The following is a 57,671-nucleotide window of genomic DNA, read 5'->3' as shown; positions in this document are numbered from 1 at the left end:
CCGCCTGCGCCCCCGGTCGACTGGCGGCGACTGCTCGCCCTCGCGTGCGGATCCGCCGAGCACACGGCATCGGGCGAAGGCGGCCGTGCCTGACCGCAACCCCGTCCCCTCCGACCGGCCTGCGGGGCCGGCCGGGGCGCGTGAGCTGATCGGGCCGGCTCTCACAGACCGAGGTGGTCGCCCAGGTCGGCGTAGTCGACCTGCCACAGGCCAGGCGAGCCCGTCGGGTACTGGGAGCGGAACCCGAGCATGCGCTGGACGCGCGGCGAGAGCGTCCTGGCGACCTCCATGTCGACCAGGAAGGGGTACGCCTCCTCGCCGGTGAGGAAGCCCGGATTGAGGGCGAAGGCCACAGCCCGCCGGTACTCGTCGCCGGTCCGGTTGGCGCCGCCACCGTGCGCGGTCTTGCCGCTGAACAGGAGGGCGTCTCCAGCGTTCATGATCGCGGGAATCGTCTGCTCAGGAGTCCCGCGGTCCTCGAAGTCGCTCCAGTGGTTGCTGCCGGGGATGACCCGGGTGGCGCCGTTGTCCTCCGTGAAGTCCGTCAGGGCGATGAGGAAGTTGAGGGTGACTTCCGGGCCGCCCGGCCCCATCCCGATGAACGGGAACCAGTTCTCCAGGTCCCGGTGCAGCATCTGCGCCTTGCTGTGGGGGCCGATCTCGATCACCTGCGCGGTGGTCATCCAGTACGTGCCCGACTCCGGCAGGAAGATCTGGTCGCAGACCTCGTGGACCAGGGAGTGTTCGAGGATCTCGTGGCGGAACGTGGCGCTGTGCGTGACCAGGTTCGTGAGCCGCTTGGTGTTGCTGCCGTGGAACGCGGCCACCATTTCGTTCTCGTGGGTCGAGCCCGGGCGAAGCGCCCGCAGCGGCGGCTCGATCTCGGCGTTGAAGCGGTTCATCTGCTCCGTCGTCAGGAAGTTCCTGACGATGACGCCTCCGTCGCGGGCCAGGAGCTTGATGATCTCGTCCGTCGGCGTGTCGGTCGCCACCGACGAAAGGGACTGCGGCTGCTTCCGTGCTGTCATGCGGATTCTCTCCCTCGACGTGAATCTCGGTCGACCGGACCCCGACCGGCCTGCGGCAAGCCCGCTTCCGGGGCGACTGTGCTGTGCTCCTCGCCGTTCCTGCGGCTTGTGGCGTCACTCTCGCCAGCCACGACCGCCGGCGAGAACGACAGCGGGCACCTGCTTCGCCCGGGTCCGGTGCACGGTGCACCGGCCGGCCCTCGCGGACGGCGAGGGTCTCCGGTACCGGCACCCGTGGCCGCCGAGGTCTGCAGGGCAGCCGGTTGCCGCGCCACCTGGGGCCTACACGGGTAGGCGATGATGCGCTAAGCGCCCACCGGGTGAGATGTCCGAGGGAAGAGCGGGCGGCCGCCCGACGTACGTACGACAGTGGGACCCCCGTATCCGCCATGCCGCCGCCTCCCGGCAGCGATACTGGATGCATGGACACGACGACCACCGCGCCCCGTGCCGAGGTGCTGCGGGACCGCTACCGCAGCCGACTGCCCGAGCGCTTGCAGGAGCTGGCCGGCCCCGTCGAGGGCAGCGTGGACTTGCCGCTCCACATCGCCTGGTCCGGGCGGACGAGCTACAGCCTGGACCGTCCGAAGTCCCGCATGACGCTTTACCGGACCGTCCTCGCCGAAGGACTGAGTGAGGACCTGGTGGCCCTCCTGCACCACCGGCTGCTCACCGAGCAGTGGCCCGTGCTGCGGCGCTTGATCAGTCCCTACATCCGCGAGGTCTGGGAGGACGCCTTCCCCGAGCTGCTCCGCACCGCTACGACCAGCGCGACCGCCGCGTGAAGCTCACTCCGCTCCACGAGCGCCTCCTCGCCGACATTCTCGACATCGGCTCCCCCTACCCTCTGGTCCTCACCGGCGGATACGCCGTCCAGGCCCACGGCCTGGTCGAACGCTTCAGCCGCGACCTCGACGTCGCCACCGAGAACCCTGCTCCGATGCAGGAGATCGTCACCTCACTCACAGCCGGCCTCAGCGCGCGCGGATGGCGGACCACGCACGTCCAGACCGATCCGCTCAGCGGCCGGTTCCTCGTCACCGATCCGGACACCGGCGAGGAGTGCGAGGTCGACGTTCTCAAGAGGCGTTCTGGGCTCCGCCTGCCCAGACCCCCTACGGCCCCGTTCTTTCCCTCGATGACGTGATCGGCACCAAGGTCCGTGCCCTCGCCGACCGCGGCACCGTCCGCGACCTCATCGACGTCCAGGCTGCCTCCCGCCACCGCTCCACCGCAGACCTCGAATCCCTGGGCCGCCGTCGCGCCCATGACGAGTTCAGCCTCGAAGACCTCCGGGACCGGCTGATCGGCGCGGACTGGTACGAGGATGAGGACTACACCGCGTACGGGCTCACCTCTCGGCAGATCGAAGAACTCAAGGCGTGGGCGCTGGAGTGGGCGGAGGATCTGGGCGCGCGGATCCACGACGAGAACGCCTGAGAGGCGGTCATCGCGTCCATCCCCTCTACCGCCGTTGCAACGAGAGGATGCGGTGTGGCCAGCAGGTTCCAACCCGGAGCCGTCCACGGTGGTGGCTGCCTGCACGGCGGATGTGCAGGGCAGCCGAGCGATACCCCGCAGTGGACTCACGGCGAAACCGGGTTGCGGTAGCGGTCGAACACTGCAGCCCTCTCCCTCTCCCGCTCCCATGTTCCAGTCCGGGTCTCGACGGCGGAAGTCGTCCCGCTACGGAACGTGTTCGAACAGCCCGGCGCCGACGTGGCAAAGCTCAGATGGCACACGTCCTGGACACCTTGGAGGCTAGGCTTCCCAAGGCGGCGGCTCACTTGGACGATGCCCGGCATGATCTGCTGGCCTCCGCAGCCTTCCTGCGGGAGATCTAGCGGCAGATCTGGTCAAACAACCCGCAGGGGCGGCTGAACAAGAAAGATCCGGCGTCGCGCCGACGTGGTCGGCATCTTCTCCGACTGCACCGCCGTCATCCGCATGGTCGGGGCGGTCTTGGCCGAGCAGGACGACGAGTGGCCCGATGCTTACCGTGAGTCGGGTCGCTTCGATGACGACCTGATGGTTGGGCGAGTGAGGTTGGTTCTTCGACTGCTTGGTGATGGGTGTCATCGCGAGTGGGCGCCAGGGTGCCTCCACGGTCAGCATCGTATCCCTGCAGAATCGCTTGCCCTGCTGCATCGTCGGCGAGGGCCCGAGGCGGTCGCCGACGAGGTCTGCTCGCGACTCCGAGATGCCGAGGCGTGGTGTGATCGGCAGCATTCGATCCTCCAGCGCAGACCCCAGGGCAGTCCCCTGCCTGCGGGGCGGACTCGGCAGTCAACTCATGACGTCACCCAGCAGTGGCGGTACTGTGAAAACTAAGTCAATGACGCACTCGGAAGGATGGTGCGAAACGTAATGCCGTGGCGTAGCGTTACCCGGCGATATTGAGACATCCATGAGACCGGAAGGACACCATGGCCCAGCACGACGAGCCGGTGACCGTGACACTGGCCGGCATCGCCCGGCTCGCTGGTGTGGGGCGTGCAGCCGTCAGCAACTGGCGTCGGCGGCATGATGACTTCCCGTCCCCGGTGGCCGGTACGGACGCCAGTCCGCAGTTCTCCCTCGACTCGGTCGAGGAGTGGCTGACCAGGCATGGAAAGGGCGGCACTGTCGCTAGTGGCTGGGAGCGCTTGTGGCCTCGTATCGAGGACTTGGGTGACCGGGACCGCATGGGACTCCTCATCGCTCATGTGGGCAGGCAGTTGAGCAAGGGCGGTGCGATGCCGACGGAGTACGCCGCATCGGACGCGACTGGACCGGAGCGGGCTTTGGCGGAGGAAGCCCTTCGCCTGGCGCGGAAGGACGGCGAGAGCAGAAGCAGCGGATTCCTTTTTCTCCTGGGGCGCTGGCTCGGCACGCATGTGCGACAGATCGCCACGACTCCGCCTCCCCTCGCCGATCTCATGACGGACATCGCACAGGCGGCGCGGGACGGAGAACGTGTGCGCTCTGTCGTCGATCCGGCTTGTGGCACCGGAGGACTGCTCGTCGCAGCAGCGCGGCGATGGGCGGGTGAGGGTAGCCTCGAACTGGCCGGCCACGACCGTGACCCTGTTCTCGTGAGGCTCGCAGAAGCCTGGTTGTCCTTGGAGGCACCGGAAACAGGACGCAAGGTGCTGGCGGCCGACACGCTGCGGGACGATCCTCTGCCCCAGGCCGATGCGGACCTGGTTCTGTGCAACCCTCCTTCCAATGAGCGGGACTGGGGACACGGCGAACTCGCCACCGACCAACGCTGGCAATTCGGGCAGCCACCTCGTACCGAGCCCGAATTGGCTTGGGTTCAGCACGTTCTCTCCTTGCTGGGCCCGGAGGGTCTGGCCGTCGTACTGCTGCCACCGGCCGTCGCCTCGCGTCGCGCCGGGCGGCGCATCCGGGCCGGGCTCGTCCGTGCGGGTGCGGTCCGCATGGTGGTGGCGCTACCGGTCGGCGCGGCCCAGCCCTATGGAGTGGGGCTGCATCTCTGGCTGTTGGGTTCACCAGCGGGGGAACACACTGCTTCTTCCGCCTTGTTCGTGGACACGGCCGATTGTCGCCACACTCCAACCACAGGACGCGGTCAAGCTGTGGACTGGGACGCCGTGCGCGATCGGATACTGGCCGGGCTCAGGGGTGACGCGGCTCAGGGGACGGCCGTAGTTCCGGTGCTGGACCTGCTCGGCGACGACACCGATCTCACGCCAGCCCGGCACGTGCCTGCCACGGCAGCCGCCACTGCTGTGGATCTACGCCGGTCATGGACGGACTTCGACGACGCATTGCTGGCGTTGCGTGACAGCAGTCAGGCGCTCCGCGCGCTCACCGCAGTACGTGAGCCGGGTGACCGCCTTGATGTGAGTGTGGCCGAACTCGAGCAGACGGGTGCGGTCACACTGGCCGCGGGAACTCCCTTGCCGGCAGGCTTGGTCCAGCGTGCTCCCCGGCCAGATGAAGCGGTGCCGGTTCTCACCCCCCTACTCATGGGCGAGGGGAACGGCGGTCAGCAGTGGATGACTCCCGAGGATGTGGAGCGCCTGCATGAAGAAGGGGAACTCACGATCACCGCCTTCGGTGATGTGGTGGTTGTGGGCGCCACGCAGGGATACGACGCCTGGGTGGAGACCAAGGCGCCAACAGTGCTCGGCCCCCATCTGCACCGACTGCGTGTCGACCCCGCACGCCTCGACCCGTTCTTCCTGGCGGCATGCCTGAGAGTGCGTTCGAACGCGCGGCGCGCGGGTACGCATGCGTCGGCGTCGTCCCGCATCGACGTACGACGTCTGCGGGCGCTGCGATTGCCCCTGGAGGAGCAGCGACGCCATGGTGAAATCCATCGGCAACTGGTCGAGTTCCAGCATGCCGCAGCGGAAATGAGTTCGATGAGCGACGCTCTGGGGGATGTTCTCGCCGGGCTGTTGGCGGGTGGCGGGCTGGCCGGTGGATGAGGACCTGACACAGGACGCAAGTCATCACTCGTAACACCAGGAGAACACGTCCGCGATCAGCCGTCGGGAAGCCTTTCGAGTAGCGTCTCGACGACCTCCGCGTGTCCCCACTCGGCCAGTTCCTGAGCCACCTCGCGGCAGCGGCGTACGAGTCGGTCGGGCACCTCCGGCAGGAATGCGCATGCCTCCAGGACGACGCGTTCCCAGGAGCGCAGGGCATCGCGTGCGTCGTCCTCTTCCGGAATGGCGCACTCGGCCGCTCCGATCCGGGCCTCCAGAGCCAGGACGTGTTCTGCCGTTCGCACGGCGGCGCCAGCCATCTCACGCGCCACCGCACGGTAGTGGGAACCGGCGCCTGGCCAGTCCCCCGAGAGACGGGCGGCGTCGGCGCGGAGGAGCAGTGCTCGGAGCACATCCGGGTCACGTTTGCCCCAGTGGTTCTGGGCGTCCGGCAGGCACCGCGCGAGCTGCTGTGCGTACGGTCCCGGCCCGTGTTCGGCCAGTTCGGTCTCTGTCTGCACGATCAGGGATCGCAGACCGGCTCGGGTGGGCCCGACCGATGACGGGCGGTGCACCGTGGGCCGACGTCGGCCGGCGGCGGCCGCCTGGCGGGTTCGGGTGTCGGCCGCGTCGGCCGCCGTGGCGATTCCGGTCCTGAACGGTGCGGTGGGGTCCGGCATCAGGACCGGATGTGGGGCCGGGGCGTCAGGCCGTGGAAGGAACGGTTGAAGGGCCGATTCGGCCTCCGCGGCGGTGGGACGTGCGGCGGGATCCTTGTCGAGCATCCGTGCGACAAGGTCGACGAGGCCGTTCGGAAGTCCGTCGACGAAGGCGTCCAGGTGTGGGGCGGGGGTTTCGCAGTGGTGCCGTTCGATCATGTGATCGGGGTTGCTCATCATGAACACATGCTCCCCGGTGACCAGCCGGAACAGGGTGCAGCCGACGCCGTAGAGGTCGGCTGCCGGTCCCGGGTTGCGCTCGCCGAGGATGATCTCCGGAGCTTTGTACCCGATGCTGCCGGGGGTCCGGCCCTCGGTGTGCCGGGTCGCGTCGGGGTCGGTCGGAAGAGCGATGCCGAAGTCGACCAGATGCGCAGTGCCGTCGTCGGCCAGAACGATGTTGTGCGGCTTGATGTCGCGATGAATGACGCCGGCGGCGTGCACGCGCGTCAGGATGCGGAGCACCTGGACGGTGACGGCGACGGCGGCGGTCAGCGTAGGACGATGGGTGACGAGGAAGTCGCGGAGGTTCTTTCCCTCGACGAACTCCGTGACGAGATAGGGCCTTCCGCACGCGAAGTCGTAGTCCACGAGGCGAGGCACCCCTTGCCCGCCCAGCCTTTCGTGCATCGCGCGCTCGCGTTCGAACCGTTTGAAGTCGTTCGCGCCGGGGCGTACGCCGCCATGGTCGGCCGGTCCTTCCCAGAAGGTGCGAGCCAGGAACTTCACGGCGACGGTCCGTCCTGTCATCGGGTCCAGTGCCCGGTACACGCTTCCCATCCCTCCGCTGCGCGGGCCGCCTGTGATCTCGAATCTCCCGGCGAACACCTTCCCGGATTCCATCGTCCTGTCCTCCTCCGTGGTCAACTGCAGCCCGGCTCAACGATAGTGGTGACACGCCAGTTCACATCAAGTCATTTGACTCAGTTCACAGAGTAGGTCACTCTGGCCCATGTTCTGCTCGTCGAGGCGCAAGGAGGCGCTCTCGTGACTGTTCTCGGTAATCCGCCGGGAGTGGACGGCGACGGCGCCCTGATCCGGATCGGTCCGCCGCTGCTGCGTGAAGAAGCCGACGCCTGTCCCGAAGGGCGTGCGCTGCGGGCCCGTCCCCTGCTCATCCAGCAGCCCGGGCGTCCCCGTCGCAAGCCGGTCGAGGACTTCGTGTTCCAGCCGATGGACCGCCTGCTGGACGCCGTGGAGCACGAGGGCAGGACCATCGTTGAGGCCGCCGCGAACCGCTGGCATGTCCGCAACTGCTCGAGCGCACACGCGGAATGGGCACGGGAAGCGGCCCGGACCTTCCTTGCCGCACGTGACCGGGAGCAGTCGACGCGTGTGGCCTCCGGACATCCGGCCACTTCTCCCGTGCAACCGCGCTGGGTGGGCGGAAAGAAATTGAACGCCCTCGACGTACGGGGCGCCGACCAGTACGAACGCACCGCTTGGGGGCGGCAGTACGCGTCCGGAGACGGAACGGTCCGGGAACTCTGGATTCCGTCCCTCGGGCAGGTGAAGACGGACCGCCCGCTTCCGGAGGTGGTCGCCGCCGCGCACGTGCTCGCCACTGGGGTCCCGGCGCGAACGCCCTACATGAAGCGCTCCGAACCTCTCACGTCACCGCAGCCGCAACCAGGCAGGGTCCGCGTTCTCGGCGTCGGTCTCCGCGACGGCTCCACCGCCGTGCTTGGTGACTGGGACGTTGAGGAGGTACAGCGACTGTTCGACCTGCATGTGCGTGGCCCGATGGCCAAGGTGACCGACGGCCGAGGTCGGCGTCCCGGCTCGGACTGTGTCCGGTGCGAGGCGCTCGCCGGCTGCCGGGACATCCCTCGTGCACCCGGCCTGCTCGGGGCGTCGGGGGCGGCCCGGCCCCGCAAGCGGCGCAGTGTCTCCGTCTCCGACCTGCGGGCGTACCGGGACTGCCCGGCCAGGTACCACCTGACCAGGGTGCTCAAGCTGCGTGACGGCCGGACGGAGAACGAGGCGATCCGGCGTGGCCGTGCGGTCGACGCCTGGCTCAACGCATGTCATGGAGCACGGCCGTCGGTGCCCTGCCGGGACATCCCGCTGCCCGACGCCTTGCCGGGTCTCGACGAGACCGAACTGCCCGCGGCCCGGGCCATGATCCGTGCGCACCGGGGTCTGTGTCCGCTGGACGGTCTGCCCGCCACGGAGCGGGTCGAGCCGCAGCGCCGCGTCGCGGTGTACGACGAGCAGGCGGATGTCGTCGTCATCGCCGCCTGCGATGTGGTCTACACGGATGACGGCGGTGTGGTGATCCGCGAGACGAAGACTGCCGCACACCGCTTCGGGGAGCGGCGGAGCCTCGTGGAGACGTTCCCCCAACTGGCGCTGGGCGTAATTCTGCTGGCGTCCGGGGTGCTGGGTGGCGACCCCCGTCGCTCCCGTGTCGAGCTGGAAGTGCTGCGCCCGGACGGAGCACGACTTGAGGAGCTCGACCCCTGCGACGGCCTCACCCTCGACCGGTCCCGGCGAGTCATCGCCGGACTCGCCACCGGCTGGGCTGCCGACGAGGCCTATGCGGCCGAACCCGCCCCGGACTTCGACTGTTCCGACTGCGAGGCGGCGCGCTGGTGTTCCGTGGGACGCTCTCGGCGAGCCGCCGACACCACGGGGGAGACCCGGTGACCGTCGACGACCACGGTGTCGTACCGGCCGCGAACTGGGTGGCGCATGGCGGCGTACCGCTGCTGCGGACGCTCGCCACGGCACTCCTCGCCCTGGAAGCGCAGACCGGCCTGGACTCCTTCACCCTCCCGTACCCCGCTGAGGCGCAGCGAGCACTGGACCGTACGGTGTTGGCCTGCCTGCTGCGTGGCGCCCGCCCGCCCGCCGGGCTGACGGAACTCGTCGACCGCTGCCGGACGGTGCCGCTCGAAGACTGGCCCCTGAGCCTCCCCGCCGATCTGGTGGAACCCGGGGACCGGCTGCTCGATGAGATCTCGGGAAGACCGACCGAGCTGTGCCACGAGTGGGCCGGTCGGAGCCCCGACTCGGCCGCGGTCTCCCGGGACCGCGAAGTCGTCCTCGCCGCCCTCCGCCTGTGCCGTGAGTACGGCGAGGAGGACGCGTACACCGCTTTCCGCGGGCTGCTGGTGCACCGTCCGGTCCTTACGGCCGCCGAGATGTACGAGGTGACCGGCGACGCGGTGCTGGAACCCGTGCACGAACTCATCCGGCGCATCTACAAACCTGTGCCGGAGTCCTACCTGCGGGACGGCGCCTACGTGGCCTGCGGGCGGTGCCTCACCCTGCTGACTCCGGTCGGAGCGGATGAGTGGTGGTGCGAGCGGGACCGCTGTCGTAGCCAGGGGCCGCCACCACCGGGCCGCCGGATCACCTACGACGGAACTCTCACGGTCAGCCAACTGGAGAGGCCACTGCGGCAGTTCGTCACTGGGCCGGGGCGGGCCGAGGCCGACCTGGAACGTGAGCTGCTGGCCTTGGGGCTCCAGGTGCGGATGTGGCCCGGCTACGACGCCTACGACCTCCAGGTGGTGTTCCCCGACGGCTGGCGCTGGGCCGTCGACGTCAAGGACTGGGCACATCCGACGTTCCTCGGCCGTTCCGCCCGGCCCGTCCCCTCGGATCCGGCGTACGACGAGGCGTTCTGGGCGGTGCCGCTGCACCGGGCAGCGGCTCGTCCCCACTATGTCGCGGCCTTCGAACGGGCCCGGCCCGCGAGCGCCGGTGATCTGCCGCTGCTGACCGATGCCGAACTCGTGACCCGTGCGAAGCGACGGCTGCGCACGTGTAAGGGAGACCGCCGTGCGTGACCGTGATAGCTGGCACCGGCCGGTGAGCCGCGAGCTGGCCCTGGTGTGGAACGGGCTGCCTGCTGGGCTCGACGGAGTGAAGCCCGTCCATGTGTGCCAGGTCGAACTCGCACTGCGCCTGCTGCAGCGTCTCGCGCCGCAGGAGCCGGCCGAGGGCGCCTACACGCTGCTGGGCGGCTATCCCTTCGCCCGTGCCGCCGGCCTGGCACACACCCGCGAGCACGAGACGATGCTCGCCGCCGCCCGCCATATGCTGTGGACGCTCCGGCGTGGACGCGCCTGGCACCAGGCCCTCGACGCGTACCGTCTGGTTCCCGAACGGCTGCGTGCCTATGAGCTGCCGGACCCTCGTGAGCGGAGTGCTCCCCGACCGCTGCTGCCAACCGTCGCGGCCGCTCGTATCGCCGTGTACGACCAGGCCCTGGCCAGGATCCCCGACTTTGTCCGCAGGCCGCTTCCCCTGGCACCGGCGGGCCGCAGCAGTTTTCGGGAACTGCGCCGGACGACGTCGGTCACGATTCCCGAGCTCCTCGTCCTGGAGGGACCTTCCGGACACGACCTGTCCGTGGGGCGTGCCGGGGGTTCCGCGCCGCTCACCGTCACGCGGGACGAACTCCTCGACACCGCCCGATGGATGGACAGTGCCGAGCGGGAGGCGGAGATCGAACGGCCGGGGAACTGGGAGGCGCGCATGGCGGACGTGCGTATCGCGCCACGGGACGCGGACGGGCGCGGCTTCACCGACGGCGACGCGTTGCGGCTGGACGGCCTGCTGCATCTGGCGGGCATGGTGGGTGCTGGCAAGAGCACGCTGATGACACTGGTCGCGGTGTGGGCCGCTCGCCGGGAGACCCCGCTGCGCACCACCATCGTCGTAGGGGACGCCGCCGAACAGCTGCGCCTGTGCGAGCTGTTCACCGCTCTCGGGCTGTCAGCCGTTCCACTGCTCGGAGCCAGCACACGCGAGACACATGTGCAGCGGCTCCACCGCCGGCTCGCTTCCCGCGGCCTGGACAACCTCCTCGACCACGATGCGCAGGGTTTCGACGAGCTGAGTACGGCGTGTGTCGTGGACGCGCTCAGGGGAATCGAGGCGGCCAGACCTTTGCGCTATGCCGACGCCCCGTGCACGACCCTGTATCCGGAGCGGAACGCCCCGGAGCGAGGCATAGGGCAGGCGGCCCAGAGCCCTGATCCCCTCCCCGCCGTCTGGGAACCGGGCACGCCACGCACCGTCGAGGGCACGCCCTCCGACCAGGAACCGAAGGGATCCCCCCACGGCTGCCCCATCTGGGCCGAGTGCCCGCGTCACCGGTCGGTCCGTGCGCAGGTCGACGCACTGATCTGGGTGGCCAACCCGGCAAGCCTGGTGCAGAGCGCGGTGCCCTCGCATCTCAACGACGAGCGGTTGCGGCAGCTCGAGCTGGCCTGCATCCGCAGCGACATCGTCTTCGTCGACGAGGCCGATTCCGTGCAGATGAAATTCGACGAGCTGTTCGCCCCATCGGCCACCCTCGTCCAACCCGGCCTCGAGTCCTGGCTCGACCGGCTGCACACGCACAAGATCGAGGAACTCTCCCGTCAGGGACGGCTCCCCCTGACGGACCGCCAGGTCGAACAGTGGAACGCGGCCCTGGCGGTCGTCACGGTCGCCGCCGACCGGCTGTACCGCCTGCTGATCTCCGACGAACCGCTGAGGGACTGGGTCGACACCGAATACTTCAGTCCGTGGGCGCTCCAGGAGAAGCTCCTCGCCGACTGGTTCGACGAAGTACTAGGTCCCGACGCCTTCCGTGCCGCTGACGGACTCGAAGCGATGGCCGACGAACAGGAGCTGTACGAAGGGTACGAGGACGACACCGACGGCGCAGAACCCGACAGGGCACCCACCGCACCCCGCGACCCGCGTCGGGACGAACTCGCCGCGCTGCTCGATGCCTTCCGCGACGACCCACTCGGCGGCCGCGGGCGGCGCGGCACGCTCACCGACACCATGGTCGAAACCACCCAGGACCTCCTGTACGGCCTGTCCGCCCCCCGCACCCGGGACCGGGTCCGCGGGCTTCTCGGCGAGATGCTGCGGCAGACCCCGGTCGCGGACGGCGGCCGGGCGTCGGCCGGGGAGGCGTACGAGAAGTGGCTCGACCTGACCTGTCGCCGCCTGGAGTTCACCCTGCTCCTGTCTGCCCTGCACCAGCGTCTGGACCGCCTCACCCACCTGTGGCCGCACGTGGAGGCCGCGCTGCGCCTCGGCACCCAGGGCAAGGAACTGGCCCGCCGCGCCCCCTTGGACTACGCGCCGCTGATCCCAGAGGCGCCCATGGGCAACGTCCTCGGTTTCCAGTACCTCCCCGATGACCGGGAGCGTGACGAGATCGGCCGCACCAGCGGAACCCTGCGCTTCTTCCGCTGCGCCGGCGTCGGACGTGAACTCCTCCTTTCCCTTCCGGAGCTGGGTGCGGACCGCGCGGCCGGACGCCCGGGACCCCATGTGGTGCTGATGTCGGGAACCAGCTGGGCCGGCGAGTCCACCCGGGCCCACGTGCTCGCCCCGGTGGGAGCGGTCCTGAAACCGTCCGCCCGATCGCTCGAAGCGGTGGCACGCACCCGTTTCGACACCCACTTCCTCTACGACGAGGAGGGCAGGCCGATGAGCCTGTCCGGGACGGCCCCCAAGGCCCGGACCACACAGGCACGCGCGATCGCCGCCAAGCTGGGCCGGCCCGGCCCCGGCGGCTGCGACAGCCCTCTCGACCTGGAACTGGCCAAGGTCGCCGACGACCACCGCAAGCGGGCCCTGCTGCTGGTGGGCAGCTACCGGGAGGCCTACGCCGTCGCCGACACCCTGGACGCCGAGGAGCGGTGGCAGGGCCGGGTCCGGGTGCTCGTACCGGACGACGCCGACCTCGACCAGGCCCTGCACGGCGCAGGCGTTGCGGAGGGCGGGACCACCTCGTCCACCCTGCGCCGCGGCGATCTCGCGCTGTTCGCCGAAGACCCATCCGCGGAAGTCCTGGTCGCCCCGCTGCTGGCGGTCGAACGCGGCCACAACATCCTCAACGTCCAGCGCAACGCCGCCTTCGGCACCGCGCTCTTCCTCGCCCGCCCGCATCCCCGGCCCGACGAGCTGTCCCTGTCGGTCTTCGCCGTCAACGACTGGATCAGCCGCTTCGTCCGCGACCGGCCGCGCGCCGACGACCTCCCAGGGCCCGCCACCTTCACCGAGCTGGTCACCCAGGCCACCACACTGGACCAGGCGGGCCGCGCTCTGAGGTTCGCGGGCCGCCAGGAGTGGCGTCGGCTGCTGTCACGGCGCTACATCTACTCCCGGCTGTCCCCCTGGGAGAAGCGCGCGTTCGCATGGGACCAGTTGGTCACCATGTGGCAGGTCATCGGCCGCCTGGTACGAGGTGGAGTACCCGCCAGGGTCGTATTCGTCGACGCGGCCTTCGCTCCCCGGCTGGCGCGGTCCCTCGCTCCCACGGCTTCGGACGCCGCCGTCCCGGCCGCCGACGGCCTGCTGCGGGCCCTGCGGTCGGTTCTGTCACCGTACTTCGCCCCCGACGCCGATCCGGACGCCTTCCCGGACCCGACCGACCCGGCACTGGCCCGACTGCTCTACCAGCCCTTCCACGACGCCCTGTTGACCCTCGGCCACCACCGGCCCGTCCGCTGAGGTGGCCTGCGCCGGCCCGCATGTCACCGCCGCATCCCTCCGAAGGAGGTTCCGCCATGCCCGTGAACTACCGCACCGTCCGCACCGCCGCCTGGCTCCCGGCCGGCCCCCGGACCACCCTTACCGCGCGCTACCGCGCCCTGCCCTTCCCCGAACAGTGGCGGGACGCGGTCCTCGCCCTGTGCAACGCCGGCCGCGATCCGCAGGCGGAGCCGTACCGGACCGTACCCACCCGCCGCCTGGAACAGGTCCTGCAGGCCTTCGCCCCGGACGTCCTTGTGCTGCCCCGGCCGCCCTTCCACGAGCGGGGAGAGGAACCGGAACGATGGCTGTACATCGCCGAGGACGCTCCCGACCCGCTGCCCCCGCACGTTCTCACCCCGTTGCTCAACCGCTGGCTGCGCGAGCTGCGGCCCGAACCGGAGCACCGAGCCCTGCTCAAGGACGTCCGCACCCAGCTCGCCGAGCGCCCACCCGAGTGGGAACCCGTCGAGCGCGAACTGCTGGCCTGCGGCAGCACCCGGGGCGGCACCGCCGCGCCGGCCGCCCACCAGTTCACCCTCACCACGGACTGGCTGGCCCGCCGGGTCCTGGCCCTGGGCCCGTACCCGTACGAGGGCGGGCAGCTGCACTTCCGCGCCATGCCGCGCGGCCCCCGGGACCAGGGCGCGGAGCTGGTCTCGCAGCCCCTGCCGTACGAGCCGTCGCCGGGCAAGGGCACCTGGTGGTTCTCCGTCGTCCTCAACATCACCCTGCACACTGTGCCGTTCGACCCCCTGCCCCGTTTCCACCTCCACTGGTCCGTCCGCCGCTGGGCGACGCGCACATCGCCCGCGACGGGACGGGTGCGGCTGCCGTACGGAAGCCGGACCACGGTGCTGCTGCGCCCCCGGGTGCCGGTGCTGCCCGGAGTGCCGCTCAGTGAGCGGTACGCCGTCGCCCAGCTGGAGCGGCGCTGGGACAAGGAACGGGGCGAGTTCGCCGACGGCTGGGCCTTCGGCGGGCCGGCCCGGCTACTCCAGGACGTCTCCCTCGGTGAACCGTTCCCCGACGCCGACGCGATTGTGACGGACCCCGAGGAATGGCTGCGGCGCGACGCGCGGGCCGGGATCGTGTACCGCACCGCGATGGGCGGACACGAGGTCAAGGCCGGCTTGATGCCGAACCAGTGCTCGGAGCTGACGGCCTGGGCGCAAGCGGCCCTTCCCGCCGAACTGCGCACGGCGCCGGACCTCACGCACACCACGCTCGCCGCGGCAAAACCGCTCAACGGCCCGCCCTCCAGTGTCCCCAAGACGGCACGGGAAGAAGAGGAGACCCGTCGCTGCGCCGAGCGTCGGGCGGTGGTGGCCTTCGCCGTCGGAGAACTCGGCGCCACGCCGACCGAGGACGGCCGACCGGTACTGGAAGCGCGGCTGCTGTGGCAGTCGGCCGAGATGCGGGACGCGGCCCTCGAAGCACTCGCCAAGCGGCTCGGCCTGAAGGGCGACGGTGGTTCCTTCACCGAGCAGGAGTACGACGCCGCCGACCCGGGCCGTCCGGTGGTGCACGAGTGGCAGGCGCCGGAACTCACCGTCCGCGTGCGGTGCCTGCGGCCTGTCGTGCGCCAGGACGACGGTACCGGCCATGCCCTGACCGCAGGCCTCGGCCTTCCGGAGGGCGTACGGCGCACCCGGGAGGTGCTCACCGCGGCCGTGGAGGAGCGGCGGGCCGAGACGGCGGCGTGGCTGACCGGTGACCAGACCGGGGACGCGCCCGCACTGGCCTTGGTGGAGATCGACCGCCCCGCTGATTTCGCGTCCCGGGAGCACGACCCCAAGTTCGCCCTGCGGCTCGGCTGCGCCGACGCCGGCTTCGTCACACAGTTCGTGGCGCTCCCCAAGAAGACCAAGGGATACAACTCCTTGGGCAGTATGGACCACCGGGCCCTGATGGCCTGGGACGACGGACTGCGGCAGCTGGGCGCCCGGGTCCATCCCGAGCACGGCATCGAGCAGGGTGTTCCGCAGGGAATGCGGTACGCCGCGGTCTGGATGGTCCGCAAGAACCACACCGCGCGCAACCGCTGGGCCGCCGATGTCCCGGTCGCCGTCCTGGTCACCCCGCAGGCGCCCGGGAGCGGTCTGGCCCGGGTCCAAGGCTGGGACCCGTGTGCCGACGACGGCGCGGGGGCATGGGTCCCGTATCCGGTCATGCTGCTCAGACTGACCCATCTCGCCGAAGTGCGGCCCTCCGTGCCGGCGCCGCGGACGGAGGGCGAGACGGCGCCCGCCGGACGCCGCAGCTGGCGCGCCGACCGTGAGGAGCAGCGGCGGACCGCGGAGGAGTGGCTGCAGAAGGTACGCGCGTCGCTGCGCCGCCGGCCCACGATGCTCCTGGTCGACGCGCAGAACGCCCGGTCGCACTGGACCTGGCTACAGGACGGCCGTACGGAGCGGGACCGCATCCGTGACGGGCACGCCGAACCGCGGCGCCTTGCTCCGGACCTGCGACTGGTGCGGGTGCGCACGGGGAAGGGCCGCGAGACCGCCCAGTGGTGGGGGGTGAACCCCAAGGACGGACCCAACGGCATCGCGTCACATCTCTGGATCCCGGAAGACGACGGAACGGGACGGGTCTTCTACAGCACCACCCCCAAGCCTGTTCAGTTCAGCACCTCGGCCGTGGAGGCGGACAAGTTGACACCGCGTCCGCTCCGAAAGGGCAAGCGCAAGGGGGAGCTGACCATCGACACGGGGACGGTGGGCTGGACGCCCGCCCTCGTTGAACTCGCCATCCTCGGCTGCCACGCCGACGACGGGGACGACCCGCAGGCCCTCGCCCTCGCCGCCCACCTGCTGCGCCAGCCCCCCGACTACCCCCAGGCGCTCGCCCTGCCGCTGCCGCTGCACCTGGCGGGCCTGGGGCAGCAGTACGTGCTGCCGACGCGGCCCGAGGGGGAGGCCGATCCGGTGGACGGCGTGGAAGCCGTGGCGGATCCGGATCCGGCCACGACAGCGGCAGCGGGTCTCGCCCTCGAACCGGAGCAGCCCGAATCCGCTGATGAGCAGGAACAGTTGGCACTGTTCGGGGTCTGACCCCGACGAGAACAGGGCCGACGGGAGTGTGTGGTCCGGGCCGACTGCCGCGCGCGGTCAGCGGCCCGGACCGTTTCTCAGCCGGCCGGTCGCCCGGGCCCAGGCCCGCACCGGTCGTGCGTCGGGACCCATCGGATGGGTGAAGGGGCGCAGCGGGTCCACCTCCGCCCACGGCACCAGTGCCTTTTCGGGTGCACGGCGTGCGGGTAACCACGCGGAGAGACGCTGCCATACCTCACCCGCGTGCACAGGCCGCTCGTCGGGCTCCTTGGCCAGCAGCTGGAGCACGAGTTCCTCCAGCGCGGTGGGGATTCCGCGGCGCAGTTCTCGAGGTGGCGCGGGCGGCTTCTCCAGGATCATGCCGGGCAGCATGAGTTCGGAGTCGTGGGCGAAGACGGGCTCGGCCGTCAGCATCGCGTAGAGCAGACAGCCGAGCGCGTACAGGTCCGTGCGCGCGTCGACCGGCTTGCCCCGGATCTGCTCCGGTGCCATGCATTCCAGGCTTCCGGGGCGCTCGCCGGTCGTGGTGAGCGACGTCGTCTCGGGATCGAGGAAGGCGGCCACACCGAAGTCCAGGACCTTCACCACCCCGTCCGTGCGAATGACGACGTTGCTGCCCTTGAGATCGCGGTGCACGACATCACGTGCGTGAACCGAACCCAGGACAGAGGCGATCTGCACACCGATCGAGGCGGTCTCCTCGACGGAGAGCGGGCCCTCCTCGACGATCCGGTCACTGAGGGCGAGCCCGATCACGTACTGCATCACGAGGAAACGCGTGCCGTTCTCCTCGCCGAGGTCGTAGACGGTCGCCAGCCCGGGGTGGTCGAGCCGGGCGACGGCCTGCGCCTCACGGCGGAACCGCTCGGCGTCGCGGGCGCGTTGCTCCTCGGTGAGACCGAGGCCGGTGCTCATGGTCTTCAGCGCCACGTCGCGGCCGAGGTTCTCGTCGTGCGCGAGCCAGACGACGCCCATACCGCCCCGGCCGATGAGGTTCTTGATCCGGTATCTACCGGCGATCAGCGATCCCGTGTTCATCCGCGGTGTGGCCCCGTCTCCTCCGTCGTCCCGAGGCACCCTGCCCCGGGCGGCCGTCCGAGGAGAGTGTGGCATGAAGGCGCTTGCGGTGCATCGACCGAAGATGGCGTACGCGTTGACTCTGTTCACAGGTCGCTGATCTAATGGGGGCAAGGAAGGGCGGTACCACGCGTACCTCCACCCTCTAAGGTGACGTGTGGATCGCGTCGGGAACAAGTGAGGATCACGTGGACGTCTTCGGGGTGCACCGCCGACTCATCCAGGACTACAAGGAGTACACGTCCGGATCGGTGGTGATCGACGATCCGCGCATCGGCGAGAAAGTCTCCAAATCCCTTGCCGACGGCGACCAGTGGCCCGATCCCTGGCTCTCGCTGAACCCGAGTTTCGAGCGCGGCGGCACCGTTGATTACCTCGCCGACGAACTGGGCCTCCTGCACCCCGAGTGCAAGCGCATCTTCCGTGTCGGCAAGGACAAGCCGGACGCGACTGTCCGCCCCATCACCTTCCACCTCCACCAGTACGACGCCATCGAGGCCGCCGCCTCCCGACAGTCCTACGTCCTCACCACCGGCACCGGATCCGGCAAGAGTCTCGGCTACATCGTGCCCATCGTCGACCGGGTACTTCGGGAGAAGGACGCCGGAGCACCCCCCGGCATCAAGGCGATCATCGTCTACCCGATGAACGCCCTGGCCAACAGTCAGATGGGCGAGCTGAAGAAGTTCCTCACCGCCGGCTACCGCGAAGGCGAGGAGCCGGTCACGTACGCCCGTTACACCGGCCAGGAGAAGCAGGCCGACAAGGATGCGGTGCTCGACAATCCTCCGGACATCCTGCTCACCAACTACGTGATGCTGGAGCTGATGCTCACCCGGCCCGAGGAGCGCAAGCGCCTCATCGGCCGGGCCAAGGGCCTGCGTTTCCTCGTCCTCGACGAGTTGCACACCTACCGTGGCCGGCAGGGCGCCGACGTCGCCGTGCTGGTGCGGCGCGTGCGTGAGGCATGCGAGTCTCCCGACCTGCAGTGCGTCGGCACGTCCGCCACCATGGCCACCGACGGCACTCCGGCCGCCCGCCGCCGTGCCGTCGCCGATGTCGCCTCCACGCTGTTCGACACGGAGATCCTCCCGGAGCGGGTGGTGGGCGAGACCCTGGTCCGGGCGACCGGTGACGCCGCTCCCACCTCCGCCGAACTCGCCGCCCGGGTAAGGGAGAACGACCCGCCGCAGGAGTACGAGGCGCTCGCCGCCGACCCGCTGGCCCGCTGGATCGAGACCACGTTCGGGCTTACCAAGGTCACCGACGAGGACGGTACGGAACTGTTGGTCCGTGCCGATCCCGTCACCGTGGAACTCGCCGCGCGCGCCCTGCGTGAAAAGGCCTTCGACATCCCGAAGGAGGCGCCCGACGACGAGCCGTACACCGCCTGCATGAACGCCATCCGCGCCACCCTGCAGGCCGGTTCGCAGGCCCGTGACCCGGAGACCGACCGGCCCCTGTTCGCCTTCCGGCTGCACCAGTTCCTCTCTAAGGGCGGCTCGGCGTACGTCTCCCTGGAGCCGGCCGAGAGCCGCTACATCACCCGCACCTACCAGCAGCGGGTGCCCGGGCAGCCGGAGAAGCTGCTCCTCCCGCTCTCCTTCTGCCGCGAATGCGGCCAGGAGTACCTGACCGTGGCCCGGGACCAGCGCGACGACGGCACGGTGGCCTTCCGCACCCGTGAAGACGAGGACGACGACCAGGGATACCTCTACATCTCCGCCACCAACCCCTGGCCGGAGCATCTGGGCGACGCCGTCGAGCAGCGCCGGTTCCCCGACAGCTGGCTCACCTTCGACCCGAAGAAGGCGACGACCGTCCTCACCGCGAGCCGCAGGAAGCGCGCGCCCCAGCCGGTGTGGGTGCGGCCCGACGGCGAAACCGTGGACAAGGACCACAAGGACGGCCTGTACGCGGCCTATCTGCCCGCCCCGTTCCTGTTCTGCCTGGAGTGCGGGGTCAGCTACGAGGAGGTGCGGGAGCGCGACTTCGCCAAGCTGATGACGCTCGACCAGGAGGGCCGCTCCACGGCCACGTCCGTCGTCAGCGCCTCCATCGTGCGCCACCTCAAGGGCCTCCCCGAGAAGGAACTCGGCAAGGACGCACGCAAGTTGCTCACTTTCGTCGACAACCGGCAGGACGCCAGCCTGCAGTCCGGGCACTTCAACGACTTCGTGATGGTCACCCAGCTGCGCGGTGCGCTGTACCGCGCGATGCTGGAGGCGGGCAGGAAGGGGCTGCGCTGGAAGCGGCTCGGCGAGGAGGTCGTGGAGGCCATGGGGCTGGCCCCGCACGAGTACGCCAACAACCCCACCGAGGTGACGGTGCTCGCCGAGGAGACCAAGGACGCGTTGGCTCAGATCGCCGAGTACCGGCTCTTCCTGGACCTGGAGCGCGGCTGGCGGGTCACCATGCCCAACCTGGAGCAGACCGGTCTGCTCGGCCTGGAGTACGCCGGCCTCGACGAGATCGCCGAGGACGAGGAGCGCTGGCAGCGGGCCGCGGGCCCGCTGCGCACCGCCACCCCCGCCACTCGCCTCGACCTCGCCCGGGTCCTCATGGACGAACTGCGCCGCCAGCGGGCCGTCGACACGCCGTACTTCACCGAGGCCAAGTTCAACGAGCTGCGCAAGGAGTCGGCGAAGCTCAACGACGCCTGGGGGATCGCCGACACGGAGGCGGCTCCCCCCGCGCCGACCGTCGCCCTGCCGCGTGCGGGGCGGCCGGGTCGCAGCCGCAGCGAGAAGAACCTCACCGGCAGGGGCGCCTTCGGCCGCTTCGTGCGCAAGCAGGGGACCTTCCCCGACTGGCGGCACGACCTCTCCCTCACCGACGCCCAGGACGTCATCACCGACCTGCTCGACGTCCTCGCCGACGGCGGTGTCCTCACCCGCGTCACCCAGGGCCGGAACGAGGACCCCGGTTACCGGATCAACCACACCGTGATCCGCTGGCACGCCCGCGACGACGACCACGGCACGGTGGACCGGCTGCGCCGCACCTACCGCACCGGGCGGGGGCCCCGCGTCAACGCCTTCTTCAAGGGGCTCTACAAGGACGTCGCCGGCACCTTCGCCGGCCTGCACGCGGCCGAGCACACCGCCCAGGTCCACCCCGACATCCGCGAAGAGCGGGAACGCCTGTTCAGCAAGGGTGCCCCGCTGCCCCTGCTGTACTGCTCGCCGACGATGGAACTGGGCGTCGACATCGCCAGCCTCAACTCGGTCAACCTGCGCAACGTACCGCCGACCCCCGCCAACTACGCCCAGCGTTCGGGCCGTGCCGGCCGCTCCGGTCAGCCCGCGCTGGTCACCACGTACTGCGCCACCGGCAACAGCCACGACCAGTACTACTTCACCCGCTCCGACCAGATGGTCGCCGGCACCGTCGCCCCGCCGCGCCTGGACCTGGCCAACGAGGACCTGCTCGCCTCGCACGTGCACGCCATCTGGCTCGCCGAGACGGGACTGGAACTGGGCCGCTCCATGACGAAGATCATCGACGCGGACGGCAAGACCCCCTCCCTGGCCCTGCTGCCCGAGGTGCGCGAGCAGATCGCCAACAAGAGGGCGCAAGCCCGGGCCCTGGCCCGTGCCCGTACCGTCCTCGCCGGCTGCGCCGACACACTGCGGGACACCTCGTGGTGGCACGAGCAGTGGCTGGAGGACACCGTCGGCAGCGCTCCGGGCTCCTTCGACCGGGCCTGCGGCCGCTGGCGCACCCTCTATCAGAAGGCGCTGGAGGAGCGGGAGCTCCAGCACGACAACATCCGCAACCGTACGGCGACCGGTCGCTCCCAGCAGCAGGCCGTACGCCGCCGCGCCCAGGCGGAGAACCAGATAGCGCTCCTGGAGAATCGCCAGGGCGGCGAGCGCACGGTGCTGTCCGACTTCTACCCGTACCGCTACTTCGCCTCCGAGGGCTTCCTGCCCGGCTACTCCTTCCCCCGGCTGCCGCTGGCCGCGTACATCCCCGGCACCGGCCGCACCAGCCGCGGCTACGACGGCGACTACCTCCAGCGGTCCCGGTTCATCGCGATCCGCGAGTTCGGCCCCGGGGCGCTGATCTACCACGAGGGCAGCCGCTTCAAGGTGAACCGGGTCCAGTTGCCGCCGGACACCTCCGGCGAGCTGACCACCGACAGCGCCAAGGTGTGCCAGAGCTGCGGCTACCTGTCGCCGGAGGACCAGCGCGAGGACACCTGCCCCGGCTGCCAGGGCACGCTCGGTGACGCCCGCACCGGCCTGCTGCAGCTGCACACGGTCTTCACCCAGCGCCGCGACCGGATCTCCTCGGACGAGGAGGAGCGCCAGCGCACCGGCTACGCAGTGGAGATCTCCTACCGTTTCAAGAAGCACGAGGACGGTCGGGACGGCTCCCTGCGGGCCGAGGCCAAGTCCGCGGCCGGCACGCTCCTCGCGCACCTCGCCTACGGCGACAGCGCCACGGTCCGGCTCACCAACCTCGGCTACCGCCGCTCGGTCGCCAAGGGCGAGATCGGCTTCTGGATCGACCCGGTCACGGGGGAGTGGCTGGCCGGCTCCACGGGCGCCAAGGGCACCGGCACGGCCGGCCGGGAGACCCCGGAGGAACAGGAGGGCCTGGCCGACGCGGACAAGGCGCTGCGCAAGGTCCCCGTCATCCCCTACGTCCAGGACACCCGCAACATCCTCGTGCTCCAGCTCGCGGCCCCCGTCGACCGGGACACCGCGATCACCCTCCAGTACGCGCTGGAGCGGGGCATCGAGGCCGAGTTCCAGCTGGAGGACTCCGAGCTGGACACCTGGGAGCTGCCGCCGCACGACGGCCCCCGTGAGCGGCTGCTGTTCATCGAGAGCGCGGAGGGCGGCGCGGGCGTCCTGCGCCGGCTGCAGGCCGAGCCCGACGCGCTGGCCCGCGCGGCCCGCCGGGCCCTGGAGATCGCGCACTACGACCAGGAGGGCCGCGACCGGGGCGCCGAGAAGTCCAACGGCGACCCGTGCGAGAAGGGCTGCTACCACTGCCTGCTCTCCTTCGGCAACCAGCGCCACCACCGGGCGATCGACCGCCGTCTGGTCCGCGACCTGCTGATGGAGCTCAAGGACGGTGCGGTCGGCGGTGGTCACGTCGGCCGCACCCGCGACGAGCACGCCGAAGCGCTCATCGAGGGCGCCGACTCCTCCCTGGAGGAGCGGTTCATCGCCTACCTCCGGGCCCACGGCCACCATCTGCCGCAGCGCCAGCAGCTGAAGGTGAGCGAGGCCCTGTCCAAGCCGGACTTCGTCTACGACACCGGCTACGGCCCGATCGCCGTGTTCGTCGACGGCCCGCACCACGACCACGCCGAGACCGCCCTGCGTGACGAGGAGGCCGCCGAGCGCCTGAAGGAGATCGGCTGGGAGGTCATCCGCATCCGGTACGACGACGACTGGGCCAAGGCCGTCGCCGAGTACCCTTCGGTGTTCGGCGAGGCACGCCGCTGACCTGCGGCGGATCTCACCACCCTCCGTGCACGGGGACGGCGCGTCACGCACCGTCCCCGTGCGACCCGCACCCGCCCGCCGGCCCGACCGCAGTCCCGCCCGCCCCGACCCCGGAAGGCACCCATGACCACCGCCGCCCAGCCGACCCAGCAGCAGTACGCGGTCGGCTCCCTCGTCCATGCCCGGGGCCGTGAGTGGGTCGTGCTGCCGGATTCCACGCCGGAGCTCCTCGTCCTGCGCCCGCTCGGCGGCGCCGACGACGACGTCGCGGGCATCCTGCCCGCACTGGAGCAGGTGGTCCCCGCCACCTTCGCCCCGCCCGCCCCCTCCGACCTGGGCGACCAGCAGGCCGCCGGGCTGCTGCGCACCGCCCTGCGCATCGGCTTCCGCTCCGGCGCCGGCCCCTTCCGCTCGCTCGCCTCGGTCTCCGTGGACCCCCGCCCGTACCAGCTGGTGCCGCTACTGATGGCGCTCCGCCAGGACACCGTCCGGTTGCTGATCGCCGACGACGTCGGCATCGGCAAGACGGTGGAGGCCGGACTGATCGCCGCCGAGCTGCTGGCCCAGGGCGACGCCCGCGGCCTGGTCGTGCTGTGCTCGCCGGCCCTGGCCGAGCAGTGGCGGGCCGAGCTGTACGGCAAGTTCGGCGTGGACGCCCGTCTCGTGCTGCCGTCCACGATCGGCCGGCTGCTGCGCGAGACGCCGTACGGCCAGTCGGTGTTCCGCCCCGACGGCGCCTACGTCGTCTCCACCGACTTCATCAAGTCCCCCCGCCACCGTGAGGACTTCCTGAAGAACTGCCCCGACCTGGTGATCGTCGACGAGGCGCACTCCTGCGTCGCCGACACCGCGATCGGCGCCTCCGCGCGCACCTCCCAGCAGCGGTACTCCCTGCTGCGCGCCCTCGCCGACCGGGCGGACCGCCACCTCCTGCTGGTCACGGCCACCCCGCACAGCGGCAAGGAGGAACCCTTCCGCCGTCTGCTCGGCCTGCTCGACGACCGCCTCGCCACGGTGAGCTTCGACACGGAGGCGGGCCGCCGGCTCCTCGCGGAGTACTTCGTGCAGCGCCGCCGCGCCGACATCCGCGACGACTTCGGCGACGGCGCGCACTTCCCCTCCTCCCGGGACACCGCCGAGTCCCCGTACACCCTGCACCGCGACTACAAGAAGCTCCTCGACGAGGTACTGGCGTACGCCCGCGAGACCGTCCGCGCGGCCGACGGCGCCCTCCAGCAGCGCCAGCGCTGGTGGTCCACCCTCGCCCTGCTGCGCACCCTGTCCTCCTCCCCGGCCGCCGCCGTGCAGTCCCTGAACACCCGGGCCGGCGTCGAGGAGGCCGACTCCCCGGAGGAGGCCGACCGCACCGGCGAGCGCACCGTCTCCGACCCGGCCGACAGCGAGGGTGCCGAGTCCGCCGACGCGGTCCCCGGCACCCGGCTGCCCGCCGCCGCGGAGACGTCCGACGGCCCCGATGAGATTCCCGAGCACGACGCCTCCGAGCACGAGGACACCGCGGAGGACGACGAGGAGAAGGCCCGCCTGATCGCCATGGCCGAGGCGGCCAGGAAACTGGAAGGGCCCACCCGAGACACCAAGCTCAAGAAGCTCATCGCCACCGTCACCGACCTCCTCGACGACGGCTACCGCCCCATCGTCTTCTGCCGCTACATCGCGACTGCCGACTACGTCGCCAAGCACCTCGCCAAGGCCCTCAACAAGAAGGGCACCGAGCACCCGGTCGCCATCGCCTCCGTCACCGGCGAACTCTCGCCCGACCAGCGCGTCACCCGCATCGCCGAGCTGACCGGCGCCGACGAGGACGGCAACCCGCCGGCCGAGCGCCGCGTCCTGGTCGCCACCGACTGCCTCTCCGAGGGCGTCAACCTCCAGGAGTCCTTCGACGCCGTCGTCCACTACGACCTCGCCTGGAACCCCACCCGGCACGAGCAGCGCGAGGGCCGCGTCGACCGCTTCGGCCAGCGCACCGACGTCGTCAAGGCGCTCACCCTGTACGGCGCCGACAACCCCGTCGACGGCATCGTCCTGAACGTCCTGCTGCGCAAGCACGAGCGGATCCGCCGTGTCACCGGCGTCTCCGTGCCGGTGCCGCAGGAGTCCGAGAGCGCCATGCAGGCCGTCTTCGAGGGCCTGATCCTGCGCGGTGAGAAGACGGCCTACGAACAGGAGGGCCTGTTCCCGCAGGAGGAGGCGGCGGCCGCCGAGCAGCTGGAGATCGCCTGGCAGTCCTCCGCCGAGCGCGAGAAGCGCAACCGCTCCCGCTACGCCCAGCACCGCATCAAGAAGGACGAGGTGGCCGCCGAGGTCGCCGAGGTCCGTGCCGCGCTCGGCACGGGTGAGGAGGTGCGCGACTTCACCCGCCGCGCCCTGACCGCGCTGCGCGGCATGCCCGCTCCGACGAAGCAGGGCGGCTTCACCGTCCACACCGACGCCCTCCCGCTCGGCCTGCGCGACGCCGTCTCCGCCGCGCTCGGCCCCCGCCACCCGTGTCCGGTCGTCTTCCACGACGCCCCGAGCGCCCCGCGCGGCGAGGCCGCCCTCACCCGCACCGACCCGGTGGTCGCTGCCACCGCCCGCTTCGTCCTGGACGCGGCCCTCGACGACGCCGACAAGATCCCGCAGTGGCAGCGCCCCGCCCGCCGCTGCGGCGTCGTCCGCACCAAGGCGGTCGACCGCCGCACCACGCTCCTGCTCGTCCGCCACCGCTTCCGGCTGCACCTGCCCACCCGCGACGGCTCCGTGCGCGAGCAGCTCGCCGAGGACGCCCGCGTGGTCGCCTTCCGCGGCAGCGCCACCGCGCCCCAGTGGCTGCCGGAGGACGAGGCACTCGCGCTCCTGGACGCCCGCGCCGCGCAGAACACCGACCCGACGTTCGCCGCCGGGCGCATCAGCGAGATCCTGGCGGCCCTGCACACGGTCCTCATGCCCGAACTGCGCGTCCACTCCGCCGACCTGGGCAAGAAGCTGGAGGCCTCGCACCACCGGGTCCGAACCGCCTCCCGGGCCCGTCTGGCGGGCCTGAAGGTCGTCCCGCAGGGCGACCCGGACGTCCTCGGCGTCTACCACTACCTCCCGGCCCCGACGATCCCCCAGGGAGCGGACGCATGAGCCTCGCCAGGACCCTCGTCACCGACACCGTCGCCACGGTCGGCGGTCTGCTCCCGTACGACCTCCTGGTACGGATCAAGGAGGGCAAGGAGCAGACCGGCTCCAAGCCCGCCGACTACCGCCTGTACGCCAAGGGCGACTCCGTGCGCGACGCCGCCGAACGCTCCTGGGGCTACCTGCGCGGCGTGTGGACCTCCTACCAGGACGCGCTGGTCCGCGACGGCGCCGACGCCGACCCCGGCGTGCACGCGGTCGGCCTGACCACCGAACGCTGGCTGCTGCCCCTCTTCGAACAGCTCGGTTTCGGCGCCCTCGCCCCCGTGCCCGCGCCCGGTCTGCGGTCCCGCGACGGCGAGAAGGACTTCGACGTCAGCCACCAGTGGGCGCACGTCCCCGTGCACCTCACCGGCTGGAACGTCCCCCTGGACCACCGCACCCCGGAACTGGCCAAGCAGATCCCGCAGTCGATGGTCCAGGAGTACCTCAACCGCTCCGCGGACTCCACCCTGTGGGGCGTGCTCTCCAACGGCCGCCAGCTGCGCCTGCTGCGCGAGTCGGCCTCCCTCACCGGCGCCGCCTTCATCGAGTTCGACCTCCAGGCGATCTTCGAGGGCAACCGCTCCGACGACTTCGTGCTGTTGTGGCGGCTGCTGCACCGCACTCGCTTCGAGCCCCGCGCCAAGGGCGAGCCGGCCGCGACCTGCCCGCTGGAGAAGTGGCGCACCGAGGCCATCGACAGCGGCACCCGCGCCCTGAAGGAACTCCGCAAGGGAGTGGAGAAGGCCCTCGTCGCCATCGGCAACGGCCTCATCACCCACCCCGACAACGCGGCCCTGCGCGACGCCCTGCGCAGCCGCGACAAGAACGTCCGCGACCACCTCCACCCGGCGCTGCTCCGCCTCGCCTACCGCCTGCTGTTCCTCTTCGTCACCGAGGACCGCGACCTGCTGCTGCACCCCGAGGCGACGGCCACCGCCCGCGGTACCTACGAGAAGTACTTCTCCACGGCCCGCCTGCGCCGCCTCGCCCGCCGCGTCGGCACCCTCCACGGCGACCAGTGGCACGCCCTGACCCTGGTCATCAAGGGCCTCGGCACCCCCGGCGGCCGCCCCGAGCTGGGCCTGCCCGCCCTCGGCGGCCTCTTCGAGCCGACGGAGACGGACGAGATCCTGGACGGGCTCAGCCTGTCCAACCAGGCCCTGTACGAGGCCGTACGCGCCCTGTCCGTCGTCCACGACGCCAAGCTGGGCCGCCCCCGCAAGGTCGACTACCGCCACCTGGGCGCGGACGAACTCGGCTCGGTCTACGAGTCCCTGCTGGAGCTGGAGCCGCGCCTGGACGAGGGCGACACCTACGTCCTCGCCAAACTCGACGGGAACGACCGCAAGACCTCCGGCTCCTACTACACCCCGTCCCCGCTCATCGACTGCCTCCTCGACTCCGCGCTCGACCCGGTGATCGACCGGGCGGTCCGCTCCGGTACGACACCCAAGGAGCGCGAGGACGCCCTGCTCGCCCTCACGGTCTGCGACCCCGCCTGCGGCTCCGGCCACTTCCTCGTCGCCGCCGCCCGCCGTATCGCCCGCCGCCTCGCCGAGATCCGCAAAGACGACCCCGAGCCCAGCGCCGAGGACGTACGGCACGCCCTGCGCGACGTCGTCTCGCGCTGCGTCTACGGCGTCGACCTCAACCGCATGGCCGTCGAACTGGCCAAGGTCTCCCTGTGGATCGAGGCGATGGAGCCGGGCCGGCCCCTCACCTTCCTCGACGCCCACATCAAGCACGGCAACGGCCTGCTCGGCACGACCCCGAAGCTGCTGGCCGGCGGCCTGCCGGACGATGCGTTCAAGCTGCTGGAGGGTGACGACCGCAAGCACGTCACCGACCTGAAGAAGCGGAACGCGTCGGAGCGCGCGGCGTGGCGGGCGGCCCTGCGGCGCGGGGTGAGCCAGGAGGAGCTGTTCGCCGGGGAGCCGTTCGTCCTGGGCTCCAACGCCGAGTTCGGCGAGAAGGTCTCCCTGATCACCGGCGCGGACTCGGAGGACCTGGAGGACGTCCAGGGCCAGGCCCGCGAGTACCGCGCACTGACCACGTCCCCCGACTACGTCCGCGCCCTGGAGCTCGCGGACGCGTGGTGTGCGGCGTTCGTCTGGAAGAAGACGCCGACCGCCACGCCGCCCGCCCTCACCACCAAGTCGCTGCTCGCGCTCCACTCGGAGGACGGCGGCGTGAGCCTGCCGGACGGCACGCTGGAGGAACTGGAGCGGCTGCGGGAGGAGTACCACTTCTTCCACTGGCACCTGGAGTTCCCCGAGGTGTTCCGGGTCCCTGCGGACCCGGACGCGCCGGGCGTGGACGAACGCACCGGGTGGCAGGGCGGGTTCAGCTGTGTGCTGGGGAATCCGCCGTGGGAGACTCTTGAGTTCAAGACGGAGGAGTACTTCGCCACCGTTGCTCCGGAGATTGCCAAGGCCCCGAATCAGGCGGCACGGCAGGCTTTGATCGACAAGCTGGCGGAGAGCGAGGAGGAGACGGACCGGGAGCTGCACGCTCAGTACGTCGCCGACAAGCGGCAGTCCGACGGCTTCTCCCATCTCGCGCGCTGGTCCGGCCGCTTCCCGCTGGCGGCGCGCGGCAAGCTGAACACGTACCCGCTGTTCGCGGAGGCGGCCTCATGGGGGATCGCGCCGAAGGGACGGTTCGGGCTTGTCCTGCAGACCGGTATCGCCACGGATGCGACGACCGCGCCGTTCTTCTCCGATCTGGTGCGCTCGCAGCGGCTGGTGTCCTTCCTGGACTTTAAGAATGAGGCGTTCGTACTGAGCCGGGACGTGGACCATCGTGTGCGTTTTTGCCTGCTCACGGTTACGGGCCCGGAGGAGCTGGTTGAGGAAGCGTCTTTCGCGTTTGGCACCTGGTACATGGAGGACCTTCCGGAGCGCCGTTTCGCTATGCCCCTGGATGAGATCTTGCTGGTCAACCCGAATACTGGGAACCTTCCGATCTTCGAGTCCCGGCGTGACGCGGAGATCACCTTCGGCATTTACAGCCGCGTGCCGGTTCTCCTGAAGGAGCCAGACGAGTGGGGCAGGGGCGGCAGTAACCCCTGGGGGCTGACCTTCCGTCAAGGCCTGTTCAACATGGCCACCGACTCCAAGCTCTTCCGGGGCAAGGAGGAACTGGAGGCGGAGGGCTGGCGGCTCGCCGGTAACGTGTTCGTCCGCCTTGAGGCTGAGGACAAGCGGCGGTACCTCCCGCTGTACGAGGCGAAGATGCTCCACCACTTCGACCACCGCCTGGGCACCTACGAGGGCCAGACCCAGGCCCAGGCCAACATGGGCACGCTGCCGCGTGTGACGCCGGAACAGCACGACGACCCCGACTTCGCGCCGCTGCCCCGGTACTGGGTGCCGGAGTTCGACGTGGACTCGGGAAAGCGGGACAAGAAGGGCAACCGGATCATGTGGCCGGGGGTTGCTACGCGGCTGGCGGACCGGGAGTGGTGGCACGGGTGGTTGATGGGGTGGCGGGACGTGGCCCGCTCCACTGACACCCGCACGATGATTGGCACGCCTCTCCCCGCCTACGGCGTTGGCCACAAGTTCCCGCTGATGTTCGTTGAGGCGGATGCCGCAGCACTTACCGGGATGCTGGCGACGTACGCCTTCGACTATGTCGCACGGCAGAAGGTTGCTGGCACGTCCATGACCTACGGGTACCTCATGCAGTTCCCGGTGCCGTTGCCTGACACAGAGCTGCCGTTCAACGGTTCGAAGGCAGGTCGGTTGGCGGACTGGATCGCGCCTCGTGTGCTGGAGCTCTCCTACACATCGCGTGACATGGCATCCTTCGCCAAGGACCACGGGGACGACGGTGCACCATTCCGATGGAATGACGAGCGTCGCGAACTCCTTCGCGCAGAGTTGGACGCGGCCCTGTTCCACGTCTACGGGCTCAGCCGCGCGGACGTGGACTACGTGATGGACACGTTCCCCACGGTCAGGAAGCGGGAGGAGGCTCTTTGCGGCGCCTACCGCACCAAGGACCTCATCCTCGACGTCTACGACCGCATGGCGCAGGCCCGGGCAGCCGGCGGCGAGTACCGGACCGTACTGGACCCGCCGCCGGGGGAGGGGCCGCGCCACGAGGCCTGAGTGGCGTGACCTCGGGCGGGCCGGTCAGGTCCGGTCCCGCCCGAGGTCCGCGACGAATCCGGCCCATGCGCTCCGCGCGAACGCGAGCTGAGGACCACCGCGTTCCTTGGAGTCGCGTACGTGTATGACGGTCGCGTCGGCGGCGATCTCGACGCATTCGCCGCCCTCGTCGCCGCTGTAGCTGCTCTTGAACCACTTGAGCTGTGCGGGCTGTTCGATGTTCATAGGTCTCCCAGCATCTTCTCGATCAGGCGCAGGGACTCGCGTGGGGTGAGCGCCTGTCCTCGGATGCTGCCATGTTTTGCGGCCAGGACACGCACCTCTTCCTGGTCAGTGATGAGGCGGCTGATGTGCTGGACCTCCAGGTAGGCCACCTGTGGCTTGCCCTTTGGGGTCAGCAGCGTGAACGGCCCGCCCATGCCAGCATGTTCCTCACTCGCAGTCGGCATGACCTGGATCTCCACGTGACGCAAACATCCTGTCCGTAGCAGATGCTCCAGCTGTCCGCGCTGTACGTCCGGCCCGCCGAAGGGCTGTCGCAGGATGCTTTCCTGGATGATGGCGGTCACCGTCGGCGGCGGCCACCGTGTCATCAGCTCCTGCCGATCCATCCTCGCGGCTACGCGCTGCTCGATGGTCTCTTCATCGAAGAACGGCTGTCGGCTGGCGAAGACGGCACGGGCGTAGTCCGGGGTCTGGAACAAGCCGGGCACCGCCTGGTTGGCGAAATAGCGTAGCTCAACCGCCTCAGCCTCCAACCGCGCATAGTCCCGGAACCACTCCGGATGCCGCACCCTCCGCCGCGTCTTCGCCCGCTCCACATCCTCCGCCGCGGAAGCCAGCAGGCCCCCGCACTCCAGCAACCGGTCCACCGCCACCAGCAGCTCCGGCTGGGGCGTCCGCCGTGCCCGCTCGACCGAGGAGATCGTCTCCTCCCCGTACCCGAGCCGGTCGCCCAGTTCCTTCTGGCTCAGACCGGCCCGCTCCCGGGCCACCTTGATCTGCCGGCCGAGCGCCCGGAACAGGTCCGCGACCTCGTCCATGCCGTCCGCCTCGCCGCTCGTGGGGACCTCCGCACCCGGCTGTGCTGCCATGCCGTACCACCACCCTGTTTCCTTGTACCGAGGACGAACCGGCGACAGCACGGCCATGTCACGGCCGTACGCCCGTACACCGCACCGTCCGCACCGGGACAGTCACCCCGCGTACTGTCCGGAGTGCTCCACACAGTAGGACGGCTCGGTCACCCTCGGTGAGGTGAACCAGGAAACCGTCACCGCACCCGGTGAACCGATCGTCGTCACAGGCCACTTCCGCACCCTGTTCCCCACCACGGCACGCGGCGCGCACACCGCGCGCCATGCCGCCGAGCGCTGGCTCTCCGAACAGCCGGGATGGCCGCAGACCGACGACGACAGCACGGCCGCGGCGTCCCTCCTCATCGCCGAACTGACCGCGAACGCGGCCCGGCACGGCCGGGTGCGGGGAAGAGACGCGCGCCTCGCCCTCGTCCTGAGTCCCACCACCCTCCGTATCGAGGTCACCGACGCCCGGGGCGACCATCTGCCTGTGCCGGCGAAAGCCGACGCGGACGGCGAGTCCGGGCGGGGCCTGCTCCTCGTCGCCTCACTCGCCGACGCCTGGGGCTGCGAGCCACACCATCCCGGCGGGAAGACGGTCTGGGCCGAACATCACCGGCGTGAATGCGCGACCGGGGGGCGCGCGAATTCAACCGCGCACCCACAGGGGGACGTTGGCCATTGACGGTGCATGTGAACGACCTTCACGCTTGATGGGTGAACGTGAAAGCCGTTCACGGGAGGTGTCATGCAGGGCACGTCCAGGTCGGACGACGAGCTCGTCGGACTGTTCGAAGTGGCGGAAATGGCCGGTGTCAGCCGGACGGTCGTCGCGAATTGGCGCAACCGCGACAAGCGATTCCCGGCCCCCCTTGCGGAACTCCGCAGCGGACCTGTCTTCAGGGCGGGTCGGATTCGCCACTATCTCAAGCGAAGGAAGAAGTACATGGCGTATGTCATCTCCACCATCAATCTGAAGGGTGGCGTCGGGAAGACCACCACCACGGCCGGTCTCGCGGAGTTCCTCTCCGCCGAGTTCGGCAAGCGGGTCCTGGTGATCGACCTCGACCCGCAGACGAACCTGACGACGGTCCTCATCGGGGAGAAGAAGTGGGAGAACCTCAACGACAACGGGTACACGCTGGCCACCTTGTTCAAGGACGGCCTTCGGCCCGAGGGTGAGGCTCCGGAGTTCGACCTAGGGAAGACGCTGCAGCGCAACGTCTCGCCGGTGGAGGCGGTCAGGAGGGTGGATCTCCTGCCGTCCTCGCTGGACCTCATCGACGTCCAGGACCGCCTGGCCTCCATGTCGTCCGGTCGTTTCTACTCCAACAATCCGACCGACCTTCTGCGTAAGGCGGTGTGGAAGATCATCGACGATTATGACTACGTTCTTGTCGACTGCCCGCCCAACCTCGGAATCGTCACCTTGAACGGTCTGCGCATCTCCGACGGATACATCATCCCCACGATCCCGGACGTCCTTTCGACCTACGGTATTCCTCAGATCCAGCGGCACGTACGGGCTTTCGCCGACGACAACGCGCATCCGATCGCCGAAATCGGCATCGTTGTGACGAAGTACCGGGCGGCCTCGGCGGTCCACCGGAACACGATCCTTCGACTCGAAGCCGATGACAAACTCCCCGAGGTGCTGCCGACCTATATCCCCGAGAGGGACAACATCGCGGGTTCCGCAGAGTTCGTCGATCGCAGCACGCTGCGACAGAAGTACGGCTACCAGGGGGAGTACAAGGCCTTCCGCTCCATGACGAAGGAGTTCATCGAGCTGGTCGAGGAGAAGGCGTGACCGAGCAGAGCGAAACTCGGCCCGACGACAACAGCCCCCTGTACGCCCAGGCGCGGGAGGCCGAAGAAGTCCTGATCAAGCTCGGTGCGTCCGATCCGGAGCTCGCGGCGACCCTTGCGCGCGTCCTCGGTGTGGTGGCGTCCGAAGCCGCACGCACGCCACGCTTCGCCCGGGCGCTGGGCAAGGCCCTCGCCCCTCCCGAGCCGCAGACCACACCCCGCCCGGCCGAACGCCCGAGGCGGAGTCGGCGAGCTCCGGGAGTGATCGAGCCGTTCACGGTGTTCGCCGAGTCCGGCGAGGCGGGGCTCCGTTCGTGCCTGGGCGAACTCGACCTCGAACAACTGCGGGACATCATCTCGGAACACGGAATGGACCACGACCGGCTGGCGATGAAGTGGAAGGACCCCCAACGCGTCATCGAACGCATCGTGGATCGCGTCGAATCGCGGACCGCTAAGGGAGCCGCCTTCCGGGGACGGCCGGAGCAGTCCACGACGCCGCACGGCGAGGCCGGCGATCCGAAGGCCGAGGATCCGCCTGCGCGAAGTGAAGGCGGCGAAGCCTCCCCTCAAGCCTCGTCAAGGCACGCACACCACAAGGCGTAGGCGCGGTCCATCTCGTCCAGCGCCGCCCGGGTGAACCGGGTGTCGGTGAAGGAGCGGTCGACGACCTTCTCCGCGAGGGAGACGAGGTGGGCGGCGACGCGCTCCACGCGCTCCCGGCGGACCCGGTCCTGGACTCGCTCGAGCCGCTCCTGGCGCTCCCACAGGTCGGCGAGGCTGCTGCCGGGTTCCTCCTCGTCGTCGTAGACCGAGGGAACCCGGGGCAGAAGGTCGGAGGTGAGGGCGGGGACGGGATCGAGGGACTCGGGCTCGTCCCCGTCGTCGTTGCCGAGGATGCGGTTGGCGACCGTGCGCACCGCTTCGGACCGCTCGACGCGCGCCGCCTGGGCGCGCAGAGCGCTGAGCAGGACGGGAATCTCCGTCCGCGACCGCCGGCTCAGGCCGTCTTTCAGCGCCGCCCCGATCTGCTCACCGAGGTCGGAGACCTCGTCCAGAACGGTGTTCGCCCGCCCGACCTCCTCGAACGCGCGCTGAACCGTGCGAGCGGCCTCGAAAAGGAGGTTGACGTCCTCGGGGCTCGGTACGAAGCCGGGCCGGAGTCGTGCCATCACTTCGTCCAGCGGGTCACCGGGCGGACCGAAGAAATCGGCCGACGACTCCAGAGCCATGCTCTACTCCCGTACTCAAGGCGCCCACGCGATGTGCGGCATCATGCGCGACGATCATCATGCCTTTCGTAAACTCAGTCAACAGCAGTACCGTGGGTCGACGCCGACAAGGGTGGGGAGCATGCCGCAGATCGCGATCACCAACACGTTCTGGGAGGGCGTCGACCGGCTGGACCGGCCGGCCCGCGCCCGCGTCCACAAGGCGATGGCCAAGTTCCAGCAGCTGACGGTCGCGCAGCTGCACGCGGACAAGGGGCTGCACCTGGAGTCGGTGGTCAGCTCCCGCGATCCCCGGATGCGCACGATACGCGTCGACGACGGACTGCGGATCGTGCTGCTCGCGCCCGACGACGGCAGCGACCTCTTCGTCTTTGTGCACGTCGTCAGCCACGACAAGGCCTATTCCTGGGCCAAGCGGCGGCTCTACACGGTCAACAGCGTCACCCGCTGCCTGGAGGTGCGCGACCTGACCGCGATGGAGCAGATCACCCCGCTCTTCGCGCAGGAGGCCGCCGCCGCTCCCCGACTCCTGTTCACCCCCTGGTCGGACACCGTGCTGCGGCACCTCGGCATCGACGACGTCACGCTGCGCGCCGCCCGCACCGTCACCAGCAAGGCGCAGTTGGAGGCGTTCGGTTCGCTGATGCCGGAGGACCAGTTCGAGGCGCTGTGGCTGCTCGCCGACGGCCTCGACCCGAACGACATCTACCGCGAGCTGGTCGCCGTGCGGCAGAAGGAGCCCGAGGCCGCGGACGACACTGCCGGAGAGTACCTGGCCGCCGCCGTCACCCGCACCAGGAGCCGGATCGCGCTCGTCACCGGAGCCGACGAGCTCGCCGACATCCTGGCCAAGCCCTTCGCGGCCTGGCGGATCTTCCTCCACCCCACCCAGCGGCGCATCGCCTACCGGCCCGCCTACGCCGGCCCGGCTCAGATCACCGGCGGACCGGGCACCGGCAAGACGGTCGTCGCCCTGCACCGCGTCAAGCACCTGCTGGACCGGGCCCCGGACACGCGGATCCTCCTCACCACCTACACCAATGCCCTGGCCCGCTCCCTGCACAGCAGTCTCGCGCTGCTGCTCGACCACGACGAGGAACTGCTCGCCCGCGTCGACGTCACCACCGTAGACGCCGTCGCCCACCGCACCGTACGGCAGTTGCGGGGCAACCCCGGCGGCGCGCTCGGCGACAAGGACGAGCGGACCCGCTGGCAGCGTCTGCTCCGCCGTCTCGACCTGCCCTGGAACGAGGCGTTCCTGTCGCAGGAGTACCGGCATGTGGTCCTCGCCCAGGACCTGCGCAGTGAGGAGGAGTACCTCGCGTGCGAGCGACGCGGACGCGGCAGCGCGCTCGGGCGGGCCCAGCGGCGGCGGATCTGGCAGGCCGTCACCCTCTTCGAGGAGGAGCTGGCGCGCACCCGGTCGCACACCTGGCTCCAGCTCTGCGCCGAGGCGGCCCGATTGCTGCGGGACAAACCCGGCGCGGGACCGTCGTACAGCCACGTCGTCGTCGACGAGGCACAGGACCTGCACCCGGCGCAGTGGCGGCTGCTGCGCGCACTGGTCCCGGAAGGCCCCGACGACCTGTTCGTCACCGGCGACCCCCATCAGCGGATCTACGACGCCCGCGTCTCCCTGCGCTCCCTCGGCATCGCCGTCGCGGGCCGCAGCGGAAGACTCCGCGTCAACTACCGCTCCACCGAGGAGATCCTGCGCTGGTCCCGCTCCCTCCTCGACAGCGAACCCGTCGCCGACCTGACCGGCGACGGCCACGACACCCTCACCGGCTACCGCTCCCTGCTGCACGGCGCCCACCCGGTGTGCGAGGGACACGGGACGGAGAACGAGGAGGCCGACGCCGTCGTCCGGCAGGTGCGCAACTGGACGGACGCCGGAGTCGCCCCGTCGGACATCGCGGTCTGCGCCCGCTTCAACACCCTGACGGGCAGGCTCGCCGATCGGCTCACCGCGGCCGATATTCCCGTGGTTCGGGTGCGTGACGGCGAACCCGACAGCGCGGTCGGAGTGCGGGTGTCGACCCTGCACAGCATGAAGGGGCTGGAGTACCGGTGCGTCGCCGTCGCCGGGGCGACCGCGAGCGCCTTCCCGTTCCCTCCGGCCGTCACCCCCGCCGACGTGGACGGCCTCCAGAACGCCACCGACCTGGCAGCCGAACGCTGCCTGCTCTTCGTGGCCTGCACCCGGGCCAGGGAGGCGCTGTACGTGTCGTACAGCGGGCGAGGCAGCGAATTCCTGCCGGAGTGAGGTCGTGTTGCGGCTCAGCCGGCGGTGCCGTAAATCGTGCGGGACCCGGGACGGTGCCGCCGGGGAGTGGCCGCGATCGGGCGCCCCTCGAACAGCACCCGAAACCATTCGTCCTCGAGCAGTACGGTGACGGTCGCGCCGCAGTACCGCATACCGACGTCTATGGTCTGTCGGTCCACCATGATCTGCCCGCTTTTGTGGACCTTCCGGGTCACGTGGAGCTCGTCGTCGAGCTCCACCGGTGGATCCACGGGGACGGTACGCGGTTCGACGATCGCGGGCGGCGGAGTGGCAACGACTGGGGGGTGGAGGTACTCCCAAGTGCGCTCGCGCAGCTTCGTCATGGCCTTGGATTCGACCTGGCGTACGCGCTCCCTCGTGACTCCCAGGGCCTGGCCGATGGCATCCAGGGTCAGTTCGGGCCCGCCATCGAGCCCGTGCCTGAGGGTGATCAGATGGAGTTCTCGTGCGCTGAGGCAGTCGAGGATGCGGTGGACCTCTTCCGGAGACAGGTCTTTGTAGTAGGTGTCGGATTCCCGCCAGTGCGACCCGCGGATGCTCCGGTCGACCTCTTCGTGCAGCGCGTCGTCACCGATCGCCTCGGCCAAGTCCTCCAGCGGAACCGTCCGGCGCACACGGGACAGCAAGGTCTGCGCCTCGGGCAGAGGGACGCCCGCCTGAGCGGCTACTGCCGGAAGGGCGTCCTGCGGGACGGTGTAGCCGAGGTTCCGTGCTGCCTTGCTCAACGCGGTCACCGTATCGTGGGCGTGCACCGGAAGCCGGACGGTGCGGCTCTGGTCGGCCACGGCCCGCTGGATCGCCTGGCGGATCCAGGGCACGGCATAGGTCGAGAACTTGAAGCCTTTGCGGTGGTCGAACTTGTCGATCGCGTGCAGCAGGCCGATGTTGCCCTCCTGGATCAGATCCATGAGGTCCAGCCCACGTCCTGTGTACCAGGTGGCGATACTCACCACCAGCCGAAGATTCGCCTGGGCGAAGTCGGTGAACGCCTGCTCCCCGATTTCCACCAGCTGTCCGAGCTCACGGCGCAGCTTGGGTGCGATCTTCCGGCCGCCCTCGTCCAGTTTCTCCCGCGCCAGCAGTCCTGCCTCGATGGCATGGGCCAGTTCCGCTTCCTGCTGCCGGGAGAGCAGCGGGTACGCGGCAATCATCTTGCGGTAGTACTTCAGCGGGTTGAACACGGGTCGTCCGGTGGGGGAGTCCTCGAAACCCACGTCAGTCTCCCGGGAGGGCGGACGCGGCGGCGACTTCGGCGTCGGCGCGAACGGAACCGGGTCCGGCCGCAGCGTTCGTGCCGTCAAGGCGGTCAGGTCGAGTCGGCTGTCCGGGCTCAACTCCAGGGTGAAGCGAGGCCCGGGAGCCTTCTGCGCAGGTATGGCGGGGAGTCCGGATAGGTGGGAGGGCTCGTCCGGCGTCCGTGCGGGCATAGAGCGGTTCGGCCCGGATGATGCTTCACCGTCGGCCGGTACCCCGAACTGGGCTGCCACGGCGGGAGGGAGCGTGACACCCTCCCTTACGACCCGGCTCAATGCCTCGGTCAGCGCGGATTTGTTCACGCCGAGCAGCAGCCGCCGCAAGGCTGCCAGAGTCAGAACCCGCTTCGGACCTGCCGCCGCCAAGAGCTCGGCGTGCAGCGCGGCCGGCGTCGCGGCCTCTACGTTGGTCGTCATCGACGTGCCCCCCATGTGCTGAACAGCGGTGCAATGAGCCCTCTCGTATTGGACCACCCGCCACTGACAACGTGGAACGTCCGAAGCCGCACGCGGAGTCTGTGTGTCTTTGACGTGAAGGAATGGTAAAACGGTAAACATTAACCGGTCCGTACCGCAAGAAGGTAGGGCTCGGTCGGGGAGGGAAGCATGCTGGTGGATCCCGCGCAGTTGCTGGACGACTGCGAGCGGGCGTGGCGCGAGGCGGGGGAGCCGCAGACTGTCGGCGGGGTCGACTCCGTCGACCGGCGGACCGCACTCGTCCTGGAGGCGCTCGTGGCCTATGTTCTGCTCGCGGAGCGGTCCGGCCTGAAACGAGACGCCGTGTTCACACGCTGGCCCGCGTGCACGATCCACGGCGTGGTGTTCGGCTCGCAGGGGGGCACCCCCAACCTCGCACACATGCTGTCCGAGGCGCGGGCACGCGTGGTCGAGGCCCGGCCCGAACTCGGCCGCCGTCGCGCCGCCTCGGGCCCACCGACGACTGACGCGGACTGGATTGCGGCCGCACAGGAGGCGGCCCGCTCGCTGGGCTGGACCTGGTGCCCACCGACCACCACAGCGGTGGGCGCCCCTCCACCGGACCTCGTCCCCTGGCATGCCACGACCCCTCCGGAACTCCGCCTCGGCCCCGGTGCCGGCAGCGTCATGTTGACCCTGCCCGGCGGTCCGGACGCGGCCGCCTGGCAGTTGGCGGCCGACGGTGAGTCGTTCACCGCGTCGCCGCCGCACTGGGTTCTGCCCGGCCCTGTACGCCGCGTCGAGACCACCGACCCGGCCGGCACCGCCCACGCCTTGGCCGTCGTCGACCCGGACACCGTCCTGCTGGCCTTCGCCGCCGACGGTCATCGCATCCCCCTCGACGAGCCGCTGCCCGCCACCGAGATCCACCTGCTGCACGTGGGCACCCTGGAGACGGAGGGCGTGCAGGGCGCGGTCGTCGAACTGCCCACCCCGTACGGCTGGAGCGGATGGACCCTGAGCCAGGTGTCCCTGGTCGGCGTGACCCGGCTCCGTACCTCCGAAGCCGCGCCGGGCAGGTGGCTGGAGGTGGCCGTCGGGCGGTCGTTCGGCTGGGAAGGGGGTGCGACGCTGCCCTGGCTCACCGGTGAGGACGGAGTACCGGTGTGGCACCGGCGGCCCGCGCTCCGGCTCCGGCGCCGGCCTGGGGAGCCGGAGGCACAGCACTGGCAGGTGGAGGTGCGCCGTCCCGGCCACGAGGCGATCCTGGCCTGCCGCACCGGCCCGCCCGGCGCCCTCCTCGACCCCTGGGAGCACGTTCCCGGCCCACTGCTCGGCCCGTACGAGATCCTCGTCCACCGTCCTGGGCAGCGGGGGGCGGCGTCGTCTCACCGCTTTCCTGGCCGAAGGCGTCGAGGCCACGCCTTCGGCCGAGTGGCGCCTGTTGGCCCCACAGGGCGGACTGGTGCCGACACGACTGGACCTCCGTGCCGGTGGATCGGTCACCGTCTCCCGGAGCGCGGTCGAGTTCGCCCCGTACGAGATCACCAGGGACCTCGTCCTGCGCGACGGTGCGCGTGGGTTCCGGGTCCAGGCGCTCGTCCCGTACTCCGAGGTCCGCCTGGAACTCGACGGCAGTCCTCTTCCCTGGTCGATCCGGCCGCTCGACATCGACGCGGCCGACCTGGCGCGGGACAGCGCCCTGACCGTGCGCCTGCCCGAGCAGGCTGTGGCCGCAACTCCCCAACTGGTGCTTGTCGTCGAGGGAACGCCCCTGGTCAGCCTGCAGCCGGAGCGGCGCGTCCGGACCCGCAGGGGCGACCTGCGCTACTCCCTGGCCGCCCTGACGGACACCGTCCGCGACTGCGCCAAAGCCGAACTGCGGCTGCTGGTCGCGGGGCAGGACGTGCACGTCGGCACCGTCCGCACCCAGCCCATCGCGGAGGACGTCGTACCGGACGGCACCGGACTGCTGCTGCGCGGGCTGCGCCATCCCGGCGAGCTGACCGCCCGGCTCTACCAGGTCCTCGCCCCGTGGCGGCAGCCGCTGAGCGTGCCGGTCGACGACAGCGGTCGTATCCCGCTGCCCGCCGCCTGGCGGTCGGCCGGCCCGCTCGTCATGAGCCTGCACGCCGGGACCCACACGGCCGACGCCGCGCCCTCCTGGCCCCACCTGCGTGACAGCGACACCCTGGTGCTGCGCCGTTCCCCCTGGACGTCCTCGGTCGTCGACGGCACCGTCGCGGCCCGGACCACGGAGTACCTGGGCGGACGCGGAACACTGCCGCGCGGCACCGACGCCGTTCCGTACCAGTGGATCGTGGCCGCCCGCGGCCGGGACCTGCAGGCGTGCGGGGCGAAGGAGAGCGCACCGGCAGAGTGCCTGCAGGCGCTGGGGGAGGCCGGGCCCGACGCCCTCCTGGGTGCGGCCGACAGCTCCCTGCGTTCCGGCGAGCTGGCCGCCGCGCTGGTGGGCAGCGGCCTGGCCGCCCTGCGCATCCGGGAGGTGACGGATCCAGCCGGAGTCCGCCCCGTCTGGAGGCGAGCGCCCCTGTGCGCGCTGCTGCTCACGGCGCCGCTGCTGCCGTACCTGTCCGGCGACCCGACCTACGGGATCGACGAGCTGTACCGGGAGGAGAAGGAACTCCTGGACGAGGTGGGACAGTTCCTGGGCCGTGTCGGTACGGCGATCCTTTCCGGGCAGGGCGACCCCAGCCGCACCGTCGGCCGGTTCGACGCCCACGCCCGAGCCCTGAACGAGCTTCCCGAGATCCAGCAGCAGGCCGTGTGGCGCACGGCGGGTGTCGTGCCGCGCGGCCTCCTGGACACGGACACCCGGGCCGCAGCCGCCTGGCAGGCGTTCCGCGACCGGCGCACCCTTCAGTACTACGCCGTGCGTGAGGAGTGGGAGGAGTGGCTGACGGCCGTCGAGAACTTCCTCGGCGACGGACACCCCCTCCTGGCCACGGCGTTCCGTGACCGGGGGCCGGGTTCGCTGCGCGGCCCCGATGAGGCGTGGATGCGGGTGCCCCAGTTCTCGCTGGGATGCGCGCTGATCGCCCGACTCGCCGCCGTGGGAGACCCGAGAGCCGTCGGACTGGAGCGGGGACTGCGGCCGTTGTGGACGTCCGTGGCCGTCCACGCGCCCGACCTCACGGCCGTCGACCTCGCCCTCGCGGAATGCCTGGTCGCCGCCGAGACCGTACAGGCCACCAGCTGAGCCCGGCCGGAGACAGCCGTCCCGACGGGAGCCGTACCGGCCTTCGACCGTCGTTCCCCACAGCCGCCCCCGCCCCGCCCGCCGCAGACCCGGAGTCAACCCGTGCACAGCCTCGACCCGCTCGCCACGTCCACACTGATCAGCGACACCTACCGCCGCTATCTGCGCTCCCTGCTGCCCCTGCGGGAACCCCGCCTGGCCGAGGCCCTCGCCCAGGCCATCGACACCAGCCCGCTGCTCACCAAGGGCCCCCTGCTGGAGGCCACCCCCGCCTACGCGCCGGGCGCCACCCTGAACGAACTCATCGGCGAAGGCGTACTGGATCCGGCGTTCCGGCAGCTGACGGGTCCCGCCCTGCCCGCCGACCGCCCCCTGTACCGGCACCAGGAGCAGGCACTGCGCAAGGCCACGGCCGGACACAACCTGGTCGTCGCCACCGGCACGGGCTCCGGCAAGACCGAGAGTTTCCTGCTGCCCATCCTCAACGCGCTCGCCGCCGAACACGCCCGCAGCACCCTCGGCCCCGGCGTCCGCGCTCTCCTGCTGTACCCCATGAACGCGCTGGCCAACGACCAGATGAAGCGCCTGCGCCGACTGCTCGCCGCAGCCCCCCACATCACCTTCGGCCGCTACACGGGCGATACCAAGGACGACCCGCGCCGAGCCGCCGACACCTTCGAGCAGCTCAACCCCGGCGAACCACGCCTGCCCAACGAACTGCTCAGCCGCCGCGAGATGCGCGCCACCCCGCCCCATCTCCTGCTCACCAACTACGCCATGCTGGAGTACCTGCTGCTCCGCCCCCAGGACATGGATCTCTTCGAAGGAGACCACGCGGGCGGCTGGAAGTTCATCGTCGTCGACGAGGCCCACGTCTACGACGGGGCACGCGGCGCCGAACTGGCCATGCTGCTGCGCCGGCTGAAGGACCGGGTGGGCCAAGGACGCGACATCCAGGCCATCGCCACCAGCGCCACCGTCGGCGCGGAGGAGAACCCCGCCGCCGTCACCGCCTTCGCCCAGGCCCTCTTCGACGTCCCCTTCCACTGGGACGCCGACGACCCCGCTCTACAGGACCTCGTCACCGCGACACGGGTGGCCACGCCCGACGGCCCGCACTGGGGACCGCTGCCGATCACCGAGTACCTGCGCCTGGCCGCCACGGCCGACCCCGGCCCCGAGATCGTGTCGGCCGCACGCATGCACGGGCTGCCCGCCGACACCACCCCGGCCGCCGCCCTCGCCGCCGAAGCCGGCACCGCCGCCCTGCGCCGAGCCCTCGCCGAGGGGCCCCGGCCCGTGCGTGACATCGCCCAGGCCGTCTTCCCCGGCGATCCGGTGGGACCGGCCGCGCTCACCGCGCTCATCCAGCTCGCGAGTCAAGTGACGGACACCGATGGTGCCCCCGTTCTCTCCGCCCGCTACCACCTCTTCGCACGGGCGACCGAAGGCGCGTTCACCTGCCTCGCTCCGGACGGTCCCCACCTCGACCTGGCCCGCCACGAGGTCTGCCCGCACTGCGCACGGCCCTCCTTCGAGCTGGGCGCCTGCCGCCGCTGCGGTGCCGTCCACCTGCACGGCACCCTCGGCGGGCCCGGCGCCCGGTCCCGCCTCGCGCACCGCAAGTCCCCTGACAAGCCCCACACCTGGTTGCTCCTGGACGGGGACGACTCGGGCGCCGGCATCGACGAGGACGACGACACCCTCGGCGAGAGCGCCAAGGGCGGACTCAGTGAACGCAGGTTGTGCACCCGTTGCGCCACCGTGTACCCCGCCGGAACGGCGGTCTGCACGGCGGACGACTGCCGGGGGACCGAACTGCGCCGCGTCCACCAGCTCGACACCCGCGAGGGAACCCCGGCCTCCTGCCTCGCCTGCGGCGCCAGCGGCCACGGCATGATCCGTCTCTTCGAAACGGGCAACGAGGCCGCGGCCTCGGTCCTCGGCACCGCCCTCTACCAGGCGCTGCCCCCGGCGACCGACGGACCCGCCGCCGTGCTGCCGGGACGTGGCCGCAAGCTGCTGTTCTTCAGCGACAGCCGTCAGGCCGCCGCCTACTTCGCCCCCTACCTCGAGGGGTCGTACACCCGTATCCAGCACCGGCGCCTGATGACCCAGGCCGCCCTGAAGGGCTGCCCCGATCCCGACGAGCCGCTGCACATCGACGACCTCGTCGCCCACACCATCCGCGCCGCCGACCACGCCGGCGTCTTCCGCCGCAACGACTCCCGTCAGGCCAAGCAGCGCGAGGTCGCCCTGTGGGTGATGCAGGAAGTGCTCAGCATCGACGACCGCCAGTCGCTCGAAGGCCTCGGACTGCTCCGGGTCGACCTCGACCGCGAGCCCTTCTGGCAGCCGCCCGCCGCACTCACCTCCCTCGGCCTGACCGACGACGAGGCCTGGTGGCTGGTGCAGGAGCTGCTGCGCACCGTGCGCAACCAGGGTGCGCTCACCATGCCCGAGGACGTTGACGCGGGCGACGAGGCGTTCGCCCCGCGCCGCGGGCCCGTCTGGGTCCGTTCCAAGGGGTCCGACGCCAAGCGCAAGGTGATCAGCTGGCTGCCCAGTGCCGCGGGCGTCTCCAACCGGCGTGTCGACTACCTGGAGCGGGTGCTCGAAGCCCTCGGACTCCGGAGCGACCGGCATGGGACCGCCCTGGAGATCCTGGGCCGGCTGTGGACCGACCTCACCACCGGCCACCTCATCGACTGGATGAAGGGGGAGAACCAGTCCGGCATCGGCGCGGTCCGTCGGCTCGACCACGCCTGGCTGCGTCTGCGGCCCGTCACCGAGGACAGCGAGCCGCTGTACGCCTGCGACCGCTGCCGCCGGGTCGTCGCCGTCTCCGTACGCGGGGTGTGCCCCACCCTGCGCTGCACCGGCCGCCTCGAGGAGTACAAGCCGACCACTGAGACGGACGGCCACCTCCGTCGCCTCTACCGCACCTTCGATCCCGTTCCGCTGCGCGCCCAGGAACACACGGCCCAGTGGACCGGTGAGAAGGCGGCCGAGATCCAGGGCGAGTTCGTCCGTGGGCAGGTCAACGCCCTCTCCTGCTCCACCACGTTCGAGCTCGGCGTCGACGTGGGCGAACTGCAGGCCGTCGTCCTGCGCAACATGCCGCCCTCCACCGCCAACTACGTGCAGCGGGCCGGACGCGCCGGCCGGCGCGCGGACTCCGCCGCGCTCGTCCTCACCTACGCCCAGCGACGCCCCCACGACCTCGCACGGTTCGCGGAACCCCACCGGATGATCGCCGGAGAGGTCCGGGCCCCGATCGTTCCCGTCGACAACGTCCGGATCGACCGCCGCCACGCCCACTCGATCGCCCTCGCCGCGTTCTTCCGCGCCATGAAGGAGGAACGGGGCCGCATCTGGCGTAAGGCGGGAGAGTTCTTCCTGCCGGACGACACCACAGGCGAGACCGCCGCGCACCTCGTGCGCGACTGGCTCACGCCCGTCCCGGAGAGTGTGGCGGCCTCGATTCGCCGTGTGCTTCCCGCAAGCGTCCAGGACGAGATCGACGTGGAGTCGGGCTCCTGGGTCGGTGAACTGGACCGGTTGCTGCGGGCGGCGGGACAGATCCTCGACCAGGACGTCACCGCCTACAGCGAACGACGCGACCAGGCGGTGGCCGCCCGCAAGTACCGGCTGGCGGACATGTACGAGAAGGTCATCCGTAACCTGACGCACCGTGACCTCCTCGGCGTCCTGGCCAACCGCAACGTCCTGCCCAAGTACGGCTTCCCTGTGGACACCGTCGAACTGCGCATCCCGCAGGACAGCGGCGCCGTATCGGGTCAGCTCGAACTCACCCGCGATCTCAGTGCCGCCGTCCACGAGTACGCGCCGGGAGCCGAGATCGTGGCGGGCGGCCGTCTGTGGGCGTCCGCGGGCGTCTACCGCCTGCCCGACCGCGAACTGGTCAGCCGTTACTACACCGTGTGCGACACCTGTGGCCGTTACGGTGAGGCCACCGAGCCCGTCGATCCCACCTGCACCGCCTGCGGCACACTGTCCACCTCCGCGCCGCGTCGCTACGTCGAGCCGGTCTACGGTTTCGTCGCCGCACGCGGACCCCAGCGCAGCCCGGGACAGACACCGCCGCGCCGCTCCTGGCACGGCGACGTCCACATGTCCACCGACACCGCGGACGTCCACGAGGGAACCACCGTCTTCGCCTCCGGACACACCACGGCCTGGTCGGCGGGTGCCCGGGGCGAGATGGTCGTCGTCTCGGAAGGGCCGGGCGGCGCCGGGTACGAGATCTGTGACTGGTGCGGCTGGGGTCGTCCGCACGCGCGGGCGGGGTCCCGGGGCGCGGCACACCCTCATCTGCTGAAGGACGCGCAGTGCACCGGACCGCTCCGGGTCGTCTCCCTCGCGCACCGGTACCAGACGGACTTCCTCCAGATCCACTTCGACCCGTTCACCGCCCTCAGCGCGACGCAGGAAACCCTCCGTTCCGGTCTCTACGCATTGCTGGAAGGCGCGGCCACCCACCTGGAGATCAGCAGGGACGACATCGACGGCACGGTCCACACCGGAACCGACGGCATGCCCTCGCTGCTGCTCTTCGACACCACACCCGGCGGGGCAGGAAACGTGATCCGGATCGGCGAGCACCTCGAACCGGTCGTCGAGGCCGCACTCGCACGCGTGGGCGGATGCGAGTGCGGACAGGAGAGCAGCTGCTACGCGTGCCTGCGCACCTTCCGCAACGAGCGCTTCCACGAGTTGCTGAGTCGCGGTGAGGCCGTCGTCCTACTCGATGCTCTGGCGGGCAGGAGCACGAGCTGAACGGTAGGAAGGCGCTTGCCTTGCGTCCCCTCTTATGATCGGAACCGAGCGAGTGGAACAGTCCGGCCCTGGCCTGATCATTCATCCAGGGCAGTCAGCAACGAGTCGGTGTGAGTCCGGAAAACACCTGGCGACAGCTGACCGGACTTGCGAATGGTTGTACCCTGCGGACAACGCCCTTGACCCGCAAAAGCAGGCAGGGAGCAGACAAACCGGGAGTTCCTCCGTGTTTCGTACCATGTTCAAGTCCAAGATCCACCGCGCCACCGTGACCCATGCCGACCTGCACTACGTCGGCTCGGTGACCATCGATGCCGATCTGCTCGACGCCGCCGATCTCCTGCCCGGAGAGCTGGTCCACATCGTCGACATCACCAACGGTTCGCGTCTGGAGACGTACGTCATCGAGGGCGAGCGCGGGTCGGGGGTCATCGGGATCAACGGGGCCGCGGCTCACCTCGTGCACCCCGGGGACCTGGTGATCCTCATCAGTTACGCCCAGGTCACCGACGCCGAGGCGCGGGCCCTCGTGCCGCAGGTGGTGCACGTGGACGCGGACAACCGGATCGTGGAGCTGGGCGCCGATCCGTCCGCCCCCGTGCCCGGCTCGGACCAGGAACGCAGCCCGCGGTCCGTGCCCGCCTGACCCGACACCCACCCCGGGCGGCGGCCGTCCGGGCACTGCGAGGAGATTTCCCATGAGTGACATCGAGATCCGCGACGACCGGGAGGCCGGCCGGCTCGAGGCCGGCGCGGAGGGTGAAGTGGTCGGCCGTATCGAGTACTTCGTCCTGGAAACGCCCGGGCGTGCCCTCGTTCCGGTCCACACGATCGTGGAACCGGCCCACGAGGGCCGGGGCATCGCCGGCTCCCTGGCACGCGAGCTGTACGCGACGGCAGAGCGCGAGGGCGTCGCCGTGGCCCCGCTGTGCCCGTACGTCACCAAGTGGGCCGAGCGTCACCCCGACGAGGCCCCCGCGCCCGCCCCCGGGATGCGGCAGGCCGCCAAGGAGTGGCTGGCGGCGCATCCGGGGCGGTTCTGAGCACGATCGGGGAGCCCGCCGTGCCGTCCGCACCGGCCGGTCCGCGCGCTCCGGCCGTGCCCGCCGTGCTCGCGCTGCTGCACACCTCGCCCGTGCACGTCCCGGTGTTCGACGCCCTGCGCGAGCAGGACCACCCGCGGCTGCGGCTGCGGCACTTCGTCGACGAGGGCCTGCTGCGCAGGGCCCGCCGGGGCGGCCCGGAGACGGTGGCCGGCGACATCGCGACGGTGCTGGACCGGGCCGTGGCCGAAGGCGCGGGCGCGGTCCTGTGCACCTGTTCGACCATCGGCGCGGTCGCGGAGACCGCCGGTGCGGCACGCGCGCTGCCCGTGCTGCGCATCGACCGTCCGATGGCGGCCCAGGCGGTGGCCGCGGGACCCCGGGTGGTGGTCGTCGCGGCGGTGGAGAGCACCCTCGATCCGACCGTCGCCCTGCTCCATCAGGAGGCCGAACGGGCCGGGCGCCGCCTCCGGGCGCGCCCCCTGCTCGTGCCGGGTGCCTGGGCCCGCTTCGAGGCCGGTGACACCGAGGGGTACCTACGGGCGGTCGCGGAAGCCGCCGACTCGGTCACCGGTGACGAAGCCGACGCCGTCGTCCTCGCCCAGGCCTCCATGGCCCAGGCGCGGGACCTGACGACGACATCCGTGCCGGTCCTGTCCAGCCCGCGCCGCGGCCTCGCTGCGGCGGCCCGGGCCGCGACACGGGCAGCGGGAGCGGCAGCCCCGGCGTGACCAGGACGGAGGGCGGCCAGGATGGAGGGGGTGGCCAGGACGGAGGGGCGGCTGCTCCTGGGCGCGCTGACGTCCGGACGGATGGACGTCCGGAGGGGGACGTCCAGAGAGGTGGACATCCGGAGGGGTCGACATCGGCACGATGGACGTCCGAAACGGTAGCTGTCCGAAACGGTAGGTGTCCGGAATGGTGGAGGCCCGGGAGGGTCGGGCCGTCCGGGTCGCCGGGCCGGATGAGCCCAGCCGGGTCCTCGCCGTCCTGCCCCCGGGTGACTGGCGGGGCGGGTGCCGGGTAGGCGGGGGAGTAGTCCAGAGCCGATGTCGACCGACTGGCCGGAGGACACCATGACCGACCCGTACCCCGACCCCGTAGCACCGCCGCCCACTCCGGGCCCCCGCCCGGACCCCGCTCCGGGCCCGGCACCCGGCCCGGACCCGGTGCCCACACCCCAGCCGCACCCGGCGCCCCAGCCGCCCCCTGTGCCGGCGCCCCCCGGACCCGGACCGACGCCTCCCGACCCGGCCCCTCCCGGGCCGCCGCCGGGGCCGGTGCCCACGCCGCCGCCCCCGGGACCGCCGGAGCCCTCCCCGTCCCCGATCCCGCCGGGCCCGGAGCCGGTGCCGAACCCCGAGCCGGGGCCGCCCCTTTCCTGACGGCGGCTCGCCCGCCGTCAGCCTGACCCCGTCGATCCGGGCCGCCTCTGCCCTGACGGTGGCCGGCACGCCGTGAGGGCAGAGGCGGCCCGCACGCCTAACCCCGAGCCGGGCCCACCCGCCATCCCTCGCAGCGGCCCGCCCGCTGGCCCTGGCAGCGGCCCCGGCGGCCACCGTCAGCGACCCCCGCATGCCGCCTACGCAGTCACCTCGGACCGGTCGCCGCCCCACAGCGTGTGGAAGGTGCCGTCCCGGTCCACGCGCCGGTAGGTGTGCGCGCCGAAGAAGTCGCGCTGCCCCTGGGTGAGGGCGGCGGGCAGGCGTTCGGCGCGCAGGGCGTCGTAGTAGGCCAGGGCCGCCGCGAAGCCGGGGGTGGCCACGCCCTGACGGGTCGCCGCGACCAGGACCTCGCGCCAGTCGTCCTGGGCCGCGGCGATCTCCTGCGCGAACGTGTCGTCCGACAGCAGGCTCGGCAGGTCCGGGCGGGCGTCGTAGGCGGTCCGGATGCGGTCCAGGAAGGCCGCCCGGATGATGCAGCCACCGCGCCAGATCGAGGAGACGGCGCCCAGGTCGATGTCCCAGCCGTACTCCTCGCTGCCCGCCGCGATCTCGTGGAAGCCCTGGGTGTACGACACGATCTTGGAGGCGTACAGCGCCTGCTCGACGCGGTCGGCGAACGCCGCCGCCTCGGACGCGGACAGCGCCGACGCCTTCGGGCCCGTGAGATGGCGGGAGGCCTCCCGCAGGGCCGCGTGCCCCGACAGCGACCGCGCGAAGACCGCCTCCGCGATGCCCGACACGGGGACGCCGAGGTCGAGCGCGATCTGCACCGTCCAGCGTCCGGTGCCCTTCTGCTCGGCCTGGTCCACCACCACGTCCACGAACGGCTTGCCCGTGGCCGCGTCCACATGCGCCAGGACCTCCGCCGTGATCTCGATCAGGTACGAGTCCAGACGGCCGGTGTTCCAGGTGCGGAAGATCTCCGCGATCTGCGCGGGGGAGTACCCGGCCACGTCGCGCAGCAGCTGGTACGCCTCGCCGATCAGCTGCATGTCGGCGTACTCGATGCCGTTGTGGACCATCTTCACGAAGTGCCCCGCGCCGTCCGGGCCCACGTGCGTCACGCACGGCGCGCCGTCGGCGGCCTTCGCGGCGATCTTCTCCAGCATCGGACCGAGCGAGTCGTACGACTCGGCCGAACCGCCCGGCATGATGCTCGGGCCGTGCAGCGCGCCTTCCTCCCCGCCGGAGATGCCCGTGCCGACGAAGTGGATGCCCTGCTCGCGCAGCTCCCGCTCGCGGCGCCGGGTGTCCGCGAAGTGCGCGTTGCCGCCGTCGATGATCATGTCACCGGGTTCGAGCAGCGGCGCGAACTCATGGATCACCGCGTCGGTCGGCTCGCCCGCCTTCACCATGACGACCAGCCGGCGCGGGCGCTCCAGCGCCGCCACGAACTCCTCGGCGGTCTCGGCCGGGACGAAGTCGCCTTCCTTCCCGAACTCCTCCACCAGCGACCTCGTCCGCGACACCGTCCGGTTGTGCAGCGCGACCGTGTAGCCGTTGCGCGCGAAGTTCCGGGCGAGGTTGCGGCCCATGACCGCGAGTCCCGTGACGCCGATCTGGGCTGTAGTGCTCATACCGCCTGCTCCTCAAAGATCCGATGGATCGCCGGGTCCTGCCGTCGTCCGCGGGGCTTCCCGAGCCGCCCGATCCGCCCGGAACTGTCAGGCTTCCCGCCTTGCGACCATCCTGGCCCGCCGGTACGCCGACCGCACATCCGTGCCGCCGGTACGCCGACCGCACATCCGTGCCGCCCGCGTGCCCTTCCGCCCGGCTTGCCCTCCCGCCCCGCGTGCCCTTCCCCGGCGCGATCCCCCGTCCCCCGTCACCTCCCGTCCCCCGACACCTCCCGTCCCCCGACACCTCCCGTCCCCCGTCACCTCCCGTCCCACGCGGCCCCCGTGCCACGCGGCCCCGTGCCTCGCCTCCCGCCTCACCTCGCCCCCACCCCGCGGCCGCTCCCCTCCCCGTCCTGATCCCTTGCGCGACCGGGTGCGCCCCGGCTCCCGGCTCTCCCGGGCGGACGCCGCCGTTCCGGCCAACGTACGAGCGGTACCGGCCACTTGAGCCACCGAAGCGGCCGATTGCCGTCTTGTCATGGCTCGTTCGGGGCATCTACTTTTGCCGCTCCTGACGCATGGCGAGGGGGAACGGACATGGCCGCACGCGGCCGGCACCGCCGGTACCAGCCGAACAGGATCAACCGCGCCTCACTGACGGTCACGGTGGGCGGCGCGGGCATGGCCATTCCGCTGATCGGCGCGGGCACGGCGTACGCGGCCGACGCGGCGACCTGGAACAAGGTGGCCGCCTGCGAGTCGAGCGGCAACTGGAGCGTCAACACCGGCAACGGCTACTACGGCGGGCTGCAGTTCACCCGGTCCACCTGGGCGGCGTTCGGCGGCACCAGGTACGCGCCGCGCGCCGATCTGGCCACGCCCGAGCAGCAGATCGCGGTGGCGGAGAAGGTGCTCGGCGGACAGGGCCCCGGCGCGTGGCCGGTGTGCTCGGCGCGGGCCGGCCTGACCGCCGCCACGCCGCAGCCCGCGCACCACACGGGCAGCGGGACCGCGCAGTCCGCGCAGTCCGCGCAGTCCGCGGACCGTACGGGCGGCGGGACCGCGTCCCACGGGGCGGCCGGGAGCCGGACCGACCGTGCGGCGGCCCCCGCGCACGACGTCAGACCGCAGACCACGCCGCAGTCCCGCGCGGGCACCGTCGAGATGTACACGGTGGTCCGCGGCGACACCCTCTCCGGCATCGCCGACGACCGCCATGTCCGCGGCGGCTGGCGGCAGTTGTACGCGGCCAACCGGACCGTCGTCGGGGACGACCCGGACTTGATCCTGCCCGGCCAGCGGCTCTCCGTGCACCCGACGCGGCAGGCGCCCGCCCCGCACCAGGATTCCGCGCCCGCCCACCGGCCGGCCGCTCGGCAGAAGACGAAGCCCGCGTCGAAGCCCGCCTCCCGCTCGGAGAGCGGCAGGGCCGGCCGGCCGCACACCGCCTCGCACACCCTCGTCGCCCCCGTGCACGGCCCCATCGGCACCGGCTACCGGGCGTCCGGTTCCCACTGGTCCAAGGGCTACCACACGGGCGTCGACTTCCTGGTGGGCACCGGCACCTCCGTGCACGCGGCTGGGGCGGGCCGGGTGGTCACCGCGGGCTGGGGCGGTTCGTACGGGTACCAGGTGGTGATCCGGCACGCCGACGGCCGCTACACCCAGTACGGGCACCTGTCGGCGATCTCCGTCCGGGCCGGCCAGTCGGTCACCGCCGGGCAGCGCATCGGCCGCTCCGGGGCCACCGGGAACGTCACGGGCCCGCATCTGCACTTCGAGGTGCGGACGGGACCCGGTTTCGGATCGGACATCGACCCGGTCGGCTATCTCCGGGCGGGCGGGGTCGCCATCTGACCCCGGCCGGGCGGCGTCAGGATCCGACCCGGGGCCGGTGCCGGGCGAGGACGGGGATCGGGACGTACGCGACCCCGTGGACGAAACCGCAGAACGGGCCGCTGTACAACGTGTCCGTCTCCGGCCCCGGTTCATCCGCCGTCACCGGTCCGCTCTGCGTCGGGCGGCCCTGCGTCGGTCCGCCCTGCGCCGGTCCGGCTCCGGAGGCCGCCTCGCGCGGCGCCGGGAGAGCGGGCAACACGAGCACCGCGGGAGCGGCAGGCGCGGCGGCAGGAGAGGCAGGCACCGGGGGGCCGGCGGGCACCGCGGGAGCGCCAGGTGCCGCGGAAGCGGCGGGCGCCGGGGGAGTCTGCCAGGGCAACGCGTCCTGCCCGGGTGCGGCCTCCCCGGAGCCCGCCGCCGTGCGTTCGATGCGCTCGGTCGTCAGCAGGATCAGGCCACCCGCGGCCACCACACCGCAGCCCAGGGCGAGCACGGTGCCCGTGGTCCCGTAGCGGAAGGTTTCCCCGAACATGGTGATGCCGACCGCGGCCGCCGCCATCGGATTCGCCACGGTGAGCGTGGCCAGCGGGGCCGCGAGCCCACCGCCCCGGTACGACGCCTGCGACAGCAGCGTGCCCGCCGTGGCCAGGACGGCGATCGCCGCCAGCGACGGCAGGTCGGCCGCCGTGATCCCGTCGGTCCAGTCCACCGCGACCGCCTTGGTGAACACCGAGGACATGCCGAACGCGATACCGGAACCCGTGGCGAGCAGCACGCTGCGCACGGCGGGGTGCCGGTGCGCGGCACGCCCGGCCACCGTCAGCGCGAGCACCGCCCCGCCGGTGAAGGCCGCCAGGGCCACCCGCTGGGCCCCGCTCAGCGACTGCGCGTGGGACGCGCCCACCAGGGACAGCAGACCCGCCAGACCGGCCGTCGCCATGACCGCGCCGCGCCACGCGGCGGCGCCCGCCCGGCGGCCGACCAGCAGGGCGGCCATGGGCAGGGCGAACACGATCGTCAGGGCGCCCAGCGGCTGGACCAGACTGAGCGGGCCGCAGGCCAGCGCCACCACGTGCAGCAGGCCGCCCAGACCGTTCAGGCCGACCGCCGCCCACCAGGCCGGCCGGCGCAGCGGCGCGTACTGCTCGCCGGGAGCGGACACCGCGACCTGCTCCTGCACGATCGCGCCGCCCGCGTACGCCACGGCGGACACGAGTGACAGCAGCACGGACAGCGCGAGGGCGCTCATGAGCTGGTCCTCTGCGGGAGGCGGGGGCGTCGGGCCCGGCGCGGCGAACAGGCGGCTTCCATGGTCCAACACCTTGCCGTGCCGATCTCTTCCCGTCGTCGTCCCTGAGCAGTCAATGGGTCATACTGCCGATGGAGTAGCCGTCCCGCGGTGTCCTCCCCAAGGTGGGCGACACGCGGTGGAGCGCCCCTGACGAGCGGCCCGCACCGGCCCCGGGGACTCCCGTCCGGATCCGGACCCGCCCTGATCCAGACGGAAGACCCCAGGGGAGGCCGGGGCCCCAGGACTTGCTACTACTGCTCCTCGTGGAACCCGACGCCCAACTCGCCGCCCTCCGCCCCCTCGGCGGCTTCTTCGCCCTGCGCACGGGCGAGCCGCCCCGAGGGCCGCTGCCCACCCTCGCGCAGGCCTACGGCCTGGCGCCCTCCGAGCACGCCGCCGACCCGCTCACCGTGCGGGTGCGCCGGGTCGCCGACGGCATCCGGGCCCCCGAACCCCGGGTCGCCGCCTCGGTGGCCCACCAGGGGCTCGCCGCCCGCCTGTGGTCCGTGGCGCTGGGCTGTGCCGTGCGGTACGGCCGGCTTCCCGACCTCGCCCCGGACCTGCTCCGCTGGGACCCCACGGGCAGCGCCCCCGACGACCTGTGGCTCACGGCGGTACGCCCACTGCCCGCCGCCCGCCCCACCGGCGGAACCACGACCGGCACCGAACCCGCCGCCGCCCCCGAAGCCGCCCCCGCCCCCGCCACCGCCCCTGAAGCCATCGCCATCGCCGACACCGCCACCGACGCCGTCGCCACCACCGTCGCCCGCGTCGTCCTGCACGCCCATCTCGAGCCCCTGGCCGCCGCCCTGCGTGCCCGCTACCGCCTCGCGCCGGGCCTGCTGCGGGGCAACGCCGCCTCCGCGCTGGCCGCGGCCGCACGGCAGGTGCGCGGGTGGGCCCGCCAGGACGGCCGGACCGAGGCCGGCGACCTGGCCCACGACCTGGCCGTACGCCTGCTCGCCCACCCGGCGCTCGCGGGGGCGGGCACCCTGGGCGCCACGGGCTTCCGGCGCCGCAGTTGCTGCCTCTACTACCGCGTGCCCGGCGGCGGTGTCTGCGGGGACTGTTGTTTCTCATGTGCCCCGGCCCCTTCCCCCCGGGCCGCTTCCGGGTGACCATGAAGGGGACTTGCCGCCGGACTCAGGGGGTTTGCGGGTGCGCGTGGGACTACTGACCCGGGAGTACCCGCCGGACGTGTACGGCGGTGCGGGCGTCCATGTCGAGTTCCTGGCACGGGAACTGCGGCCGCTGGTCGACCTGGAGGTGCACTGCTGGGGCGAGGCCTCCTCGGCGGAGCGGACGTCGGGTGTCGTGCGCCACCGCCCCTGGCCCGTGCTGGACGGCGCCAACGACGCCCTGCGGACCTTCTCCGTGGACCTGGCCATGACCGCCGCCACCGAGGGCTGCGACCTGCTGCACTCGCACACTTGGTACGCGAACCTCGCCGGCCACCTCGGCAAGCTGCTGCACGGAGTGCCGCACGTGCTGACCGCGCACTCCCTGGAGCCGCTGCGCCCCTGGAAGGCCGAGCAGCTCGGCGGTGGTTACGCCCTGTCGAGCTGGGCCGAGCGCACCGCGATGGAGGCCGCCGACGCGGTGGTCGCCGTCTCCGGTGCGATGCGCGCCGACATCCTGGGCTGCTACCCGGACCTGGACCCGGCCCGCGTCCACGTCATCCACAACGGCATCGACACCGCCCTGTACCGGCCCGACCCGAAGACCGACGTCCTCACGCGCATCGGCCTCGACCCGGACCGCCCCTACGTGCTGTTCGTCGGCCGCATCACGCGGCAGAAGGGCGTGCCGCACCTGCTGCGCGCCGCCCGGGACATCGACCCGGCGGCCCAGGTCGTGCTCTGCGCGGGCGCCCCCGACACCCCGGAGATCGACCGGGAGTTCCGGGATCTGTTCCGGGAGCTGAGCCAGGTCCGCGACGGCGTCCACTGGATCCCGCAGATGCTGCCGCGCCCGGACGTGGTCCAGTTGCTCACGCACGCGGCCGTCTTCGTCTGCCCCTCGGTGTACGAGCCGCTCGGCATCGTCAACCTGGAGGCGATGGCCTGCGGCACGCCCGTCGTCGCCTCCCGCGTCGGCGGCATCCCGGAGGTGGTCGACGACGGCCGCACCGGGATCCTCGTCGACCTGGACGGCGGCCGGGACGAAGATCCGGGCGGGAGCCGGGACCGAGGACCGGGCGAGCGCCGGGACGAAAGGAAGGACGGCGGCCCGCAGGAGGCGTTCGAGGCGGGTCTGGTCCGCGCGCTGGACGCCGTGCTCGCCGACCCGGTAGCGGCGCGCCGCATGGGCGAGGCGGGGCGGCTGCGGGCGGTGGCGGAGTTCGGCTGGGACGCCGTCGCCCGGCGCACCGCGGGGCTGTACGAGGAGATCCTCGGTCAGGCTTAGGCCACTTCGCACCAGGGCAGTAGTGGTTCAACCGGGTGAGGGGAGCGGCCATGCGTCGTGGTGGACCTTCGGTCCTCGGAATCGTCCTCGCGGGCGGTGAGGGCAAGCGTCTGATGCCCCTGACCGCGGACCGCGCCAAACCGGCGGTGACCTTCGGCGGGACCTACCGCCTGGTCGACTTCGTCCTGTCCAACCTCGTCAACGGCGACATCCTGCGCGTCTGTGTGCTGACCCAGTACAAGTCGCACTCGCTGGACCGGCACATCACCACCACCTGGCGCATGTCCAGCCTGCTCGGCAACTACGTCACACCGGTGCCCGCCCAGCAGCGCCTCGGCCCCCGCTGGTACCTGGGCAGCGCCGACGCGATCCTCCAGTCGCTCAACCTGGTCCACGACGAACAGCCCGAGTACGTGGCGGTCTTCGGCGCCGACCACGTCTACCGCATGGACCCGCGGCAGATGCTCCGGCAGCACATCGAGGGCGGCGCGGGGGTGACCGTCGCCGGCATCCGGGTGCCGCGCACGCAGTCCTCGTCGTTCGGCGTGATCACCCCGGCCTCGGACGGGCAGGCCGTCGAGCGGTTCCTGGAGAAGCCCGCCGACCCGCCGGGCCTGCCCGACGACCCCGACCACGTCTTCGCCTCCATGGGCAACTACATCTTCACCACCAAGGCGCTCGTCGAGGCGCTGCACCGGGACGCCGAGGACGAGGGATCCGTGCACGACATGGGCGGCTCGATCCTGCCCGCGCTCACCGAGCGCGGCGAGGCCCAGCTGTACGACTTCAGCGCCAACCACGTACCCGGCGAGACCAGCCGGGACCAGGGCTACTGGCGGGACGTGGGCACGCTCGACGCGTACTACGACGCCCACATGGACCTCATCGCCGAGCGTCCCGCCTTCAACCTCTACAACCGGGACTGGCCGGTCTACACCCACTCCAACCAGCTCTCGCCGGCCCGGTTCAACGCGGGCGGCATCGCGGGGGAGTCCATCATCAGCGCCGGCTGCCTGATCCGCGGACAGGTCACGCGGTCCGTGCTCTCCCCGGGCGTGCGGGTCGATCCCGGCGCGGTGGTGCAGGGCTCGGTGCTGCACGACAACGTCCACGTCGGGCGGGGCGCGGTCGTGCGCGGCGCGGTCCTGGACAAGAACGTCGAGGTGCCGCCCGGCGCGACGATCGGCGTCAACCCGGAGCGGGACGCCGCGCTGTACACCGTCTCCACGGGCGGGGTGATCGCCCTGGGCAAGGGCCAGCGCGTCCCCTAGAGCCTCTCGCCCGCCCCCGCGCGCTCCCGGCCGGCGCGGGCCTCCGTTCCCCGGCCCTGGGGCGGCGGCTCAGCCGGTCAGCGGCGGGAAGTGGTTCAGGGTGATCGCACTGGCCCGGCGCGCGTCCTCGGCGGGGCTGAACTGCACGTACTCGGTGCC

Annotated in this window: 33 protein-coding genes and 2 pseudogenes (2 of these 35 cut by a window edge); 25 read left to right on the top strand and 10 right to left on the bottom strand. The window is 71.2% G+C overall.

The window, feature by feature from the left end; genetic code table 11:
- Positions 1-93, top strand: the 3' end of a protein-coding gene (locus tag ABZ719_RS09285) for a diacylglycerol kinase family protein (RefSeq protein WP_366724584.1). The gene continues 1,233 nt to the left of window position 1, outside the view; the window shows 93 of its 1,326 coding nt (coding positions 1,234-1,326); the start codon falls outside the window, past its left edge; the stop codon is at positions 91-93.
- 68 nt (positions 94-161) lie between these two features.
- Here ABZ719_RS09285 and ABZ719_RS09280 read toward each other — a convergent pair whose 3' ends face one another.
- Positions 162-1,028, bottom strand: a complete 867-nt coding sequence (locus tag ABZ719_RS09280) for a phytanoyl-CoA dioxygenase family protein (RefSeq protein ID WP_366724583.1) — start codon at positions 1,026-1,028, stop codon at positions 162-164.
- A gap of 422 nt (positions 1,029-1,450) precedes the next feature.
- Here ABZ719_RS09280 and ABZ719_RS09275 point away from each other — a divergent pair, with 422 nt between their 5' ends.
- The 4 genes and pseudogenes from ABZ719_RS09275 to ABZ719_RS09260 all read left to right on the top strand — a co-directional run bounded on the left by ABZ719_RS09275 (position 1,451) and on the right by ABZ719_RS09260 (position 5,467).
- Positions 1,451-1,813, top strand: coding sequence for a hypothetical protein (locus ABZ719_RS09275; RefSeq protein WP_366724582.1), 363 nt, complete (start codon positions 1,451-1,453; stop codon positions 1,811-1,813).
- Positions 1,810-2,468: pseudogene (locus tag ABZ719_RS09270) on the top strand (nucleotidyl transferase AbiEii/AbiGii toxin family protein). Before ABZ719_RS09275 ends, ABZ719_RS09270 begins: the two are co-directional and overlap by 4 nt.
- Positions 2,469-2,714: 246 nt before the next feature.
- Positions 2,715-3,014, top strand: a pseudogene (locus tag ABZ719_RS09265) (transposase); the annotation flags it as partial.
- A gap of 440 nt (positions 3,015-3,454) precedes the next feature.
- Positions 3,455-5,467: an N-6 DNA methylase gene (locus ABZ719_RS09260; RefSeq protein ID WP_366724581.1), complete on the top strand. Its 2,013-nt coding sequence runs from the start codon at positions 3,455-3,457 to the stop codon at positions 5,465-5,467.
- Positions 5,468-5,523: 56 nt separating this feature from the next.
- Here ABZ719_RS09260 and ABZ719_RS09255 read toward each other — a convergent pair whose 3' ends face one another.
- On the bottom strand, positions 5,524-7,029 hold the full coding sequence (locus ABZ719_RS09255) for a serine/threonine-protein kinase (protein ID WP_366724580.1): 1,506 nt from the start codon (positions 7,027-7,029) through the stop codon (positions 5,524-5,526).
- Between the two features lie 144 nt (positions 7,030-7,173).
- Here ABZ719_RS09255 and ABZ719_RS09250 point away from each other — a divergent pair, with 144 nt between their 5' ends.
- Genes ABZ719_RS09250 through ABZ719_RS09235 form a run of 4 tightly spaced genes read left to right on the top strand, consistent with a single transcriptional unit; the run spans position 7,174 to position 16,736 of the window.
- Entirely contained in the window at positions 7,174-8,835 is a 1,662-nt protein-coding gene (locus tag ABZ719_RS09250; protein ID WP_366724579.1) for a PD-(D/E)XK nuclease family protein, read from the top strand.
- Complete coding sequence (locus ABZ719_RS09245) at positions 8,832-9,983, top strand: hypothetical protein (protein ID WP_366724578.1); 1,152 nt, start codon at positions 8,832-8,834, stop codon at positions 9,981-9,983. Before ABZ719_RS09250 ends, ABZ719_RS09245 begins: the two co-directional genes overlap by 4 nt.
- Positions 9,976-13,659, top strand: coding sequence for a hypothetical protein (locus tag ABZ719_RS09240; protein WP_366724577.1), 3,684 nt, complete (start codon positions 9,976-9,978; stop codon positions 13,657-13,659). Before ABZ719_RS09245 ends, ABZ719_RS09240 begins: the two co-directional genes overlap by 8 nt.
- Positions 13,660-13,715: 56 nt before the next feature.
- Positions 13,716-16,736, top strand: a complete 3,021-nt coding sequence (locus tag ABZ719_RS09235) for a DUF3962 domain-containing protein (RefSeq protein ID WP_366724576.1) — start codon at positions 13,716-13,718, stop codon at positions 16,734-16,736.
- A 57-nt stretch (positions 16,737-16,793) separates the two neighbouring features.
- On the opposite strand, the gene ABZ719_RS09230 is transcribed toward ABZ719_RS09235, so the two are convergent.
- Complete coding sequence (locus tag ABZ719_RS09230) at positions 16,794-17,774, bottom strand: serine/threonine-protein kinase (protein ID WP_366724575.1); 981 nt, start codon at positions 17,772-17,774, stop codon at positions 16,794-16,796.
- 227 nt (positions 17,775-18,001) lie between these two features.
- Between ABZ719_RS09230 and ABZ719_RS09225 the strand changes: the two genes are divergently transcribed.
- The 3 genes from ABZ719_RS09225 (at position 18,002) to ABZ719_RS09215 (ending at position 30,561) form a co-directional block, all read left to right on the top strand.
- Entirely contained in the window at positions 18,002-23,278 is a 5,277-nt protein-coding gene (locus ABZ719_RS09225; protein ID WP_366724574.1) for a DEAD/DEAH box helicase, read from the top strand.
- Between the two features lie 123 nt (positions 23,279-23,401).
- On the top strand, positions 23,402-26,407 hold the full coding sequence (locus ABZ719_RS09220; RefSeq protein ID WP_366724573.1) for a helicase-related protein: 3,006 nt from the start codon (positions 23,402-23,404) through the stop codon (positions 26,405-26,407).
- On the top strand, positions 26,404-30,561 hold the full coding sequence (locus ABZ719_RS09215) for a DNA methyltransferase (protein WP_366724572.1): 4,158 nt from the start codon (positions 26,404-26,406) through the stop codon (positions 30,559-30,561). The genes ABZ719_RS09220 and ABZ719_RS09215 overlap by 4 nt, the downstream gene beginning before the upstream one ends.
- A 24-nt stretch (positions 30,562-30,585) precedes the next feature.
- Here the strand turns inward: ABZ719_RS09215 and ABZ719_RS09210 are convergent, their stop codons facing one another.
- Complete coding sequence (locus tag ABZ719_RS09210) at positions 30,586-30,786, bottom strand: DUF397 domain-containing protein (RefSeq protein ID WP_366724571.1); 201 nt, start codon at positions 30,784-30,786, stop codon at positions 30,586-30,588.
- Complete coding sequence (locus tag ABZ719_RS09205) at positions 30,783-31,655, bottom strand: helix-turn-helix transcriptional regulator (RefSeq protein WP_366724598.1); 873 nt, start codon at positions 31,653-31,655, stop codon at positions 30,783-30,785. Before ABZ719_RS09205 ends, ABZ719_RS09210 begins: the two co-directional genes overlap by 4 nt.
- 163 nt (positions 31,656-31,818) lie before the next feature.
- On the opposite strand from ABZ719_RS09205, the gene ABZ719_RS09200 reads away from it, so the two are divergent.
- The 3 genes from ABZ719_RS09200 to ABZ719_RS09190 all read left to right on the top strand — a co-directional run bounded on the left by ABZ719_RS09200 (position 31,819) and on the right by ABZ719_RS09190 (position 34,055).
- Entirely contained in the window at positions 31,819-32,325 is a 507-nt protein-coding gene (locus ABZ719_RS09200) for an ATP-binding protein (RefSeq protein WP_366724570.1), read from the top strand.
- 63 nt (positions 32,326-32,388) lie between these two features.
- Positions 32,389-33,450 (top strand): AAA family ATPase, encoded by a 1,062-nt coding sequence (locus ABZ719_RS09195; protein WP_366724569.1) that lies wholly within the window; start codon positions 32,389-32,391, stop codon positions 33,448-33,450.
- Positions 33,447-34,055 (top strand): hypothetical protein, encoded by a 609-nt coding sequence (locus ABZ719_RS09190; protein WP_366724568.1) that lies wholly within the window; start codon positions 33,447-33,449, stop codon positions 34,053-34,055. The genes ABZ719_RS09195 and ABZ719_RS09190 overlap by 4 nt, the downstream gene beginning before the upstream one ends.
- Here the strand turns inward: ABZ719_RS09190 and ABZ719_RS09185 are convergent.
- Positions 34,019-34,681 carry a hypothetical protein gene (locus ABZ719_RS09185; protein ID WP_366724567.1) on the bottom strand — a complete coding sequence of 221 codons (663 nt, stop codon included), beginning with the start codon at positions 34,679-34,681 and terminating at the stop codon, positions 34,019-34,021. The two genes, ABZ719_RS09190 and ABZ719_RS09185, sit on opposite strands and share 37 nt — an antisense overlap.
- 121 nt (positions 34,682-34,802) lie before the next feature.
- Here ABZ719_RS09185 and ABZ719_RS09180 point away from each other — a divergent pair, with 121 nt between their 5' ends.
- Positions 34,803-36,947, top strand: coding sequence for a UvrD-helicase domain-containing protein (locus ABZ719_RS09180; protein WP_366724566.1), 2,145 nt, complete (start codon positions 34,803-34,805; stop codon positions 36,945-36,947).
- Between the two features lie 14 nt (positions 36,948-36,961).
- On the opposite strand, the gene ABZ719_RS09175 is transcribed toward ABZ719_RS09180, so the two are convergent.
- A complete protein-coding gene (locus tag ABZ719_RS09175) occupies positions 36,962-38,638 on the bottom strand; it encodes a sigma-70 family RNA polymerase sigma factor (protein WP_366724565.1) in 1,677 nt (558 codons plus the stop codon).
- Between the two features lie 1,465 nt (positions 38,639-40,103).
- On the opposite strand from ABZ719_RS09175, the gene ABZ719_RS09170 reads away from it, so the two are divergent.
- The 5 genes from ABZ719_RS09170 to ABZ719_RS09150 all read left to right on the top strand — a co-directional run bounded on the left by ABZ719_RS09170 (position 40,104) and on the right by ABZ719_RS09150 (position 48,432).
- Positions 40,104-41,858, top strand: a complete 1,755-nt coding sequence (locus tag ABZ719_RS09170; RefSeq protein ID WP_366724564.1) for a hypothetical protein — start codon at positions 40,104-40,106, stop codon at positions 41,856-41,858.
- A 102-nt stretch (positions 41,859-41,960) separates the two neighbouring features.
- A complete protein-coding gene (locus tag ABZ719_RS09165) occupies positions 41,961-46,658 on the top strand; it encodes a DEAD/DEAH box helicase (protein ID WP_366724563.1) in 4,698 nt (1,565 codons plus the stop codon).
- 226 nt (positions 46,659-46,884) lie between these two features.
- Complete coding sequence (panD, locus tag ABZ719_RS09160) at positions 46,885-47,304, top strand: aspartate 1-decarboxylase (protein WP_366724562.1); 420 nt, start codon at positions 46,885-46,887, stop codon at positions 47,302-47,304.
- A gap of 52 nt (positions 47,305-47,356) precedes the next feature.
- The gene (locus tag ABZ719_RS09155; protein WP_366724561.1) at positions 47,357-47,701 is read left to right on the top strand and encodes a GNAT family N-acetyltransferase; all 345 of its coding nucleotides are present in this window, start codon (positions 47,357-47,359) and stop codon (positions 47,699-47,701) included.
- 65 nt (positions 47,702-47,766) lie between these two features.
- Positions 47,767-48,432, top strand: coding sequence for an aspartate/glutamate racemase family protein (locus ABZ719_RS09150; protein WP_366724597.1), 666 nt, complete (start codon positions 47,767-47,769; stop codon positions 48,430-48,432).
- A gap of 851 nt (positions 48,433-49,283) precedes the next feature.
- Here the strand turns inward: ABZ719_RS09150 and gndA are convergent.
- The gene (gndA, locus tag ABZ719_RS09145) at positions 49,284-50,723 is read right to left on the bottom strand and encodes an NADP-dependent phosphogluconate dehydrogenase (RefSeq protein ID WP_366724560.1); all 1,440 of its coding nucleotides are present in this window, start codon (positions 50,721-50,723) and stop codon (positions 49,284-49,286) included.
- Positions 50,724-51,302: 579 nt separating this feature from the next.
- Here gndA and ABZ719_RS09140 point away from each other — a divergent pair.
- On the top strand, positions 51,303-52,562 hold the full coding sequence (locus ABZ719_RS09140; protein ID WP_366724559.1) for a transglycosylase family protein: 1,260 nt from the start codon (positions 51,303-51,305) through the stop codon (positions 52,560-52,562).
- Positions 52,563-52,578: 16 nt separating this feature from the next.
- On the opposite strand, the gene ABZ719_RS09135 is transcribed toward ABZ719_RS09140, so the two are convergent.
- A complete protein-coding gene (locus ABZ719_RS09135; RefSeq protein WP_366724558.1) occupies positions 52,579-53,793 on the bottom strand; it encodes a DMT family transporter in 1,215 nt (404 codons plus the stop codon).
- A gap of 305 nt (positions 53,794-54,098) precedes the next feature.
- Here ABZ719_RS09135 and ABZ719_RS09130 point away from each other — a divergent pair, with 305 nt between their 5' ends.
- The 3 genes from ABZ719_RS09130 to glgC are packed head-to-tail and all read left to right on the top strand — an operon-like array spanning position 54,099 to position 57,512.
- Positions 54,099-54,953 (top strand): (2Fe-2S)-binding protein, encoded by an 855-nt coding sequence (locus ABZ719_RS09130; protein ID WP_366724557.1) that lies wholly within the window; start codon positions 54,099-54,101, stop codon positions 54,951-54,953.
- Between the two features lie 40 nt (positions 54,954-54,993).
- Complete coding sequence (gene glgA, locus ABZ719_RS09125) at positions 54,994-56,241, top strand: glycogen synthase (protein WP_366724556.1); 1,248 nt, start codon at positions 54,994-54,996, stop codon at positions 56,239-56,241.
- Between the two features lie 50 nt (positions 56,242-56,291).
- On the top strand, positions 56,292-57,512 hold the full coding sequence (glgC, locus tag ABZ719_RS09120; RefSeq protein WP_366724555.1) for a glucose-1-phosphate adenylyltransferase: 1,221 nt from the start codon (positions 56,292-56,294) through the stop codon (positions 57,510-57,512).
- Between the two features lie 69 nt (positions 57,513-57,581).
- Here glgC and ABZ719_RS09115 read toward each other — a convergent pair whose 3' ends face one another.
- On the bottom strand, positions 57,582-57,671 hold the 3' end of the coding sequence (locus ABZ719_RS09115) for a hypothetical protein (protein WP_366724554.1). The gene runs 288 nt beyond the window's last position; only the last 90 of its 378 coding nucleotides appear in the window; its start codon lies off the right edge, out of view — the gene reads right to left on this strand; it ends in the stop codon at positions 57,582-57,584.

This window comes from Streptomyces sp. NPDC006743, from assembly GCF_040703815.1.
Classification (GTDB): domain Bacteria; phylum Actinomycetota; class Actinomycetes; order Streptomycetales; family Streptomycetaceae; genus Streptomyces.
This window is presented reverse-complemented; position numbering and strand designations above follow the sequence as displayed.

What these genes read in the sequence shown, in the direction of transcription:
- ABZ719_RS09280 (WP_366724583.1), bottom strand. Translation starts at nt 1,028, where the DNA reads ATGACAGCACGGAAGCAGCCGCAGTCCCTTTCGTCGGTGGCGACCGAC.
- ABZ719_RS09275 (WP_366724582.1), top strand. Translation starts at nt 1,451, where the DNA reads ATGGACACGACGACCACCGCGCCCCGTGCCGAGGTGCTGCGGGACCGC.
- ABZ719_RS09260 (WP_366724581.1), top strand. Translation starts at nt 3,455, where the DNA reads ATGGCCCAGCACGACGAGCCGGTGACCGTGACACTGGCCGGCATCGCC.
- ABZ719_RS09255 (WP_366724580.1), bottom strand. Translation starts at nt 7,029, where the DNA reads ATGGAATCCGGGAAGGTGTTCGCCGGGAGATTCGAGATCACAGGCGGC.
- ABZ719_RS09235 (WP_366724576.1), top strand. Translation starts at nt 13,716, where the DNA reads ATGCCCGTGAACTACCGCACCGTCCGCACCGCCGCCTGGCTCCCGGCC.
- ABZ719_RS09230 (WP_366724575.1), bottom strand. Translation starts at nt 17,774, where the DNA reads ATGAACACGGGATCGCTGATCGCCGGTAGATACCGGATCAAGAACCTC.
- ABZ719_RS09220 (WP_366724573.1), top strand. Translation starts at nt 23,402, where the DNA reads ATGACCACCGCCGCCCAGCCGACCCAGCAGCAGTACGCGGTCGGCTCC.
- ABZ719_RS09215 (WP_366724572.1), top strand. Translation starts at nt 26,404, where the DNA reads ATGAGCCTCGCCAGGACCCTCGTCACCGACACCGTCGCCACGGTCGGC.
- ABZ719_RS09210 (WP_366724571.1), bottom strand. Translation starts at nt 30,786, where the DNA reads ATGAACATCGAACAGCCCGCACAGCTCAAGTGGTTCAAGAGCAGCTAC.
- ABZ719_RS09205 (WP_366724598.1), bottom strand. Translation starts at nt 31,655, where the DNA reads ATGGCAGCACAGCCGGGTGCGGAGGTCCCCACGAGCGGCGAGGCGGAC.
- ABZ719_RS09195 (WP_366724569.1), top strand. Translation starts at nt 32,389, where the DNA reads ATGCAGGGCACGTCCAGGTCGGACGACGAGCTCGTCGGACTGTTCGAA.
- ABZ719_RS09185 (WP_366724567.1), bottom strand. Translation starts at nt 34,681, where the DNA reads ATGGCTCTGGAGTCGTCGGCCGATTTCTTCGGTCCGCCCGGTGACCCG.
- ABZ719_RS09180 (WP_366724566.1), top strand. Translation starts at nt 34,803, where the DNA reads ATGCCGCAGATCGCGATCACCAACACGTTCTGGGAGGGCGTCGACCGG.
- ABZ719_RS09175 (WP_366724565.1), bottom strand. Translation starts at nt 38,638, where the DNA reads ATGACGACCAACGTAGAGGCCGCGACGCCGGCCGCGCTGCACGCCGAG.
- ABZ719_RS09155 (WP_366724561.1), top strand. Translation starts at nt 47,357, where the DNA reads ATGAGTGACATCGAGATCCGCGACGACCGGGAGGCCGGCCGGCTCGAG.
- gndA (WP_366724560.1), bottom strand. Translation starts at nt 50,723, where the DNA reads ATGAGCACTACAGCCCAGATCGGCGTCACGGGACTCGCGGTCATGGGC.
- ABZ719_RS09140 (WP_366724559.1), top strand. Translation starts at nt 51,303, where the DNA reads ATGGCCGCACGCGGCCGGCACCGCCGGTACCAGCCGAACAGGATCAAC.
- ABZ719_RS09135 (WP_366724558.1), bottom strand. Translation starts at nt 53,793, where the DNA reads ATGAGCGCCCTCGCGCTGTCCGTGCTGCTGTCACTCGTGTCCGCCGTG.
- glgC (WP_366724555.1), top strand. Translation starts at nt 56,292, where the DNA reads ATGCGTCGTGGTGGACCTTCGGTCCTCGGAATCGTCCTCGCGGGCGGT.